The organism is Streptomyces sp. SP18BB07, assembly GCF_036322545.1.
In the GTDB taxonomy this organism is placed as follows: Bacteria; Actinomycetota; Actinomycetes; order Streptomycetales; family Streptomycetaceae; genus Streptomyces; species Streptomyces deccanensis.
Genome location: NZ_JAQYWT010000354.1, coordinates 52,865 through 110,535, shown reverse-complemented (window position 1 = coordinate 110,535; position 57,671 = coordinate 52,865). Strand labels below are relative to the sequence as shown.

General features: G+C 69.2%; 48 protein-coding genes (2 of these 48 running past the window's edge). 13 read left to right on the top strand and 35 right to left on the bottom strand.

Features of this window, described 5'->3' with window-relative positions:
- Positions 1-184, bottom strand: the start of a protein-coding gene (locus tag PUR53_RS36355) for a hypothetical protein (protein WP_329911142.1). Its footprint begins 197 nt before the window's first position; only the first 184 of its 381 coding nucleotides appear in the window; the start codon lies at positions 182-184; its stop codon lies beyond the left edge, outside the window.
- An 884-nt stretch (positions 185-1,068) separates the two neighbouring features.
- Between PUR53_RS36355 and PUR53_RS36350 the strand changes: the two genes are divergently transcribed.
- Complete coding sequence (locus tag PUR53_RS36350) at positions 1,069-1,449, top strand: hypothetical protein (protein WP_329911141.1); 381 nt, start codon at positions 1,069-1,071, stop codon at positions 1,447-1,449.
- Positions 1,450-1,502: 53 nt separating this feature from the next.
- Here PUR53_RS36350 and PUR53_RS36345 read toward each other — a convergent pair whose 3' ends face one another.
- Positions 1,503-1,820, bottom strand: a complete 318-nt coding sequence (locus PUR53_RS36345) for a type II toxin-antitoxin system PemK/MazF family toxin (protein WP_329911140.1) — start codon at positions 1,818-1,820, stop codon at positions 1,503-1,505.
- Positions 1,817-2,047, bottom strand: a complete 231-nt coding sequence (locus PUR53_RS36340; protein ID WP_329911139.1) for a type II toxin-antitoxin system CcdA family antitoxin — start codon at positions 2,045-2,047, stop codon at positions 1,817-1,819. The genes PUR53_RS36345 and PUR53_RS36340 overlap by 4 nt, the downstream gene beginning before the upstream one ends.
- Positions 2,048-2,303: 256 nt before the next feature.
- On the opposite strand from PUR53_RS36340, the gene PUR53_RS36335 reads away from it, so the two are divergent.
- Together PUR53_RS36335 and PUR53_RS36330 are read left to right on the top strand one after the other, a co-directional pair.
- Positions 2,304-2,582 (top strand): helix-turn-helix domain-containing protein, encoded by a 279-nt coding sequence (locus PUR53_RS36335; protein WP_329911138.1) that lies wholly within the window; start codon positions 2,304-2,306, stop codon positions 2,580-2,582.
- Complete coding sequence (locus tag PUR53_RS36330) at positions 2,579-3,688, top strand: helix-turn-helix domain-containing protein (protein ID WP_329911137.1); 1,110 nt, start codon at positions 2,579-2,581, stop codon at positions 3,686-3,688. Before PUR53_RS36335 ends, PUR53_RS36330 begins: the two co-directional genes overlap by 4 nt.
- A 50-nt stretch (positions 3,689-3,738) precedes the next feature.
- Here the strand turns inward: PUR53_RS36330 and PUR53_RS36325 are convergent, their stop codons facing one another.
- Together PUR53_RS36325 and PUR53_RS36320 are read right to left on the bottom strand one after the other, a co-directional pair.
- Complete coding sequence (locus PUR53_RS36325; RefSeq protein ID WP_329911136.1) at positions 3,739-4,254, bottom strand: hypothetical protein; 516 nt, start codon at positions 4,252-4,254, stop codon at positions 3,739-3,741.
- Positions 4,255-4,451: 197 nt separating this feature from the next.
- Complete coding sequence (locus PUR53_RS36320; protein WP_329911135.1) at positions 4,452-4,691, bottom strand: hypothetical protein; 240 nt, start codon at positions 4,689-4,691, stop codon at positions 4,452-4,454.
- A 251-nt stretch (positions 4,692-4,942) separates the two neighbouring features.
- Between PUR53_RS36320 and PUR53_RS36315 the strand changes: the two genes are divergently transcribed.
- From PUR53_RS36315 to PUR53_RS36305, 3 genes are read left to right on the top strand one after another with little or no spacing between them, the layout of a single operon-like run.
- A complete protein-coding gene (locus PUR53_RS36315) occupies positions 4,943-5,617 on the top strand; it encodes an RNA polymerase sigma factor (RefSeq protein ID WP_329911134.1) in 675 nt (224 codons plus the stop codon).
- 40 nt (positions 5,618-5,657) lie between these two features.
- Positions 5,658-5,987: a hypothetical protein gene (locus PUR53_RS36310; protein ID WP_329911132.1), complete on the top strand. Its 330-nt coding sequence runs from the start codon at positions 5,658-5,660 to the stop codon at positions 5,985-5,987.
- Entirely contained in the window at positions 5,984-7,525 is a 1,542-nt protein-coding gene (locus tag PUR53_RS36305; protein WP_329911131.1) for a hypothetical protein, read from the top strand. The genes PUR53_RS36310 and PUR53_RS36305 overlap by 4 nt, the downstream gene beginning before the upstream one ends.
- A gap of 59 nt (positions 7,526-7,584) precedes the next feature.
- Here the strand turns inward: PUR53_RS36305 and PUR53_RS36300 are convergent, their stop codons facing one another.
- From PUR53_RS36300 to PUR53_RS36285, 4 genes are all read right to left on the bottom strand, one after another.
- On the bottom strand, positions 7,585-8,031 hold the full coding sequence (locus PUR53_RS36300) for a single-stranded DNA-binding protein (protein WP_329911129.1): 447 nt from the start codon (positions 8,029-8,031) through the stop codon (positions 7,585-7,587).
- 54 nt (positions 8,032-8,085) lie between these two features.
- Positions 8,086-9,444 carry a GH25 family lysozyme gene (locus tag PUR53_RS36295; protein ID WP_329911127.1) on the bottom strand — a complete coding sequence of 453 codons (1,359 nt, stop codon included), beginning with the start codon at positions 9,442-9,444 and terminating at the stop codon, positions 8,086-8,088.
- 77 nt (positions 9,445-9,521) lie between these two features.
- Entirely contained in the window at positions 9,522-10,163 is a 642-nt protein-coding gene (locus tag PUR53_RS36290; protein WP_329911125.1) for a hypothetical protein, read from the bottom strand.
- A gap of 21 nt (positions 10,164-10,184) precedes the next feature.
- Positions 10,185-10,820, bottom strand: coding sequence for a hypothetical protein (locus tag PUR53_RS36285; RefSeq protein ID WP_329911124.1), 636 nt, complete (start codon positions 10,818-10,820; stop codon positions 10,185-10,187).
- Positions 10,821-11,249: 429 nt separating this feature from the next.
- On the opposite strand from PUR53_RS36285, the gene PUR53_RS36280 reads away from it, so the two are divergent.
- From PUR53_RS36280 to PUR53_RS36250, 7 genes are all read left to right on the top strand, one after another.
- The gene (locus tag PUR53_RS36280) at positions 11,250-11,855 is read left to right on the top strand and encodes a hypothetical protein (RefSeq protein ID WP_329911123.1); all 606 of its coding nucleotides are present in this window, start codon (positions 11,250-11,252) and stop codon (positions 11,853-11,855) included.
- A 53-nt stretch (positions 11,856-11,908) separates the two neighbouring features.
- The gene (locus tag PUR53_RS36275; RefSeq protein ID WP_329911122.1) at positions 11,909-12,202 is read left to right on the top strand and encodes a hypothetical protein; all 294 of its coding nucleotides are present in this window, start codon (positions 11,909-11,911) and stop codon (positions 12,200-12,202) included.
- A complete protein-coding gene (locus PUR53_RS36270) occupies positions 12,199-13,257 on the top strand; it encodes a hypothetical protein (RefSeq protein WP_329911121.1) in 1,059 nt (352 codons plus the stop codon). The genes PUR53_RS36275 and PUR53_RS36270 overlap by 4 nt, the downstream gene beginning before the upstream one ends.
- A 14-nt stretch (positions 13,258-13,271) precedes the next feature.
- Complete coding sequence (locus tag PUR53_RS36265; RefSeq protein ID WP_329911119.1) at positions 13,272-14,090, top strand: ATP-binding protein; 819 nt, start codon at positions 13,272-13,274, stop codon at positions 14,088-14,090.
- Positions 14,091-14,238: 148 nt separating this feature from the next.
- Positions 14,239-15,408 carry a DUF2637 domain-containing protein gene (locus tag PUR53_RS36260; protein ID WP_329911118.1) on the top strand — a complete coding sequence of 390 codons (1,170 nt, stop codon included), beginning with the start codon at positions 14,239-14,241 and terminating at the stop codon, positions 15,406-15,408.
- Between the two features lie 62 nt (positions 15,409-15,470).
- Entirely contained in the window at positions 15,471-15,899 is a 429-nt protein-coding gene (locus PUR53_RS36255) for a hypothetical protein (RefSeq protein ID WP_329911117.1), read from the top strand.
- Positions 15,900-16,016: 117 nt separating this feature from the next.
- Positions 16,017-17,729: a hypothetical protein gene (locus PUR53_RS36250; protein ID WP_329911116.1), complete on the top strand. Its 1,713-nt coding sequence runs from the start codon at positions 16,017-16,019 to the stop codon at positions 17,727-17,729.
- Positions 17,730-18,447: 718 nt separating this feature from the next.
- On the opposite strand, the gene PUR53_RS36245 is transcribed toward PUR53_RS36250, so the two are convergent.
- From PUR53_RS36245 to PUR53_RS36120, 26 genes are all read right to left on the bottom strand, one after another.
- The gene (locus PUR53_RS36245) at positions 18,448-19,269 is read right to left on the bottom strand and encodes a hypothetical protein (RefSeq protein ID WP_329911115.1); all 822 of its coding nucleotides are present in this window, start codon (positions 19,267-19,269) and stop codon (positions 18,448-18,450) included.
- Between the two features lie 332 nt (positions 19,270-19,601).
- Positions 19,602-19,922, bottom strand: coding sequence for a hypothetical protein (locus PUR53_RS36240; protein ID WP_329911114.1), 321 nt, complete (start codon positions 19,920-19,922; stop codon positions 19,602-19,604).
- A gap of 76 nt (positions 19,923-19,998) precedes the next feature.
- On the bottom strand, positions 19,999-20,409 hold the full coding sequence (locus PUR53_RS36235; protein ID WP_329911113.1) for a hypothetical protein: 411 nt from the start codon (positions 20,407-20,409) through the stop codon (positions 19,999-20,001).
- A 101-nt stretch (positions 20,410-20,510) separates the two neighbouring features.
- On the bottom strand, positions 20,511-20,879 hold the full coding sequence (locus PUR53_RS36230; RefSeq protein WP_329911112.1) for a hypothetical protein: 369 nt from the start codon (positions 20,877-20,879) through the stop codon (positions 20,511-20,513).
- A 12-nt stretch (positions 20,880-20,891) separates the two neighbouring features.
- Complete coding sequence (locus tag PUR53_RS36225) at positions 20,892-25,166, bottom strand: hypothetical protein (RefSeq protein WP_329911110.1); 4,275 nt, start codon at positions 25,164-25,166, stop codon at positions 20,892-20,894.
- A gap of 82 nt (positions 25,167-25,248) precedes the next feature.
- Positions 25,249-26,448 (bottom strand): hypothetical protein, encoded by a 1,200-nt coding sequence (locus PUR53_RS36220; protein ID WP_329911109.1) that lies wholly within the window; start codon positions 26,446-26,448, stop codon positions 25,249-25,251.
- Positions 26,448-27,416, bottom strand: coding sequence for a hypothetical protein (locus PUR53_RS36215; protein WP_329911108.1), 969 nt, complete (start codon positions 27,414-27,416; stop codon positions 26,448-26,450). The genes PUR53_RS36220 and PUR53_RS36215 overlap by 1 nt, the downstream gene beginning before the upstream one ends.
- A gap of 63 nt (positions 27,417-27,479) precedes the next feature.
- On the bottom strand, positions 27,480-28,523 hold the full coding sequence (locus tag PUR53_RS36210; RefSeq protein WP_329911107.1) for a hypothetical protein: 1,044 nt from the start codon (positions 28,521-28,523) through the stop codon (positions 27,480-27,482).
- Positions 28,516-32,553 (bottom strand): hypothetical protein, encoded by a 4,038-nt coding sequence (locus PUR53_RS36205; protein WP_329911106.1) that lies wholly within the window; start codon positions 32,551-32,553, stop codon positions 28,516-28,518. The genes PUR53_RS36210 and PUR53_RS36205 overlap by 8 nt, the downstream gene beginning before the upstream one ends.
- A 294-nt stretch (positions 32,554-32,847) precedes the next feature.
- Positions 32,848-33,372, bottom strand: a complete 525-nt coding sequence (locus PUR53_RS36200) for a hypothetical protein (RefSeq protein ID WP_329911104.1) — start codon at positions 33,370-33,372, stop codon at positions 32,848-32,850.
- 139 nt (positions 33,373-33,511) lie between these two features.
- Positions 33,512-34,342, bottom strand: coding sequence for a phage tail tube protein (locus tag PUR53_RS36195; protein WP_329911103.1), 831 nt, complete (start codon positions 34,340-34,342; stop codon positions 33,512-33,514).
- A gap of 73 nt (positions 34,343-34,415) precedes the next feature.
- The gene (locus PUR53_RS36190) at positions 34,416-34,841 is read right to left on the bottom strand and encodes a hypothetical protein (protein WP_329911102.1); all 426 of its coding nucleotides are present in this window, start codon (positions 34,839-34,841) and stop codon (positions 34,416-34,418) included.
- The gene (locus tag PUR53_RS36185; RefSeq protein WP_329911100.1) at positions 34,841-35,122 is read right to left on the bottom strand and encodes a hypothetical protein; all 282 of its coding nucleotides are present in this window, start codon (positions 35,120-35,122) and stop codon (positions 34,841-34,843) included. The genes PUR53_RS36190 and PUR53_RS36185 overlap by 1 nt, the downstream gene beginning before the upstream one ends.
- 40 nt (positions 35,123-35,162) lie before the next feature.
- Complete coding sequence (locus PUR53_RS36180; RefSeq protein ID WP_329911099.1) at positions 35,163-35,699, bottom strand: hypothetical protein; 537 nt, start codon at positions 35,697-35,699, stop codon at positions 35,163-35,165.
- The gene (locus PUR53_RS36175) at positions 35,699-36,031 is read right to left on the bottom strand and encodes a hypothetical protein (protein ID WP_329911098.1); all 333 of its coding nucleotides are present in this window, start codon (positions 36,029-36,031) and stop codon (positions 35,699-35,701) included. Before PUR53_RS36175 ends, PUR53_RS36180 begins: the two co-directional genes overlap by 1 nt.
- A 19-nt stretch (positions 36,032-36,050) precedes the next feature.
- Positions 36,051-36,914 (bottom strand): hypothetical protein, encoded by an 864-nt coding sequence (locus PUR53_RS36170; RefSeq protein ID WP_329911097.1) that lies wholly within the window; start codon positions 36,912-36,914, stop codon positions 36,051-36,053.
- Between the two features lie 11 nt (positions 36,915-36,925).
- Positions 36,926-37,453: a hypothetical protein gene (locus PUR53_RS36165; protein WP_329911096.1), complete on the bottom strand. Its 528-nt coding sequence runs from the start codon at positions 37,451-37,453 to the stop codon at positions 36,926-36,928.
- Between the two features lie 143 nt (positions 37,454-37,596).
- Positions 37,597-38,061 (bottom strand): IPT/TIG domain-containing protein, encoded by a 465-nt coding sequence (locus PUR53_RS36160; RefSeq protein WP_329911094.1) that lies wholly within the window; start codon positions 38,059-38,061, stop codon positions 37,597-37,599.
- 112 nt (positions 38,062-38,173) lie between these two features.
- Positions 38,174-39,418: a hypothetical protein gene (locus PUR53_RS36155; RefSeq protein WP_329911093.1), complete on the bottom strand. Its 1,245-nt coding sequence runs from the start codon at positions 39,416-39,418 to the stop codon at positions 38,174-38,176.
- Positions 39,415-39,690 carry a hypothetical protein gene (locus PUR53_RS36150; protein WP_329911092.1) on the bottom strand — a complete coding sequence of 92 codons (276 nt, stop codon included), beginning with the start codon at positions 39,688-39,690 and terminating at the stop codon, positions 39,415-39,417. Before PUR53_RS36150 ends, PUR53_RS36155 begins: the two co-directional genes overlap by 4 nt.
- A gap of 81 nt (positions 39,691-39,771) precedes the next feature.
- Positions 39,772-41,061 carry a phage major capsid protein gene (locus PUR53_RS36145; protein ID WP_329911090.1) on the bottom strand — a complete coding sequence of 430 codons (1,290 nt, stop codon included), beginning with the start codon at positions 41,059-41,061 and terminating at the stop codon, positions 39,772-39,774.
- 226 nt (positions 41,062-41,287) lie between these two features.
- On the bottom strand, positions 41,288-43,234 hold the full coding sequence (locus PUR53_RS36140) for an NUDIX domain-containing protein (RefSeq protein ID WP_329911088.1): 1,947 nt from the start codon (positions 43,232-43,234) through the stop codon (positions 41,288-41,290).
- A 59-nt stretch (positions 43,235-43,293) separates the two neighbouring features.
- On the bottom strand, positions 43,294-43,503 hold the full coding sequence (locus PUR53_RS36135; protein WP_329911087.1) for a hypothetical protein: 210 nt from the start codon (positions 43,501-43,503) through the stop codon (positions 43,294-43,296).
- Position 43,504: 1 nt separating this feature from the next.
- Positions 43,505-44,113 carry a hypothetical protein gene (locus tag PUR53_RS36130; protein WP_329911086.1) on the bottom strand — a complete coding sequence of 203 codons (609 nt, stop codon included), beginning with the start codon at positions 44,111-44,113 and terminating at the stop codon, positions 43,505-43,507.
- A gap of 96 nt (positions 44,114-44,209) precedes the next feature.
- A complete protein-coding gene (locus PUR53_RS36125; RefSeq protein ID WP_329911085.1) occupies positions 44,210-44,479 on the bottom strand; it encodes a hypothetical protein in 270 nt (89 codons plus the stop codon).
- Positions 44,480-44,489: 10 nt separating this feature from the next.
- Positions 44,490-57,671: the 3' portion of a hypothetical protein gene (locus PUR53_RS36120; RefSeq protein WP_329911083.1), read on the bottom strand. 3,852 nt of this gene lie beyond the right edge of the window; the window shows 13,182 of its 17,034 coding nt (coding positions 3,853-17,034); its start codon lies off the right edge, out of view — the gene reads right to left on this strand; the stop codon is at positions 44,490-44,492.

Genomic DNA, 57,671 nt, shown 5'->3' with positions numbered 1-57,671 from the left:
TCCGGAAGCACGGGTAGGACCGGCTCTCCATCCGCACGGCGACCTTCGGGGCGTAGGTGGCTATCACGATCGCCAACTCGCTCTCGGAGCGGACCAGCGCCTTGACCGGCTCGATGAAGTCGGCGTTCTTCCAGACGAAGTTCATGCCGTCGACGGAGTCGTAATACTGGACTTGGATCTTCACGGTTGGCGCAACTGGCATAATTGCGTTGGGACTTGAGTTGTTTATGTCAGTGGCTGTCAAGTGATTTCCGATCGGTTTCACAGGCTCGCTTTTCGACTGCTCGAACAACCAAGGTCAGGCTTAGTTGCCGAGCACGTCAAATGTAAAGGAAACGTATAGGGCGTATGCGCAGACCAGGGCGATGGTGACACGTGTTTACGCGTCAGTAGGAAACGTTTCGATCACGCACGCCAAAAGGTTGTACGCGCTACATAACGAGACGATTACAGAAATCGCTTACTGAGGAGTCAGGTCACGGAATGCTGTGCACTGCCTTTTACGGCTTGACGTCGCGATATAACACAGTGCAACCTCGGCAACACGCCTTGCGTAACGCGAGCGCGAGAGGGGGCGAGCATGCATCCCATTTGCAATGTCCGATGACAAACCCGGGAGTTCTGTGGGAAATTCCACGCTCACTCTCGCCGGGCAGGCCCGGCAGCGAGACCCGGGCCGAGTAAGAACCGAACGCCGCCGCGATGCGCGACAGCAACGGCAATGCTCGTCACCCTCGCCCCCGGCCCTCGTCCCGTCCCCAACAAATGGGAATCAAACGCCCCATACGGAGCGAGCAAGGACTACCGCCGCATACCTCGCCCTGCCACGAATCGATCCAAGGAAGAGACCCTGATGCCACCCCTCCCCCCACCTGATCGCCTGCGCGCAACCACACCGCTGGTTCCGCCGACCTAAGTTCTGCACACGCACGCGCTTTCGAACTAGTATTCGAGAACGAGTCCCAGACCGAACGGACTACCGTGACGCTCTCCGATGCTGCACCGCACAACTGGCCCCCGCGCTCAGCCCTGTTCCCGGATGGGGGTGCCTCGCCCCTCTCGATCGGCGTGGAGAGTTCCATCGACTTCACCATCGGACCCGAGGCCTCGCCCGCAGAGGCCATGGAGCGGGCCGGCGCAATGGTCGGGCTGTCCCTGCCCCGGTTCCTCAAGGGCGTATGGGGCGCGGAGAGGGCATGCGCGGCGGCGCAAGCAGTGCTCGCCGAGCTGGTGGACGTCACCGCCCGCCATAAGGCAGGCATCGATCTGGTGGGCCGTGTCGCGTTCGACGGCTTGCACGTCACCGTGTCCGTGGGGGACATGCTCGGCCCGCTGCCCGATCCGGAGACAGAGCCGGGCCTGTATGTGGTGCACCGTCTCGCCTCCGTGGTGGGGCAGTACGACGGCTACCAGGGCGGCCGGGTCACCTGGGCCTCGGTCGCAGCGTGAACGCAGCAACGCCCCCAGCCGGAACCCCGGTGGGGGCGCGAAAGAGGCTCGACCTACAGGTCGAGAACAGCGCGGACCGCACGCTCGACGCGTTCCATGTCCTCGCTGGAGATGTAGCCGAGAAGCTTCCCCTGCTCGAAGCGCTGTTCCCGGAAGGCTGCGATGTCGGGGGCCATGACGACACCGTTGACCGGCTCCGTGATGGGCACAGTGACGAGGGTGTCCCGAGCGTCCTCCGCCTCTTGGACGATGGCGCACAGGATGCCGCCGGGGTGCAGCCGGATCACGGCGTTGTTCTCGATGACCAGGACGGTTCGTTCCCGGCCCACGGTGGGGACACGCCACACCGCCCCCCGCTGAATGTCGATCACGCGGCGTCCTCGAGGTCGGCCTCGATCGCCTCGTACACGTCGTCGAGAGAGTCGCCCTGGCGAAGTCGCCGGTACTCCAACATCGAGTCAGCCAGGAGCTTTTCCTCAAGCGCCTGTTCCACGTAGGCGGAGAAGTTCTTGCCGCCTGCGGCCTTAGCGCGCTGCTCAAGGTCCTGGGGCAGCGTGACGCTGACCTTGCTCCGGGCGGGTGTCTGGGGTGTCGTCATGACATCCATCCTACCGTTGGGATGACGCAGGTGTAAGGTGTGATCGCCAACACGAAAGTAGCGGCAGACATGCAGAAGGGGCGCCAACCTGGCCCGGTCGACGCCCCGACTTCCTACCCGGTCCTCGCCAAAGGGGGTAGGGACTGCTTTGGCAGCGAGCATACAGGCTGCTCGGCGCGGGCCACTCGTTTCCGCGCCCACCTGTGATATTCGCGATGCGCAGTTCCTGCTCTCTGAACAGACAGAGAGAGTCCACATGAGCACTACCCAGATCCGCGCGGCGCTCAACGCCCGCGCCGACCTTCGCCCCGTCGAGCGCCTGGTCCTGGTCCAGCTCGGCGACTTCGCCGGACCGGACGGTGTCGCCTTCCCGACCGCCGGCCGACTCGCCGAGGCCGCGAACGTGTCCGTCGCGACCATCGCGCGCGTGCTGGACCGCCTCGCCAAGCTGGGGCTGATCGAGCGTACTGCCTCCCACACCGCGACCGGCGCTACCGCGCCGACGGTGTACCGCGTGATTGGGAACCAGGCGTGACCATCAAGCACATCGCGATGGTGCTTGAGGCCGAAGGGCTGGACGGACCCGAGAAGCTGCTCATGATCGCCTACTGCAACCGGACCGACGATCACGGGTACTGCTGGCCCGGCCAGCAGCGCCTCGCCGACGACTGCGGAACGTCCCCGGCCACGGTCAAGCGCGTCAAGAAGAAGCTCGTCGAGAAGAAGCTGATCGCCTCTCAGCGGCGCCTCGACCCGAAGACCGGCGAGCCGATCACCAACCTCACCCGCGTGAACCTCGAACTCCTGGCAGCCATGAAGCGCAGGCCGACGGACTACGACGACAACGTCATCGAGCGGATCACCTTCGACGCCGACGCACCCCTGCCACAGAAGAAGCGGAAAGCCCCGAAGGGGACCGGACAGGACGCTGACCAGGTGATGGCTCAAGATGAGCCCGACCCTGTGGACAACCCCGGAACCTCCCCTGACCTGCTGAGGGATCAAGTTGAGCCCGACCCTCAGCTCAAGATGAGCCCGACCCCCGGTCAAGTTGAACCCGACGTCCCCCCCAAGTTGAGCCCGACCTCGGGTCAGGTTGAGCCCCTAAACCTCAGCCACCCACCAGAGAAACCTCAAGGAACCGTCCTTCCATCCGTAGGTGCCACGGAGCCCCCCTCGATGGAGGGAAGGACGGACGGCAAGAAGTCCCCCCAGCAAGAGATTCCCCTGACCGAAGGAGTGCGGTTCCTGACAACACTCGGCGAGGCACACCCGAAGCTGCGCATCACTGGCAAGCCACTGCGGGATCAGGGGGCCGTCGTCGACATCCTGTTCGCCCGCGGCTGGAAAGACGAAGTCCTGTGGGAGCTGCTGACGCGGCCGCTCCCAGTGCCGCTGCGCAAGGACGTGAGCGCGATCATCGCCAAGCGGCTGAGCGACGCCCTGGATTCGCCGCTGCCCGGCCCGCGCCGGACATGGGAGGACGAGCCGACGCCCACCCCCCGACAGTTCACCGAGGGAGGCCACGCGCTTCTGCGGCGCCACGAGTGCCCCGGGGACAGCGGGCTCTGCGGCCGCCCGGTGGAGGCCGAGGGGGAGCTGTGCTTGCAGTGCTCGCGGGTACCCCAATCAGCGTGGTGACAGCGAGTCAAAGCAACTTCGCCCGCCTCGGAAGGCTCCGGGGCGGGCGGTCAGTCGGTGCTGCGCAGACGGCTGGCGGTGTCCGCGGTGGTCTCGGCCCAGTCGCGGTCCCAGTACCAGGCGATCGGCAACCCGTCGCGGGTGTCGATGACCGCGTACGGCAGGAGTCGGCCCTGGTACCGCATGTTGTCCTCGGGACGGTCGGCGACCGTGAACCGGGCCGCCGGCTGCTCGTCGGCCGGGCCGATGTGTGCGAAGCGCTCGGCGATGAGCGCCGTTCCCTTGCCGGCCTGGCCTGGGGGAGCGCGGCGCTGCCGGCCGGGCATCGGCACGTCCTCGGGACTCAGCCCGAGGTCCTGCAGGACCTCGGGCAGGACGCCCAGGTGTCGAGCGACGATGTAGGCGTTCTGTTCCTCGACGGTGCCGAACTCTCGGTTCCCGAGCCGTTCATAGGCCTTGAGCAGGACCTCGAGGGCCAAGCGCTCGGCACGCTCGTCGCGTTGCTCCCGGGCCGCGCGGATCTGCTCGACGAGCGGGGCGTACGTCGTGGCGAACGAGTCAGACACGGGGTGGCTCCTACCCACAACGGAACGGCGGGAAAAGTCACGCTACTACCCCCACGAAGGGCTTTTGATAACGGGCCAGGGCACCCCCTTCTTCTAGATGCTGTCTACGCGCGCAGCACGGGCCTTGGGCGGCATGGCTGGCAAGGGGGGGGAGGGGCGCCCTGGCCCGTTATCAAGAAGATCAAGGGAGTCGTTCGCTACGACCGTTTCGGCTCGTCGTGGACCCGCTTCACATAGGTCACTTCGGGCGTGGGGCGCGTCCGGAGGACACCACGGCGCCGGCCCTTGCGTACCACCGCGGTCAGCAGCTCCCTGGGCAGCTCCGCCTCGCGCAGGAGCACGGCAACCTCCGGCATCGGGACCCACTCACCGTAGGGAATCCCCATCAGGATCGCGTCGATTCCCGCGGCGGCCGCGGTCGGCGTGCGTGTGCTCATCTCGGATTGCTCCTTCATTCGGGCCCAGCCGCCCCCGGGTGCTCTCCCGGGCGCGTCTGCAGAACGGCGAGATTACAGTACAGCGATGAGAATGGACCAACCCTCAATCAGCCAGTGACTCGCAAAAGGTGGCCGGTTATGCTGCCTTTGCGCCACAGCGGAAGACGATCCTCCTCGAATCCCAGTCGGATTGCTGGTACGTCCGTCGCACGTCGATGGCGCATCACCGGCACATGGGGGGACACCAAGCCGTGACCGACACCGAAACGGTTGACCAGCTCATCGCACGCGCGGCCGCCGGCGGGGCAGACGCCCCGGCGGCCATGAGTGCCTTCTACGCACGACTCAACGGAACCGTCTTCGGCTGGGTCCGCCAGTACGTTCGCGACCCACACACCGCAGAGGATTTGGCTCAAGAGGTCTGGCTCAAGGTGGCTCAGAAGGTGGGGACCTACCGGCCCGGCACGAACCTGATGGCCTGGCTCATGACCATCACGCGCAACACCGCCATCGACCACCTCCGCGCCGTCCAGCGGCGTCCCACTGAAGTCCTGCACGCCGACCACACGCAGCTCGACCGGCCGAGACCGGGCCTAACCCCGCACCAGCACGCCGAGCGCCGGCAGCTCGCCGAAGCGGTTGCCGCTCACATGGGCAAGCTCAAGCCCGACCAGCGGCGTTGCCTGCGGCTGCGCTTCTTCGACGGCTGCACTCCGGCGGATACTGCTCACATTATGGGCAAGACGGAGGGCGCCGTGCGGACTCTGACGCTACGGTCTCTGCGCAGACTGGCCCAGGTACTTCCGGAGGGGGACTCCTCCGCCGCTCTGGTGGAAGAGCTACTGACCATCGCCGTGGGTAGAGGAAATGTTGTCGGAGTTCGGGTGGAGACACGTGAGAGGGCGCAGCATGTTTCGACGCTCTGATGGATCTGAGCGCCTGGAGCGCGCCCTCGAGGGCGGCCCGGTGCCCCACGATGCGGAAACCCGGCGGCTCCTCGCGACCGCGGGCGCCCTGGCCCCCGGGCACGCCCGCAACCCGGCCCGGATCAAGGCCACGCATGATGCGTTCCTCAAGGCTTTCGAGCGGACCTTGAACCCGCTCGAGACCCGCGACGACGCCGGCAGCAGCGACGGTCTGGAGGAGACCGAACTGCACCGCCAGGAGATCGAACTTCCCGGCGGTGGACAGCTCGTCATCTCCGACCTGGAGCCGGTCACGCCCGATCGCCTCGACGAGGCGACGCGCATGTACGCCGACATACTCAGAGCCCGGTCGAAGGACCACCAGAGTTGAGCACGCCGCCTCTCGACAAGATCGCCATCGAGGTCGGTGACTTCCCCCTCGACGGCGCCGTCATCAAGCACAAAGGCAAGACCACGCTGTTCTTGAGGCCGCAGGCGTTCAGCACCGCCGTGCGGCACGTGCGCAACGTCCTCCCGCACATCACGCTGGAGGCTGCCGAGAACCTGGTGCGTGAGCAGTGCCCTGAGTTCCCGGACTTCGACGAACTGCTCGGCCTGACCGAGCTGCCTGCCCCCAGCATCGAGCGGCCGGCCGACCCGCCGGAAAGGGAGGACACGGAGCTTGGGCGGCGCAAGTGGCGGCACCGGGCCGTCGTCGTCGCGGCGCTCGTGCCTGCCCTGGCGGCAAGCTGGGCCTTGGGCAGGTACACGACCGTCGCCGACACCACGTCCAGCGACGCCACGGCGAGCGCACTCGACACCGCGTCCAGCCCGGGTGACCTCCCAGAGAGCCTGGCACCTTTCGAGGAGCCGAATTTCTCGCACTTCGCCGGGGCCGGGAACATCGACTGCAACCCCACCAATCCCCTTGAGGCGGAGTGCACCGACGCCGACGGCATGGTGATGTCGACGAAGGCCGCGACCGGTCCGGACTCGACGATTTTCACGTTCTCGTACGGCAGCGAGCGGGTTGGCCTGCGGATCTTCTACGACGTGGGGTACGTCGATACCTGGGCGCGGCAGGACGGCACGAAGGAGCTGTACCCGAATCTGCAGGTGCACGGCCGGTATGTGCTGTGGGGCACGGACCCCGAGCGCATCAAGGAGTACGGCGATCTCCTGGACCAGGACGCCAAGGTCGCCCCGACCCCGTTGGGGAGTGCCAAGCCTCTTCCTCCGCGGTTGGCCGCTCTGACCCTGGGCACGCTGGGGCTGGGCCCCCAGCAGGTCAACCGAATCATCGCGACCCCCGCGTCCGCGGCCACGGACGGGCCTGTCACGGTGGCGGCCCGGATGGTCCTGGGGTTGGACACGGAGGCGGCCCACTCAACTCCCGCGGGGGACGACATCGTGGCGCTCGCGGCGGGCATCGAGCCGAAGCCGCCGGTGGTCATCGGTACCGGTAGCAAGCCGGTGCCGGTGGTGCCCCGGGAGAACGAGCCGGTGCCCGTCGTGCCGGCGCCGAGGCCGACGCATCCCCCCACGACCGTCCCGGCACCGGACACGAACACCCCTGCGGAGCCGAGCGAACCGACCCCTGCTCAGCCGACGCCGAGCGATCCCCCTGCCGCCGAGGCCCCGGTGGAGGAGGAGCCAAGTACGCCGGCGACCGAGGAACCGACGGCCGAGGAACCGGCTCCGACGACTCCAGAGACCCCGGAGCCCGCACCGGCCGACCCGGTGGAGACGACGCCGGACGCTCCTGAGACGACCGAGCCGGCGAACCCCCCGGTGGAGGTGCCGCCGCCTGCCGAGGACACACCGGCGCAGGAGCCGGAGGTACCGTCTGCGGACAGTGAGGCCCACCAGAACGGCCACGGCCAGGACGATCTGCTCATCCTGGCTTCGGCTTGGACGGTCGGACCCTGAAACACCTACGGGGGCCCCGGATTCTCGTCCGGGGCCCCCTCAGTGCTGCGTGAGGTCCATCAGAACGGCGGCTCTCGCCCCGCCCACGGGTCGTCTGCGACGGGACGGCCCTGCGCTGTGACGGCCGAGCGTTGCGCCCCGCCCCCGGTCTTGGTGACCTTCGCGGTGGCATTGCGCAGGCTCACGCCGACCTCTTCGACGTCCAGCTCGTACACGGTGCGCTTGACGCCCTCGCGGTCCTCGTACGACCGCTGCTTGAGGCGCCCTTGCACGATCACACGCATGCCGCGGGTCAGGGACTCGGCGACGTTCTCGGCCGCCTGGCGCCACACCGCGCAGGTGAGGAACAGGCTCTCGCCGTCCTTCCATTCGTTGGTCTGGCGGTCGAAGGTGCGAGGGGTCGAGGCGACGCGGAACTTGGCGACTGCGGCGCCGGACGGGGTGAAGCGGAGTTCGGGGTCGTCGACCAGGTTGCCGACGACGGTGATGACGGTCTCGCCTGCCACAGACAGGGCCTTTCAGGGGGCGACCGGCCCGGCGGTCCGGGTCGGCCGGGGCGGTCAGGAGAAAAGGATCTGCCATGTCTTGGGGCCCGGCAGCCCGTCGGCGTCACCGGCCAGCGCCTTGTGGGCGAGCTGGAAGGCCTTGACGTTCTTCCGGTCGGCATCCGACCACTTCGGCCCGGGGCCGGTCGCGTAGTGCTGGCCGTAGCCCTTCCGCACGAGCTGCTTGCCGAGCGCGGTGATGTGGGCGTTGTTCTTGCCCGGCCCGAAGAACTGTCGGCCGGGGAACGGCGGCGCGGGCTTCGGCTTCGGCTTGCCCTCCTCCGGCTTCTCCGCCTTGATGCCGGTGGCCCACGCCTTCATGGCGGCCCGGCTGGCGAACCTTGCGGTGTTGGTGTCGATCGGCTTGTCGGTGTACTGGTGGATGAGCCAGTCCGCCTTGATGCGCGGCTTGCCGGCGGTCACGTAGTCCGCGATCCACAGGCCGTCTCCCGCGTACGAGGTGGTGTCCCGGCGGGTCCAGAAGTCGACGTTGCAGTACAGGACGACTCGGTGGTTCGGGCGCAGCTTCTTGACCTCGCGGATGAACTGGTCCTTCTCCTCGCACGTCGCGCGAGCGCCGGAGGATGTGTTCTCCCAGTCGACGGCGAGGATGTCGCCCGTGCGGGAGGCGCACTTGTCGACGAAGTACTTCGCCTGGGCCTTGATGTTGCCGGGCCACAGGAAGTGGTAGAAGCCGACGACGAGTCCCGCGGCGCGGGCGTGGCCGGCCTGTTCGGTCATGCGGGGGTTGACGTACGAACGGCCTTCGGTGGCCTTGATGAACACGAAGTCGGCGCCCTTGGTGCTGTACGTGGAGCTCTGGTAGGCACTGACGTCGTAGCCCTTGATGGTCGCGCTCGACTCGGAACTGTCCGACTCCGGCGGATCCTCGTCGGCGTCGACGGGCATGCCCGCCTTCACCCAGGCGTACAGGTGCTCACCCGGGCATTCAGTCGCGATGCCGTCCCGGTGCCCCTTCTTCGCCAGTGTCCGGCCGGTCTTGCTGCATGCCTTCTCGTACAGGGCGCGGCATGCGGTCAGGGCCTTCGCGCTCGGCTTCTGGTCGCCGCCGATGGCGATCTGAACGCTGAGGCCGGAGATGTTGTGCCCGGGGCAGTGGGCGCCCTGCAGGTTCCAGCCGCGGCCCTCGTAGACGTTGCCGGCCTGGTCGATGACGAAGTTGTAGCCGACGCCCGACCACCCCTGGTTCAGGTGGGAACGCTCGATCGTCTGGGGGACCTTGACGCCGGTGTAGTTGATCGGGTCGCCGCCGTCGTAGTGGACGAAGAACTCGGTTCGCTGCGAGAGCGCGATCTGGTCCGGGGTGCCGTTCCAGGGCTTCGCGCCCCACTCGGCGCGAGAGATGATCTTCATGGGGTGGTGCCCTCCGGTGCTGGTGGTCAGGGAGGGGCACCGTGGAGGGCGGCAGGGGTTAGTGTCGCGTGCTGGCGTCAGGGGTCGACGACCTCGGCGTCGACGATGCTGCCGTCCTCCAACTCCGGCGGATACTCGACGGCGAACAGACTCTTGTCGAGGCGTTCGGCGAGCGCGGTCAGGTCGACGGACTGCTCATCCTCTCCGGCCGGGACGCCGAGGCCGGTGATCTCGACGGCCAGCACGGCGTCCTTGCCGTAGTGCTCTCGGTGCTGACGCTCGAGATACCAGGCGTCCGCTCTCCAATCCGGTCCGGTCCGGTCCTCGACGGTCTCTGTGACGATCTCCCCGGTGACGGAGTCACGGAACTGGCGGGTGGTGACCTTGGTGACGATCCCGCCGTCCGCGACGCGCCGGATGTTGGCCATGGCGCGCGCGGCTGCGGTGGCGCGGGCCGTGCGGACCTTCTCGTACAGGGTGGCGTACTCCTCCTCGGCCGGGTCAGGGTCGATGCCGTCCTCGCGGGCCTCGATCTCGGCGCGGCCTCGGGCCATCCACCCGAGGAAGCTGGAGCGGGACACCCCGGCCATCTCTGCGGCCAGTTCGACGGCGACGCCAGTGCGGGAGGCTGCGACGAGGCGCGCCTCGATCTCTTCGGAGAGCAGGCGTGGGCGGCCGCCGTGGTCGTGTGGCCGGCGGGCCTTGCGTCGGGTGGACATGGGCGGGCCTCGGCGACGGGTTCAGCGGCCGGTGTTGAACAGGTGGCCGCAGGCGGGGCAAGTCGTGTGTGCGGCGCGGCCGTCGTCGTCGGGGCTGAGGCCGTCCCCACGGTCGCCGTCGTCGGGCAGGTGCAGCAGGGGAGGTTCGTCCTCGCGGACGCCGCCGGGCAGGGTTTCGGGGTCGACTTGGCCGAGCATCCGGTCGATCTCGTCGTGGGGGATGGCGAGGGAGTCGAACAGCTCGGCTTCGTTCGTGGCCAGGTCCTCGAGGACCGCAGCGAACTCGCGAGGGTCCCAGCCGCCCTCGCCGGGGAGGCGGTTGAGCTTGATGGCCAGGGCCTCGGCCTCGGCGTCGGACTTGGAGGCCCAGCCGCGCAGGAGCGGGACGAGCCATCCGCCGTCCTCGTCGAGGACGACTCCGCCCGGGGGTGCCATCCCACGGGCCTGCATCTCGATCAGTGCCTCACGGCGGCCGTGGCCGTGGAGGACGCATTGCGTGCGCTCGTCGGCGACGGGGACTTCGACGAGGCCGTGCATGCGGATGGCGTCGATGAGTAGTTCGAGTTCGTGCCGCTTCGGGTTGCGGGGCGCCGGCGTGAGGTCGGTGAGTGGCACGTAGGCGATGTAGCGCGGGGGTGCGGCGATCGTCTCGGTCACGGCTGGCGTTCCTCTCCCATACGTCGGTACCCGGCGGCGGGTGAGAACTGCGAGCCCGCGGACTTCTACCGCGGCGCCCCGCCTCGCAAGCGGGACATGCCGTCATGGCCGGTCCTCGCCCGCCGCCGGGCCGGTGCTGCTCTCGTTCCGGATGGGGCAGCACCGGGGCTCTACCGGCTCCCGACGACGTCGCCGGAAGTGGCAGGGCCGCGAAGGAACGTAGGAAGACACAGCTCTAACGTCGCCTTCTACCCACAGCGTTCTCACTGCTGTACTATTCCGATCGGCTGGGAGAGCGACCCAGCTACCTGGGCCTAGGTGTAACAAAAATCGGCGGTTGTCGTACTTCCATACGACGCCCCCGAGACGCCCCGCCCGGGACAAGTCCCAAACCCCTGGGCTGGCGTCCGGGGAAGGAAGGAACACCGCATGGCGAACGACGCCGTCGAGGACCCGCAGGCTGAACAGCCGGCCGAGTTGCCTCTCTCCGACGTCGGCCTGATCGGCGCCCTTGCCCGCCTGCTGGACGAGCGCATGGTGAAGAAGGTCATCAAGCCGCGCATCGACGCGCCGAAGGTCCCCCTCCTCAAGGCGTACAAGGACGGGCAGTCCGAGCTGGTCGTCCAGATCGGCGACGACATCATCGGCCGGTACAAGGTGAACGTGGCGCAGCCGAAGATCGTCGTGGACGAGGACAACGAAGCGGCGCTCAACAAGTACGCCGACAAGCACGGCGGCATCAAGGTGACCATCACGCGGGACGAGACCTGGGAACAGGCCCTGCTGACGTTCGCCGAGTACGACGAGGACACGGGCTTGATCATCGACACCCGAACCGGCGAAGTGGTGCCCGGCCTCAAGTACGAGCAGGGCGGGCAGCCCACCGGCAGCCTGACGTGGACGTGGGAGAAGAGGGACGTCGGCAGGAAGCGGCTGATGCGGCACTACCAGGAGGGGGCTCTGAACCACCTCCTGCAGGAGGCGCCGGAGCTGATGGCCGGTCCCCGGCCTACCGCCGAGGACCACCAGCCCTGACCGCCCCAGGCCCGGCCCACGGCGGCCGGGCCCCGCTCCCGAGGGACACCCCCATGGCTACGCCTACTGACGTGCTGGCACCGGCACTTGCCAGTGACATTTCCGATCGTGCCTTCCGCGTCCTGCACGTTCTCGCCCTGCACACCGACGGCGGCTGGACTGCCGTCCCCGTCGTCGCCGCGAAGCTCGGAATGAAGCCCCACCAGGTGCGCGGGGCGCTCGCCGAGCTCTGCACTGAGCGCCTGGCCGAGAAGGACCGGCGCTACGAACTGGGCGACACCGGCCGCAAGACGTGGCACACGTACTTCCGCCTCGTCGACGACAACGCCACCGAGGACGCCGCATGAGCCGCCTGAGCCGCCGCGACGGCACCCGACTCAATCAGCGGGTCTACACCGTCCCGATCGAGTCCGACACGGCCAATGACGAGGAGATCAGCTACAGGGCTCTAGGCCTACTGGTCCACATGCTCAACAAGCCCGCGGACTGGCAGATGCGTTCCGAGCAGCTGTCCAAGGGCAAGAAGCGTGAGGGCCGCGACGCCGTGCGGAAGATGCTGCACGAACTGGCAGCGGGCGGGTACTACCGGCTCGAACGCCGGCGGTTTCGAGACGGCAAGCATGCGATGGGCACCGCTCTCAGCTTCTACGCCGTCGAGCAGTGGAAGAAGGACTACGTCACCTTCGGCTGCGAACTCGCCATTCCCGTCGTTGAGCAGGAAGACGGCTCCTTCCTCGTGCATTACCTCGACGGCTCGTTGGGCAGTGACGGCTTCGACCACGGCCGCGACGAGTCTCCCGCCGACGACGAGCCCGCGGAGCCCGGCGACGACGAGCCGGAGCAGCCTGCTCCTCCCGCCGACGCGACCGCTCCGCGTAGGAAGATCCCGCCCGCAGCAAAGAGGGCAGCAGCCGCTAAGGAGCCGCCAGCGCCCTCCAAGGACGCCGCGGAACCGAAGAAGGCTGCGGAGGAGAAGCAGACCGCGGCCGCCCAGAAGGCGGCGGAGAAGGCTCTCCTCGACGCGGACGCCGACGAAGTCGCCAAGTGGTGGTGGGACGACGCCAGGAAGCACCTCGGCACGTACGTCGGCAAGACCAACGGCTTCGTCGCCATGCGCAGCCAGGTCAAGGCGGCGCTGACCGCGGGGTACACCAAGCGCCAGTGCGCAGACGCCCTACGGCACGCCAAGAAGCACCTGCCCAGCGCGCAGCAGTGGCAGACCGCACTCGGCGTCGTCAGCGGCCACGTTGCCCCCGCTCAGCCCCACGGCCGCATCGCGTACAGCGACTCTGCCACCTGGGGCACCCACGGCGAGGACTCCGAGAGCACCCCCGGCACCCCGCCCAGCACCCCCACCGACGACGCCGACGACGCCACCTTCGGTGTGGTCGAACGACCGTAAGGAGCGTGACCTCGATGTCTCTCACCACGGACGCCCCGGTACCTGCCCCGGCCCGCGGTCTCAACGCCCTCGGCGACCTCAGCGAGCACCTGCTCAGCGTGCTGGAGCGCGGCGGGGCGGACATGTCCAAGCTCGGTGTTCCCGCCCAGCCCGAGCCGGAGGACGGTCTTTGGGAGGACGTGAACGTTCCACAGGCCCGCGCCCGGCGGAACATCTGGATCGGCAGTATCCGGGAGGCGTCGCACGACAGGTACCTGCAGTTGCGGCTGACGGACCTCGACGCCAATCAGAAGCCGAAGACACTTCAGAACTGGCTCAGCTCCCTCGTTGAAGCCAAGCGTGTGGGCGCGGAGCCCGAGTGCCTGCAAATGATCGTGCCGGGCAACATCGGCAGCGGGAAGACCACCGCAGTGGTGGCGCTCGGCACCGAGGCCAGCGAGAAGGGACTGCTGGTCAGGTTCGTCAAGCACGCCACATACCTGAACTGGCTCCGCCCCGACAGCGCCCCCAGCGGCAAGTCCTCGTACTCCGTCCGCAAGGACCACGTCGAAGCAGACCTGCTCGTCCTCGACGAGCTGTGCGGAGACATGACCGGACTCGCCACCGACTTCGTCTGCTCGAAGACCACCGACCTCGTGGAGTCCCGCCTCGCGGCCGGCCGGGCGACGATCTACACCACCAACCTCAAGTCCCGTCGTAGACCCGGGTCTCAGGAGATCAGCATCGTCGACATCCTCGGCGAACGCCTCGTGTCGAGACTCGGAGACCGCGCCGCCTCGGCCAGGATCGAGGGCCCGGACCGGCGGAAGCCCGCAAGGCCGCTCGACTGGTGACGATCACCAATCACCCCATTACCGTCCGAAACTGACATGGGGTGAGGAACGTCAGGGCGGGCGAGCGAAAGACGCTATATCGTTTGGTCGACCCGGAAGGCCACGAGCATAAGCCGACCGGCGAGACCCGAACGAAGGGACAGGTGTCTTGAGTCTGCCGTTTCCTCTCGCCCTCCAGGGCGACAAGCCGAAGCCCCTCGACGACTCCGTTGTGCCACCGCTCAGCCGTTGGGAGCGCGGCGGTGCCGTTCTGACCGCGCTGGGCGGAGTCGGGGTTGGAGGCCTCGGCTTCTACGCATCGTTCGACGCCGTATCGGCCAAGGCCGCGGAGTGGGGCTTCGAGGAGCCGTGGGTTCTCCCCACCGCCATCGACTCGGCCATTCCCGTTTTCACCGGGGCGTACCTCCTCCTGATCCGTATGGGCATGCCTCTGGCCTGGGCGCGGCTCGTCCCCTGGGCCCTGAGCCTGATCACCTGCGCGCTGAACGTCGCGGCCGGTGACTCCCTATGGTCGAAGGTTGCGCACGGCGCCATGTCCCTGCTGTGGGTCGTCGTCTCCGAGATTGCCGCGCACACGTACGCGGTCCGGATCGGCGCGGTCACCGGCCGCCGCCGGATGGACAAGATCCGACAGGCCCGCTGGTTCCTCTCGCCGGTGCCCACGTTCTTGCTGTGGCGCCGCATGAAGCTGTGGGAGCTGGTGTCGTACGACCAGGTCCTCGAGCTTGAGCAGGAACGACTCGTCTACCGGGCGGAGCTGCGGTCGAAGTTCGGGCGGGCGTGGCGCAGGAAGGCCCCTGTGGCATCGCTGCTGCCGCTCCAGCTCGTCCGCGCCGGCGTTCCGCTCAAGGAGACGGCCCCCACCGGCCTTATCGCGGCGGGCATCAAGCCCACGGGAATCTTCGCCCTGCCGCCGGCTGCGCCGCTCGAGGAGAAGAAGGTGCGCCCGGTCCCGGCAGTTCCCTCGGCCGCCAACAAGCCGCGCCCAGTCACGGCCACCGTCACCCCGCAGCCACAGCCACAGCCACAGGGGCAGGGGCAGGGGCGCATCCCGCAGTGGAGCACAGAGGACGAGCTGTACGTGATCATCAAGGACATCCTCGACAACGGGCACCGGGAAGTGTTCGAGCCGGGCGGGCCGCTGACCGGCGCCGAGATCGCGGGCGTCCTCGGGCAGAGCGAGGGCAACGGCCGTAAGGTGCGTCAGCGCCTCATCAAGACGTACGCGGCTGAGCGCGGCATCGACCTTCCGCCGAAGGCAACCATCGACCAGGTCTTCGCCGCGTTCGCCCATCCGCTGACGCCAGTCAGCCCGTAAGGCATCCTGCCTCTACCCGAACCGATGCGGCGGGCCCCCTTCCTGGGGTGCCCGCCGCCTGCATGATCGGACCCACCATGACACCGGAGATCCTGGCCCGGATCACCACCGCTCGTGCCGCCCGCGACCTGTCCGACCTCGCCCGCCAAGCACTCGCCACAACAGCCGAGAACACCAGCGTCACCGAACGCATCAAGACCGCCCGCCGTCTGCGGCAGCTGGCCAACGAGTTCGTCGACCGCGTCGTCCTGGCCGAGGCCCTGGCCGGCGCGGACTGGACGGAGATCGCCAAGGCGCTGAACCGCCGTGACCCGGGCACGGTGGAAGGTGAGTACGCCGACGCGGTGGCGGAGTGGAGCGCGTTCACCGAGGCCGAGGCCGACGAGGCTGCCGCGGGCGTCGAGGATCTGGACGCCTGGTACGCCCGGCACCGCGAGGATCACGACCCTGACCTCGAGAAACCTGTCGCTGATCTGATGAACAGGCATTGAAACGGGCCTTCGTGCGGGTAGAATAGTACAGCAGTGAGAACGGCGAGAGCTTAGCGCTGCCGCCAGCTCATTCTCCGCGGGAGAGCACCCGCGAGCCCGAACGAAGGAACACCGCCGATGCCTGGTATCACCACGCCCCTACGCGAACGCAGATCACGCAAGCCGACCGGTCTTCCGAATCCGCCCATGATCGTGCTGTGCGGACCGGAGAAGTGCGGCAAGAGCCACGAGGCCGCCCGCGGTACCGGCTCCGACCTGATCGGCCTCGCGTTCTGGATCGAGATCGGTGGGTCCGAGGGAACAGCCGACTACTACGGCCGTGTCCCTGGCGCCAACTACGAGATCGTCCCGCATGACGGCAGCTACCAGGACATCCTCGACGCCATCCGTTGGGCAGTAGCGCAGCCGCAACGCGTCCCGGGCAAGCCGAACATGATCGTCATCGACAACGGCTCCAACCTGTGGGACATGATCAGCGACGAGCAGGCCCTCTTCGCCCGGCGTCGAGCCGTGGCCAAGGCACAGGACAACCGTCGCCGCGCACCCAGCCTCGACGATCCGGTGGTGGTCGACCCTGACCTGTGGAACCGGGCCAAGGATCGATGGGGCGAAATCCTCTGGATGCTCCGCCGCCACGCCGGGCCCGTCGTGATGATCGCCCGGCAGGAGATTGTTACGGCCTTCGAGAACGACAAGCCCACCCGCAACACCACCCGGAAGATCAAGGCGGAGAAGAATCTCCCCGCCGCCGTCGACGCGATCGTGGAGATGCACGGCATCGGTGAGGCGTACCTGACGGGCGTGCGCACCCTGCACTGGGATGTGAAGCCCGGCGACACCGTCAAGTTCGAGGACTTCAGCATCGACGCCCTTCTGCGCCGCATGGGGTTCGAGGAAGCGGCCACACACCGGCAGGTCACCGAGTCGCGCCCCGAGGCCTATCTGCTGGAGCAGGACCAGCAACGCGCCCAGCAGCAGGCCCCCGCCCGCCAGCAGAGCCCGGCCCGTCAGGAGAACGCGCCGCAGGGCCTGAACGGCACCCAGGCCGTCAAGCTGATCCACAAGGCCCTCACCGACGAGAACAACCCGCTCGAGTGCCTGCGCGCCATCCGCGAGGAGTGGGGCGTGCGCACCCTCCGCACGATCCCCACCGAGACGAAGATGTGGGGCCGGATGAACGCGGACGACCTGATCACCAAGTCCCTCGACTACATCGAGCAGGAGGCGAAGCGCGAACAGGAGGGGGCCGGGGGGCAGTCCTCCGAATCCAGCACGCCGCCGCCGGGCACGGGCGGGCAGGACCAAGCGCGCGAGCACCGCGAAGACGTGCCCCAGCTGCAGGAGCCGAGCCGGCCGCAGGCCGAGGAGCCCCCGTCGGACGAGCACGATGCGCCCCCTCCGCCACCGGACCCACAGGCCGAGGAACCCCCGCTCGCCGAGTCCCCCGAGGACACCAGCGCGGCCGAGGAACCACAGGAGCTCCCGCCCCAACGACCGACGACGAGGCCCGCTAGGTCCCGGAAGAAGGCCAACGACCCGATGGAGGTCGCACGCCAGGCTCTGATTGACGAGGCCGACGTACAGGCCAAGCTGAAGTTCGTCACAGTGGGTGAGCATCTGGGGCCGATCTCCGAGGCAGGAGAACCGGGCTTGGGGCAGCTTCGGGACTTCGTGCAGGGGCACCGCGCGGAGGTGATCGCTCTCCTTGAGGAGGCCGGCGAACCCACGCTCGCCGACGTCTACCGTCGGGCGCCGATGCCGGATCTCGGCATCACGCAGAAGTTCGCCCGGTACTTCGACCGGGCGCCCTCCGGGGGTGAGGTGACGTGAGGTGACGCGCGCCCTCAGCCCCGAGGGCGCGCCCACCGCCGTACGCCCGGCCCCTTCCTCATCACCTCACCTCACCTCTCGCCCGCGCCGCGCGCCCCCATCGCCCTCGTGTCAGGCGCGCCCGTGCCCACGATCGGCGCGCCCTCCACCACCATCCGAACCGCGCCCGCGCCGAGCGGCGCGCGCCATCGACCGCGCGCCCTTCCCCTGCAGCGCGCCTGGCGGGGCGCGCCGCGCGCTGATCACGGCGCGCCTTCGACCGCGCGCACGGTGGCACGCCATGATCCGCGAACGCGCGCCGGTGGTGGCGCGGCGCGCCTACCGCCTCAGCCGCGCGCCGCGCCTGGCCGAGACGATCGCGCGGCGCGCCCCTGGGGCCACACAGGTTGGCGCGCTCCTCCGTCGAATGGGCGCGCACACTGTGACCAGCAGTTTCACCGGTGCCGCGCCTCACCTGGCCCGTCGAGCGCGCCCGATCCACGCAGGGCGTCATGCCGAACGGCGAGCACGCGGCAGCGCTCGTCGCGTTCCTCGAGCGTGCGGTCGACCGTGGGTCGGGGCGCGGCGCGGCATGGTCAGCGCTCGAACGCGCGCTGGTTCCCTCGGCCGCGCGGGGCTGGGCGCGCCACAGCGCGGGGGAGTAGCGCGCGCCCGGACACGACGAAGGGCGCGCCTGGGGCGCGCCCTCTTCTGCGATCCGATCCGATGCGGCGCGGCCCTAGGGCGCGCCCTTCCCTGCCGTCCGGCGGACCGCGCGCGCGTCTCGGCGCGCTTCCTTCTTCGCCTCCTGCAGCTCGGCGCGAACCTGGTGGAGGAGACTCGACAGCTCCTCCGGGTGGTTGTTGCCGAGAAGACGGAGCGCGCGCAGCCGGACGTTCGGCTCGGCCGGCATGCGGCCGTGGCGTGCCTCGGCGTACTGGATGGCGTACCGCAGGAACCGCGCTTCCGACGCGACCCGCTGTCGGAAGGCGGCGATGCGCCGTTCCGACGCGTTCCGGCTCTCACTGCGCGGGGCCGGCGGAAGGAACCGGGCCGGTTCCTCCATCATGAGGCGGCAGATCGCTTCAGCCCTGCCCGCTACTCGCGGTGACCGAAAGGCGAGGGCGCGGACGCGGCGGGAGATCGGCGCACCGGTGGGGTCCTCGTTGATGAAGGCCGTCCAGCGACGCTCGAACGTCTCGTCGTCGAGGCCGGCAAGGTACTTGGCTTCCGCGTGCGCCAGGTCGTCGACTGCGTCCCGAAAGGGGGCCATGGCTGCGCGAAGGGTGTCCCGGAACGGTGCGATGCGGGCCGTCTGCTCCTGCTTGGTCTCGCCCTCCCTGCGGGGCTGAAACGACTTTGCCTGACGGACCGCGGTCTCCAACGCATCCAGGGTCCGCAGCGCCAACCCGGGGGATGCGAGCGCGGCAGTCTGGACTTCCCGGGGGATTCGCCGGCCATAGCCACCTGTGGCGTAGGCGACCACCGCGTGCATGAACTCGTCGGCGTCGAGCGACGCCAGGCGCTCCGTCTCAGTGTCGACGTCGTGCGCATCGGCCATGCCGTGAACTCTCCTCTTCGGGTCGTGATGGCCCGTTGCTCTCGGACCGTGCGCCATGTGCGGAGGCACAAGACGAGGTGACCGTACCGGCGCTGACTACGTGTGCCGGCTCATCGCAGGAGCAACCACTCCCCGGCCCCGAACGAGTCCTCGCCCGGTGGTCTCGACGTGCTTCGTCGGGCTTACGGCCGAAGCCGTGCCCAGGTGAAGGAAGGCACCGCAGTGCCTAAGTACCTACCCGACGAGCTGTCTCAACGTAGTTGATGGCGCGGTACGGCCACCTCGGTGCTGATGGTACCCGTCGGCCGGGGGCCGGACGGGCGTCATGGGCCTTATTCGGCCTGCTGGGGTGTCTTCCTGGTTGTCAGGGCCTCGATCATCGGGGCGAGCTTGCTGGGCTTCCAGACGAGGTCGTAGCTCGTCTGGGAGGCTGCCAGGACGCCGAGGAGGGTCGCGGCCGTCAGCTGGCCGTGCTGGAACTGGCCCCAGCCGCCGCTCGCCGCCACGGCGACGACGCCGCCGAGGAGCGCGGCCAGGACCGCGACGACCTTCTTCGCCTTCGCCGACCAGGCGGGCTGTTGCACCACTGCGGTGAGCAGCGGGAGCACGGCGCCTACCTGGGCGCCGGTCGAGAGGGATTCGAGTGTGGTCATGAGCTTCTGCCCTTCATGCGAGGTTGCGTGTCGGGCGGACTGTGCGCGCCGCCGCCGCTTTACGTCGCGGCCTCCCTCAGCCGTCGGGTCCGTCGACCAGGTCCTCGGCGATCTCCCGCGGCGGGGCGGGCGGCGGACCGGTGTAGAGCTTGGCGAGCATGGCGCGGAGCTGGTGGATGTACTCGACGGCCGCGGACTTCCAGCGCCGCCACTGCCGCTGTTCCTCCTCCAGGCGCTCGACGCGGTTCTCCAGCGTGGTCACCCGCTCGAGCGTCTGTGCGTTGGTCGCCCGCTGCTGCTCGAGGAGCTGGGCGAAGCCAGCCGTCACGGTCTGCACGCTGGCTACGAACGTGCTGGCCTCCGCAGCCTGCGCGTCCGTCTCGGTCTTGCGCTTGGTCCCCCGGTACACCAGCCACGCCCCGCCCAGCACACCTGTCATGCCGAAGAGGGGGGAGAAGACGGGCGCCAGAGAGGTAAGCCACTCCACGGGCCGCCTCCTCGGTTATCGGTCGTCAGTCGGGATGCGCGGGAGCCGGGCCCGAAGACCGCGGCTCCCCGCGAACCGGAACGCTGGAGCACCGAGGGGCCTTACGTCGCCCCCACGGTGGCAGGGCTGACGCCGGCGACGGCGTTCCACCCCTGACGGATCGCGCTGAGGATCTGTTCGTCCGTGATCGCGGCGGCCATGGACACGGGATCTGTAGACCCGGTGCTGGCGGCCGCGGCGAGCAGGTTCGGCGAGACGACGAGAGCCACCATCATTGCCGCGGCCTGATCCTCCGTGGGGCTGAGCACGGTTTTCGCGAGATTCCAGCGCAGGGGGTACCCGGCGGTCGTCGGAGACTCGGCGAAAATCTCCTGTGCGACAACGGCGATGGCCATGCGGACACGAGGCAGTAAAGACACCTCGCACGCGAGGTCGCAGATCACAGCCAGGGGCAGCGGCAGGGCAGGCATGGCGGGGCTCCTTTACTTGGTGTAGGTGACCTTGAGCTTCGGGGGGTTCGTCTGGCCGTAACCGCGGGCCCTCCCGTAGAACGTGGTCGAGGTGCTGTTGGGGTCCAGAGCGATGCCCCGCCAGCTCGTCGAATCGAACACGCTCGTGATGTCCACCCACTTGCCCTCGTTGCGGGCCCACGAGACCGTTTTGGACTCGGAGTCGGACGAGAACGTCGAGGGCCTGGACGTGTGGGAGTGCGCCTTGATGACGGCCTTGCCGCCCGCATTGGCGTACCAGTGATCGAAGTAGAGATAGACCTCTGCCTTCTGGATCACGGCGCCGGACAGGTCGGTGGCGAGCGAGGACGGAAACCCGATCAACGCGGCTTGAGTGCCGTTCGTCGACGAGTAGTAGCCCTGGTAGCACGAGTTCCCGTAGAAGCTGTTGTACGAGCTGCGGCTGGAGTACGAGCCCGACCAGGTCGCGGAGTACGTCTTGGTGTACTTCGTCGGCGGCTGGGCGACCGTGCCGCCGCCGTCGTTGTAGCCGCCGGTCTCCGGGAGAACGGGACCGACGTCCTCGATGTAGAAGTAGCCTCTGGACGTCGAGGAGCCGTACATTTCGCAGGTCTGACCAGACGGGCCCAGCGCATTGGTGAAGGTGATCAGGAACCGGTGCAGGCCGGCCCCGATGGCAGCGCCGCTTTCGACGTGTTCCATCCGCGGCGTGAAGCTGTTCCCGAGCCCCATGTGGTAGACGCTTTGGTACCTCTGCGTGGAGGTGATCGTGGGCGTTCCCGTGCCTCCGTCCCGCAAGCGCAGCTGAAGCTCCCCGCCAGCCGCGGAAGGGTTGGCGCGGGCGGAGAACACGAACCGGTACATGCGGGTGGCGTCGATCTCGCAGGCGAGTTCAACAAAGCCCATCTCCGTGGCGGAGGCGGTGCGTGTGCTCACCTGGTAGTCGATGGCCTGGATGCCTCGCGGGAGCGCGTTGAGGTATTCCGACAGGTCAGCCCCGGCGACGGTAAGAGTGTCGGCCACGGCCAGGCGCTGGAACCCGGCGCCGCCGTCCTGGTCGATGGTCGCCACCGGCAACCCGTCGGTGCTCATCGTCAGGTAGTTGGGGCGGCCGGTCATGAGGGAGACCGCTTCGTCGCCGTCTGCGTCGTACAGCTGGAGGCCGAGCGGGGATATCTCCGCTCGCGAGCCGGAAGTACCGGATGCGGTCACGAACCGCGCAACGGCGTTGTCCCACAGCACATTGCCCGCCGTGGAGTTGAGCGACTTGAGGCGCACGATCACCTGCGCAGTGCCGGAGGGGGCAGCGAGGCTGCCGATACCGGCGATCCGGGTCCATGCGCCCTTGACCATGTTGCCTGCGGCGGTGATGTTGGACCAGTTCAGCGTGGTGCCGGACGCGTCCTGCCACTCCGCGTAGATCAGCACATGGTCCCCGGCCCAGTCGGTCGAGGCGTAGTAGTCGGCGGCTAGGTACATCTTCTGACCGGGCATCGCAGGGATCGGCCCGAGCAGCGGGAGTTCACTGTTGGCGGTGGCGTCCTGGCGCAGCGCCTTCGCGGTGTCACGGCCGCCTGACACGACCGTCCAAGCCGGGAAGCCGACGACGCGCTGGGCGGTGACGGCGCCCTCGAAGGACGGGTCGGCGATCAGGTTGTCGCCGTTCGCGCCGATCGCGAGTCTGTCCGCGGTGAGGGAGCCGGCCTTGATATGGGTAGCGTCGATGACTCCTGCGGCGATGGCCGTTGCCGTCACGCTGTTCACGGCGAGTTTGTCCGCGGTCACGGACAGGGCGCTCAGCTTGTCCGTGGTGACGGCGAGAGAAGCGATCTTCTCCGCTGTCACAGAGAGGGCCGTGAGTTTGTCCGTCGTGACGGCCCCGGCCACGATCTTCGGCGCGGTGATCGCGCCGTCCGCGATCTGCACGCCAGGCACGACCGGGCGCACCGCCGCGTTGTCCCACCAGACGGAGCCTGCTGTGCCGTTGCCGGACTCCACGCGCACCCGCCCCTGCGTGGCCTCCGCCGGCGCGGTGAAGGCGCCGGTGAAGCGGGCCCATGCCCCCTTGGTCGGCGTGGCCGTGACGAGCTTGCTGAAGCTGAGGACGGTGCCGTTGGCCTTCTCCCAACGGATGTGCATGTTGATCTCGCTGCCGACCCAGTCCGTGGACGGGTAGTAGTCGGCAGCTATGTAGACCTGATCGCCCGCTGTGATGGGCAGCAGGGCGAGCTCGGCAGAGCGGTATGCCGCGGTTGCTGAGGTGGCGTCGATCTTCAGGCTCGCCGGGGTGCCGTTGCCGAAGGCGTGGTCGATCGACAGCCACGCCTGCTTCGCGGCAATGGCTGCGCCCCCGGCCCCCTCGAATGAGGGGTCGGGGAGGACGTTGGAGCCCCCGACGACCGTGAGTTTTTCGGTCGTCACTGCCCCGGCCGCGATGGCATTTGCGGTGACGGCCCCGGCGGAAATCTCGGAAGCTGTGACGGAATTCGCCGCGAGCTCCCGGGCCGTGATCGCGTCTGCCGCGATCTTTCCCGCGGCCACAGAGTCCGCGGCGAGTGCGGCAGTCTGCACCGAGTTCGCTGCGAGCGCGGCCGCGGTAACCGAGTTGGCAGCCAGGAGCCCAGCCGTGATGGTGTTCGCCGCGATCTCCGCCGCCGTGACCGCGCCGGCTGCGAGCTTTGCCGTCGTCACTGCTCCGGCGGCGATCTCCGCGGCTGTGACCGCGCCGGCGGCGATCTGGGTCGCGGTCACAGCGTCTGCCGCAATTGCCGCGGCCGTGACGCTCCCGGCCACCAGGTTGATGGAGTCGACGACGCCGGTCTTCAGGGCCTCGATGGTGACCGCGTCGACCTGCATCGTCCCGGCCGCGGCTGACTGGTTGTTGTAGTTGAGCCAGACGTACGGCGCGACGAACCTGACGTTCGCGTGGACCGTGCCCGGGGACCGAGGGTCGTTGTTCGGGCCTGCGGAGCCCGTGGCGGCGCGGCCCTTGACGAAGCCGATGACGTTGACCCAGCCGTCCGCCGTAGCCACGGGCTTGGCGGAAGCGGCGACGTAGTGCTGAGAGTTCGCGGAGTTCGCGCCGTCGCGGTTGACCAGGGTGGCGCCGTCGGCGCCGATCCCGAGGAGGCCGACATAGACGACGTCGGCTGTGGTCGGCTGAGCGGTAGCGCGGATGCGGGCCGAGACCCGGTACAGGACATCCGGGTCGTACGGCATCTGAACCGTGCCGCGGAGACGGACGAAGCCAGTGGCCTGACCGACGGTTTGCCCGGTCGGGGCGTCGGCCACGGCGTTGAGGTGCGTCCAGGAGGCGCCCGTGCCGAGCTGCGTGACCGTCCACGCCGTGGAGTCGCCCATCGCGTCGACCCACCGCTGGGAGGCGGAGTCGGCGAGCGCCGCGGTGAGAGCGTTGATGTTGACGGCCTGCGCGGCGATCTTGCCCGTCGTCACGGCCGCGTTGCCGATCTTCGCCGCTGTCACCGCAGCGTCGGCGAGTTTGGCCGAGTCGATCGCGCCGGCAGCGACCTTTGCGGCGGTCACGGCCTCGTCGGCGAGGGCGAGCGCGGTGACTGCGCCGTTGGCGAGCTTGGCCTGAGTGACCGCGTTGGCCGCCAACTTCTCGGCGAGCACCGCCCCGTCGGCGAGCGCCGTGGCGTTCACTGCACCCAAGGCGATCTTGGCGGCAGTGACGGCGTTCTCGGCGAGCTTGACCTCGGTGATCATCCCGTCGATGAGGTCTTGCGTGACTGCTTGCCGTGCCTGCCCCTGCACCGTGGGCGAGGGGGTGCCCGTGAGCGCCGCGGTGTTCTGCGCGACCAGGCACACCCATACCGGGTCGTAGCCCTCGATGTGCACGGTGACTGACCCGCCGAGGGGCGCGGTGATCGTGGCGACCTGCGTAGCGACGTCCGGGGTGAAGTCCTCGGTCGCCCCAACGTGGACCTGGATCAGCGCGAAGTCGCTGGGCGCCTCGGAGGCGTCGTCCCATTGACCGTCCCAGCCGATCAGCAGGCCCGCGAGAGCGGACTCGACGGCCGGGGCTGTCGGTGCCGGAGGCGGATCGGTGTTGGCGCGATCGGGGACCAGGGCGACCGCGCCGTCGGGCTGGACGCCGATGGAGCCCTTGAGGGTGCCCTCTGCGTCGTAGATGTCGAGGCTGCCGCCCTCGATGCTGGCGTTGTTGAGTTGGTTGGAACGCTCCAGCGCGGCCAGCCGGTCCTCGAGACCCTTGAAGTAGGCGGCGAACTGCTTGGCCTGCTCGCGCTCGTCCAGGCCGAAGGACACCCGAACCCCTCCCTCCTCCTCGGCCGCCGGGATCTCCAGCGACGCGGGGAGGGTGGAAGAGCGCGGGGGTTAGTGTCGCGTGCTAGCCGTAGAAGTCGCTTCGGGTCAGCGTGAGGACAGCCGTGCCGGCGGCCGGGTCGATCTCCTCGGCTGTGATCCGGTGCCAGATCGCCATCTCGCCGATCCACGGGATCTCGACCTGTAGAAGGATGCGGTCCCCCAGTGCCCAGGAGCCGAGCGGCGCGTTCGGGTGGTGCCGGATCGCGATGGACGGGATGGTGAGCTGCTGGTCGTGCTTCGCGCGCTCCGCCTTGCCGTACCCGGTGAGCGTCTTGGAGTTGGCAGTCGACTTCCGGGTGATGATCTTCGCCCGCCGTAGCCGCTTGTCATCGACGACTACGCGCACCCGGGCTGCCTTGGCGCCGGAGCCCTTGCCGATCACGTACACGTTGTTCGCGAAGAAGTCGCCCTGATAGGACGGGGTCGCGATCTCGATGATGTTCTCGCCCTGAGCGAATCTCAGGTCTTTGCGGGCGCGGCCCAATCGGCGATTGCCCAGGTCGATGTGGTGGAGGATCTTCTCCTTCGTGCCGTCCCAGTAGTGCCGCTCGAGGTAGTCGCCCTTCGCGAGGTTCATGACCTCGGTGATCGTGGAGCCGCAGTCGGGGCTCTCCCACCACTGCAACTCCCACGGGTCCTCGCCGTTGGACGAGCCGAGCTTGTACCCGGAGTCGTGCTTGTCGAGGGTGATGCCGAGCTTGCCGCGCTGGTAGTCCTGCAGGTGCGCCCAGATGTGCCGTACGACGTCGTACGCGTCCCACCTGGAGCTGATGGTGTTCTTCGGGCGCGGCGGCATCTTCTTCTTCGGCGACGAGCCGTCGATGTAGCCGTCGTGGTTCTTGTCCCGGCCCTCGTACGCCCATTTCTTGGCGATCTTCCCGCCGGAGCGGATGGTGGACCCCAGGTAGGGCATGCCGTTGGGGTAGGCGGTGTACCCGCGGCACGTGACCTGCATCGCCTGGCCCTTGAAGCCCAGGTTGGTGATCAGGCCGCCCCACCTGATGCGGCCCTCATACTCCGCGTAGAGGCTGGTAGCCCATTCGGCCATGATCGGGAGGCCGTCCGGCTTGGCCATCAGCCGTAGGTACTCGGGGTTGATGGTGCCGCGCAGTTCGCCCGGCCCGTTCAGTTCCCGCTTCGGAGGAGCCTCCGCGACGAACGGGACGTCCCAGTCGAGGAAGTCGCCGGTGGTCGTCCGCTGGGCAATGTACCGCCACCCCATCAGGCGCTCACCGGGGCCTGCTCGTACGTCACCTCGACCGACACCACCGTGGCGGTGTCCGCGCGCAGCACGCCCGTGAAGGTGTCCGTGCCGATGCCTTCGAGGATCAGGTTCACCACCTCGCCGCGGTCCTCCGGGTCCAGGAGGAACCTGTTTCCGGCCTGCACCGCCAGGCGGCCGGCCTGCACGGCGGCGTACGGCATGCCCGGCCCGTGCGCCTCCCCGAGGGTGAGGCGCAACTCGCCGCGGGCCTCGATCGTGTCCGGGTGCAGCAGTCCGGTGACGAGCGCGTGCACGGTGGCGTGGGTCGCCCACTCGGGGACCTTCTCCGACCAGATCGCGCCGAGCGGGAAGGCCTCCCACTCGGTCGTGATCGGTCCGAGGTCGTCCGGGGTCGACCAGGCTCCGTACACGTAGCGGCGGGCGGTCTGGGTCCGCGGTCGGGCCATCTCCCGCAGGTCGGTAACCATCGCGGCGGTGACGGTGGTTGCGCTGGTCGGCAGGTCGATCCGCGCCAGGGTGATGGCGGTGGAGCTCGGCTCGATGTCCTGGATGCGGGTCGTGCCGGGCGGAACGTCGGAGATGACGCGGGTGTAGACGTACGGTCCGACCTCCGGGTCTTCCGGCTCCGGCCAGACCTCGCCGCCGTATGGGTCCTCGACTCGGACGATGACCAGGTCCGAGCGGGGGCCGTCGGCTCCGGCCGGCTCGATGTCGACCTGTTCCACGGTCGGCATCCGGGCCGCGTACGACTGGGAGCCGCCGCCGGCCGCCGCGCGCCGCTTGGCGATGACCGCGCCGACTCCGACCTGCACCGCGTCGGCCGGAACGTCGAGAGCGGTCACCCGTAGGTCGGTCGGGCCGACGATTCCCTCACCTCCGCACACTGCCGCCTCGACGATCAGCCGCATCGTCTCCTCCGACGCGGCCGTGTTCTCCACGAACCACGGGATCGGGTCCCACGTCATGCCTGCCTCCTCATCCGAACGGAGAGGGGAACGTGACCGACGTACGGGCCTTGTGTCTCGGCCTCACCACCAGGCGTACGCGTCCCGCCACTTGATATCGACCTTGGGTCCGTCCATGATCTTCGTGCTCGAGCGTGTGTAGGACAGTGATGCCGTCCAGAGGCCCGGAGGGATCGTCATCTCGGCGAGTCGAGCTGAGGCCCGGGTCAGCTTGTCCGCCACGGACGCCGTCGTGCCGCCCGAGGTACGGATCACCGTTCTCACCCAGGACCGGGGGTCGATCGTTACGTAGGCGCCGTCAGCGATCGTCATGGCCAGTTGCACCGACCACAGCCCTGAGAACGTGATCTTTGGGTCCTTGCACGGGCCGTGAATCACGATCACGGGTTGTGTCGTCAGGCGGCCGCGCTGATCGACCGTGACGGTCTTCCTCGACGGGGCCTGTGCACCGACGATCCACCACGGGCGGCCGGGCCGGTTCGGGCGGCTGCCCAGGTAGTAGTCCCACATCGGGGCCGTCTTCTCGGTGTTGTCGTAGAAGCGGGCGTCGACGGAGACGAAGTCGGCAACGCACGGCACGTAGCCCTGCCGTTCGAGACGGGAGTCCGCGACCTCGAACCTCCGTGGCCGCCCGTACATGCGCCGGGTCCGGCCAGCCCGGGTGTGCAGGAGCGTCGCCACCCTGGTTGCCCTGCGGCGGATGGAACTGGCGTCCCACACGGCGCGCACCATGTCGACGCCCTCGCTCACCCGCTCTTCCGGGCTCATGCCCTTCTTGGTGGCGAGGGCGATGGTCTGCTCCCCTGGGCTCCAGCCGCCTATCCGGCCGCCGTTGCCGTACGACCGCCACGGCCAGTGCCGGTCCACGATCGTGTCGACGCCGTCGATGCCCAGCTCGAACGTGATAGTCGCCGTCTTCTTGTAGTCGCGGCCCAGCCGGATGCCGTCCTCTCCGGGGAGGTCGGCGTCGCCGTTCTCCGCGTCGCCGAATGTGACCTTCGGTTCGTTCACGCAGACGATCCCGGACGACTGGCTGCCGAAGGTCAGCAGCGCCCCGGGGAGATCGTCGTAACTGCCGTAGCTGATCTGCCAGTCGCCGTCATTCATAGGTGCCTCCGAGGCGGATGCGGGTCAGCTCGAACATGGCGTCCTCCAACGCGGTGGCGGTGCTCGCGACGGCACCGATGTTGAGGTTCAGGTCGCCGCCCACGAGGGCCGACGACGACTTGGCGGTACCGGTGCGGGCCCGCACGGTGCTTCGGCTCGTGGAGCGCACGGCGCCCTGGGCGTACTGACGGAGCGCCCCGTTGGCGAAGTAGACGACCTGGCCACCGAACATCTCCGCGACGCGCTCGAGGATGGCTTTGCTGCGCTTGCGCTTGCTGGGGGCCAAAGGGAGGTAAGCCTCCCCCTGAGTCTCCGGCTCATTCCATATGCGTATTTCGCCCGGCTTTCCGATCTGGGCAATGTGCCGCTCGGCGCCGGCCGCGAACGTCTTGACGCGGTTGGTGGCCGCACGGATGCCGCCGTTGGCGTAGTGGACGATCCCGCCGTCTGCGTGCGTCCGGACAACGGACGGCTTACCCGACTCGCTGTACTTGACCGTGACGTGCACGGTCGTGCCGGTGAGGCCGTTGATCTTGTCCTGAATGGCCTGCACGTTGGCGAGCGGCGTCTTGTTCGGGGCGGTGATCCGGACGGTTTTCCCGTTCTTCCCGTCCACGTTCGTGATCTTGTAGCCGAGGTCCTTCAACGCCTGCTGAGCGGTCTTCGTCGGAGCCTTGACGTCGATCGACTTGCCCTTGGGCAGGCCTGCCACCTTCTCCTGCACGTTCTTCAGGTCGCCGGCGGCCTGCGTAATGATCGCCTGGACGGTGACCTTCTTTTTGTCCGGCGCGGCGGCGATGTCCTCGGCCAGGGCGGAGATGTTCACGCGCGCGCCGCCCGTTGGCGCGGTGACCGAGACGTTCTTACTGCCCGGGATGCGCTGCACGGTGAAGCCGAGGGCTTCGAGCTGGGCACGGGCCTCGACGGTGGGGGCCTTGATCTGGATGGACTTGCCCGGCTTGATGCTCTCCAGCTTGCCGCGCAGACCCAGAATCTCGGCGGTCGCCTCGGGGATGCCCTTTGCGGTGACGAGCGTGGTGATGGTGTCCGGGACAAATCCCATCTGGTCGGCGAGCGCCTTCGCCTCGTCCTTGGGGATGCCCATGTCCGTCGCGAGCTGGATCGCTTTCGCGCGGGCCCTGTCCATGGCGGCCTGGCTCTTGTCCATCGCCTCGGACATGGGCATAAGGCCCTGCTCCGCGGCCTCGGCCGAGCGGGTGGCTACGCCGAGCATCGCGTCGCGCATGTCGGTGAGCTGGCTGTTCAAGGTCTGGCCGTTGCGGGTGGCCGTGTTGACCAACCCGTCGTTGGAGATGAGCGCCTTGCCCCAGCCGTCGGCCTTCTCGATGTTGCCCTTCATGGTGTCGTCGATCTGGAGCATCACGGCGTTGAGCTGGGCTTCCGCGTCGTGGAAGCTCTGGGTGTTGCCGTTCAGCGCGTCGAGAGCACGTTTGAGAGAGTCGACGCGCTGGTCTGCGGACAGGGTCTTGTCGCTGAACCCTTGGACGGCGGCCTGCAGACGGCCGTACGCGCTGGTGCCGGTCGCGCTGGCGCTGTTCATGGCGTCGGCGGCTTCCTTGGTGTCGCGCTGGCTCTTCTTCAGCTCCCCATTGAGGGAACCGAGCGCGTCCGCCGCGTCCTTGTACTTCTGCCCCTCGTCCGTGTATTCGAGCTTGGACGCCTTGTCGGCGGCGTAGCTCACGTACTCCTGGTTGGCGTCGGCCAGCGCCTGCAGCTTCTTCTGGAGTCCGTCGACGCTGCCGCCCTGTTCCAGGTAGGAGTCGGTGAGGGTCTTGAGGCTGACGTCCGCCGCACGCATGACGTCGACCAACTTGCCCTTGCCGTCGGCAAGCTCGGTGTCTTGCAGGAGCTGTACCGCGTGCGCTCTCACGTTCGCGTCGATGACGCCGTTGGAGTCCGCCAGGGCCCGTGCAAGGGACTGGATGCGTTCCTTGTGGGCTTCGGCGGCGCGGGCGCTCTCCTCCTGCTTGGAGGCCAGCAGGCCCAGGCCGATGGTGACGCCGGCGATGGCCAGCCCGAGCGGTCCGCCCAGTGCGGACGCCATTCCGCCCAGCGCACTGGTGGCTACCCGGTTCGCTCCCCGCAGGCCTCGCATCGCACCGCCGAGTCCGCGGGCGTCACCGGCTGCCCCTCTGTACGCGAGTCCCATCCGCTGCCACATGGTGACCTGGGGGCCCATGACGCCGGGCCCGAGCGCGCCGGTCATGGTGGTGCCCAAGCTGCGCACGGAGGTGCCCGCAGTGGTCACGGATGACCCGAAGGAGCGCAGCAGGCCGGCCACTCCGCTGATCACCTTGAGGGCGAGCATCGTGCCCAAGAAGGTTGCCAGGACGCTGTTCGCGCCGGGGACGATGCTCATCAGCGTGTTGAAGACCTGGAGCAGTCCCGAAAAGGCGACGAGCAGTACGCCGAGCCCGCTTCCGGCCGCGGCCAGGTTGCCGATCGCTGTGGCGATGTTCGAGAGGACGCTGATGATCGCGGGCCCGACGGTTTGACCGAGGGCGTTGAAGAACGTGCCGAGCGCCGGCATCAGTTCGGTGCGGATCTGCCGCACCAAGTCGGTGATGCCGCCGTCCTTCATGGACCGGCCGAGCCCGCGCATGAGGTCCCCGAAGAGGAGGTTGACCTCGTGGAAGGCGGGTGCGGCGTCGCTGAAGAACTGCCGCATGATCTTCTGCCCGCGGCCGGAGTTCGCCCAGCGTTCGAACCGCTGCATGGTGCCCTCGAGGCCGTCGAGGAGAGCGTTTCCGGTCTCCATGCCCGCGCGGCCGAGACCACCGAGTCCCTTGATGAGGCTGCCGGTGGTGCGTCCGAGCTGGACGGCCTTGTCGCCGGCGTGGTCGAGGAATCTGGCGAGGCTGCCGGTTTCCCGGCCTGCCTGGACCGAGGCCCGCCACCACTGCGTCATACGCTCGCCACCGCGCGCGACCCGCTCGGTGAACGGCCCCGAGGCCACGAGGAAGTCCAGCGTGGTGCGACCGAGGTTGGCGAGACCGTCGGTCATGTGGCCGACAACGCGGGAGTTGGTGCCCGCGATCGTCTTGAAGTCCTTGCGGAAGACGCCGGTCTTCATGAACTGTGCGCCGCGCTCTGTCAGGGCACCCATCTGGTCGGCGCTGTCGCCGAGGGCGTTCTTCAGGAGCGGCAGGACCGCGTTCGACAGGGGTTTGACATCGTCGGCGATCCGGGAGAAGAAGCGCTCTTGGACGGACTTCTTCATGTCCCGCCAGGCGCCGGACAGCGCTGTGACCGTCGTGACGGTCTTGCGGGCGCTCTTGGAGAGCTTGCCGAGGGACTGGTCGAGTTTCTGCTGCTGCGCCTCGGTCAGCTTCTCGCCCGCGGCGAGCTGCTGCTGGGCCTTCAGTGACTCCTTGATGGCGTCCCCGACTCCGGAGAACGCGACCTTCGTGCCGATGGCCGCAGTGCCCGCCGCGGCGATCAGTCCCGGGATCGCACCGAGCACGCCGACCGCGGGCGCGGCCGCGGACACGAGCGCGGTCAGGCCTGCGCCGTACTGGCCGAGGAGCGCGACGGCGGGTTGCAGGAGGGAGACGATCGCGCCGATGCCCAGCATCCGCAGACCGCGGCGGCCGCCGGGCAGCCGCATCTGCACCGGGACGTTGACCGGGTTGCGGTCGGCTTCGCCCTGGGCGCCGGAGATGATGTCGCGCAGCCCGCCGAGCAGTCCGCCTCGGCGCTGGCCGTCGCCGTTCGGCCGGACGGGCAGGTTCAGGCTGGCGTTGTCGAGGCGGCGCCGTATCCCGTCGAGTTCGGTACGGAACCGCTCTTCGTCGATCTTGACGCGAACGGTGGCGGTGACGCCCTTGGACGCTTCCTTGACTACGTCCTTGAGACGTCGCCGCAGGCCCTTGGCGTCGATCTCGACCTTCACCTTGGCGGCCAGGCCCTCGGCGGCCGTCTCGACCTGCGTGCGCAGTTTCTCAGCGAACCCCGCGAGGTTCGCGACGACCGGCACGTCGAGGCGGCCGGCCTGCAGGCCTTCAGCCACTACGGACCATTCCTCTCTGCATGGCCGCCGCGAGCATCTGCTTGTGGCCGGTCATGCGGGGCGCCGACGCTTCCGGGGTGGGCTGCGGCCGGGAGGGAATGCCGGGGCCGCTGTGCCTCGTGGTGCCGGAGCGCGACGGGCGAACGATGGCAAGTGGCTCGTCACGCCGCTTGTCTGCGGCGAGGAGCCCGATCTCCTCGACGACCAGGGCCAGAAGCTCGTGGACCCGGCTCCAGCCACCGAGGGGAGCGGAGCGGACCCGGGAGTCGTCTGGGAGGCCGTCGATAAGGGAGATCAGCCGCCGGAGTCCGAGGAAGCCGGGCTGTCCGGGACGAAGCCAGACGCGTCGGGCGTCGACTCGGTGGTACCGGGAGAGGTCGGACTCGACGTCGCTCCATCGTTCTCGGAGGAGTCGGCCGACCTGAACAGCTTTCCCAGCTCAACCCCGTAGACCTTGGTCAGGCCGATCGTCAGGCGGACGTAGTCGGGGATGGACGGCTTCGACTCGAGGAACTCCTTGTGCTGGTCGCCGAGGAGGATCTCGTACGTCTTGCGGATCGCTTCCAGGAACTTCCGCGGCAGGGACGGACGCCGGAAGAGGGCGTTGACGACCTCCTTGACGCCCGCGTCGCCGTCGGCGGAGTCGATGACCTCGCCGAGGAGACCGACCAGGTCCAACTCGTCCGACAGGATGGGGTCGAGGGCTTCCGCTGGCAGCTCCGCCGGGAAGATGACGTCATGCGTCTCGGAGAGCTTGACGGGGATTCCGTGAGGAAACTGAACCTCGCGCCGATCGGCGGTCAGGTCGATGACGTACATGGGTGGACCTCTCGGGTGTACGAAGCTGAGTCGCGGGGTGCGGCAGCGCGCGGACAGTGGCAGCGCTGCGGACCTTGTGTCGCGGCGTGCGGCCGCCCCTGCCTCACCGCGGGGCGGGAGGGGCGGCCGCCGAGCCGGATCAGGCGTAGGTGAAGCCGCCGGTCTTGGTGACGCTCCCGCCAGCGGTCGTCACGACGACGTCCTTCGCTCCGGTCGTGCCAGCCGGAGTGATGACGGTCAGCTCCGTCTCGTCCACCACGACGAGGCCCGTGCCGGCCGCACCACCGACGGTCACAGCGGTGGCGCTGTCGAGGTTGGTGCCCACGACGGTGATGGTGGTGCCGCCCGCGGTCGGACCGGTGGACGGAGTCACGGTGCTGATGGTCGGCGCCGGCGGCTGGAACGCGGGGTCGTCCGTCAGCACGTACCAGGCATCCGTGTCGTCCCCACCCTGGACGGCCAGCCTCAACGGCAGCACGGCCTCCTTGCTCTTGGCGAGGTCCTTGGAGACGCCCTCCATCTGCATCACCCGCGGGATGACGTACCGGTAGTGCTTGCCGCCGTCGATCACCTCGATGCACGCGGCGACTTCGGTGCGTCCGCCGATCCGGGGCGGAGCGAACCTGTAGTGCGACGCGCCACCCCCGGACGGGGTCACGGCCGCGATGCTGCCGCCGCCGTACACCGCCCGGAAGTTCCGGCCGGACCACTGCTGCAGGTCAACTTCTACGGTCGCCGCATCCGTGGTCTGGAAGGTGCGGGTGGGGTACGAGGACTGAGCACTGCGCACCTGCTCGAAGTTCGGCTCAGAGTTGAACTTCAGGCTGTCCTCGGTGAACAGCCCGACCGTGTACCACCCGGCGGGCATGGTCACCGTGGCGTCGGCTGGGGCGGTGGTGCCGACCGGGGCCAGCCAGGTGCGGCAGAGCTGGGGGATAACGATCTCGTTGTTGTTGTTCTCGCCAGCCATGGCGGGCCTCTCCTTGGTGTCCGGTGCTAGGGCGCGGACACCTTGGAGAGCCGGGGTGGTTAACGTCGCGTCGTCACGGGTGGATGGTGACGGAGAGGTTCATGACCCACCTGGGTTGGCCGTCGACGAGCGGCGACCACACCAGCAGCCCGGACGGTTTGATACCGGCGAGGACGGGACGGCCGGGGGCATGGGGCGCCTCCCCGAGCTCCTGGGCGGCCTTGGCGCAGCACAGCAGGATTCGCCGCAGTTCGGCCTTGCCCGGCCATCCGCCCGGGTCGCCGTACGCCTCGAGCGTCACCTCTGGCGAGATGGCCCAGTTCATGTCCCGCAGGTCTCCGCCGGGGCCGTGGTCGATGCGCAGGTGCGGCCATGGCGCCTCTTCGATTCCGGACACACGGCCGGGGCCGCCGAGCGCGTCGGCGACCGCCGGGTGTTCCTTCAGCCAGGCGAGGAGCGCAGAGACCGGATCCGCGTCCGCCAGGGTGAGTTCGCTCATCAGACCTGAGTGGCGTAGCCCTGGCCGCGCAGCCGCTGGGCGTAGTCCGGGGAGACGAGGAGCTGGGCGCCTGGCGAGTAGCCGATGCCGTCGATGGTGTGGTGGTGCGCCAGTGTGACCGCGACCGGTTCAACGCCGGCGGGCAGCTCGGGGCCGACGACGTCCGGGTCGGGGGCCGCCTTGCGGGCGGGACGTGCCGGGGCGGTCGCGGGGACGGCCTCGGCGGATTCCTCCACCGCGGCGTCCGCGGCGGCCTTCTTGGTGGTGGGGTTCGTAGCCATGGCGCGCACTGTGCGGGCGGGGGCCGCTTGTGTCGCGTCGTCAGCGGCGGGCGGCAACGATGGCGGCCGCGCGGGACATGAAGAAGGTGCCATCGGCGCGCAGGTTGCCCGGGTAGACGGTGCCCACCTCGGCCTCGACGACCATGGGGGCCTGAACGGACACCGTGACTGTGACCCGCTTCCCGGCGACGACCGGCTGGCCGGTGTTGATGTGCCGGGCGATGCCCTCCGGGTCCTTGTGCGCGCGGCAGCGGCAGTTCTTGAGGTTGGCGACGGCCCGGGAGGTCTCGTCGAGCGGCTCGAGCATGTACGTCGTGGGGCCGACGCCGCGGTGTTCCATGTCCCAGCGCATGGAGTCGATCGCGAAGCGCAGATTCCCGGGCACTTCCTGGCCGTTGGCGGTGACGTGGGTGGGGCGGACCTTGGCGTCGCCCATGGTCACCCAGCGCTTGGTGGGCGGCGCCAATCGCTTCGCCTCGATCTCGACCTGGCGGGCGATGCGCTGCACCGCGGGGGCCAGCATGCGGGCGAGCTGCGCCTCCAGGCCCTGCGCGGGGGTGAACTTCGCTCCGGCCATCACGCCACCTCGGGCGGGTTGAGCGTGCCGGTGGCCTGCACGTAGTCGACATCCGGGACGTCGGGGACCTTGTGTTCGCGGGTGCTCGACAGGGTCCAGGAGCGGCCGGTCTCGTCGGAGATGGTGTCGCCTTCCTTCACCGGCCAGGCCTGGGGATCGAGTCGTACCGACCATGAGCCGTCGGGCTGCTCGAGGACCGACCCGGGCCAGGTGCCGCGCGGGGTTGGCTTCTGGCCCGGGTTCGGCGGCACTGGCACCCCGTTGGCGTCGCGCTCCCAGGGGTGGGCGAGCGCGTACACCGTCAGCAGCGCGTTCGGCAGTACGACGGCCATGGCCCGGCAGCTCCCTTCGTCAGCGGCCGCGAAAGCGGGTGGAGGAGTACGGCCACGGTGGTCGGACGGGGGCGTTGAGCGGCTGCCACAGGCGGCGCTTCAATCGCGACAGCGTGTCGATGGTGGGCAGGGCACCCGCCTGGCCGGCGGTAGGTGCCGACTCGTACGAGATCGACTGTCCCTCGGCGCTGACGGAGGACACGCGGCGGCCCTGTGCGCCGACACCGCCGGGGCGGTTGCGTTCGGCCTCGGCGGCGTGAGCGGTGACGTAGCGGACGACCGGGTCTTCGGCTGCACCGTCCAGGCCCACGAGGAAGTCGACGTCGTACGTGCCGTCCCCGAGGTCACGGTGGGCGGACACCTGCCAGATGCCATCGACTTCGTATGGCCACGCCTCGGTGTCGGACAGGTCGGCATCGGGGCGCCAGTAGGGCGTGAGCGCTTTGCGGGTGACGACCCGTGGGACGAGGGGCTGTCCCAGGTACCCCTCGACGTCGGACTGTGCCTTACGGATCGCCGTCATGAGGGCGTCGCGCTGGACGGGTGTAAGCGGGAGCGGCACTCCGAGGTCGTCGGCGACGGCTTCCGGAGAGGTGACGAGGCCCAGCCCGAGGGGGAGGTCTAGCCGTACGGACTGGTCCTGAACGGGCTGGGCGCCGTTGCTCGGGGTGAAGGTGACGGTGGCCCAGTAGCGGCCGGGCGGTATGCCGGGCAGCGTGAACCTGTACGCCCCGGCCCGCAGCCGAGTGCCCGGCCCTGCCGCGGCGACTTCGGTGGTGCGGTCCGGGCCGTCGTACAGGGCGAGGCTGGTGACCTGCCCGCCGGCCGGTTCGGGGTCGTAGTACGCCCCGGCGTACATGGGTTCGTAGTCGACGACCGACACCCGGGCCTCCCTTACTTCTTGGCTGCGTTCGCGGCGGCCTGGGCCACCAGACGCTCACGGATACGGGCGGCGACGCTCTCGGAGAGGTGGGCGCCCTTGGGCTGAAGCAGTCGCTCGACGGGGGTTCCGTGCGGCCCGAGGAACGTTCGCTCGATCAGGCGGATCGTGCACACGAGGGTGGAGCCGTACGGGGTGACGGGCTGAAAGACTGCGTTCACGTCGGCCGGGGGCTGCTTGGTGTCGTCGTCGAGGATGACCTCGGCGAGGTTGTCCTCGTCGGGGATGACCTCGGTCGGGGTGACGTAGCCGGGATCGGCAGGGGGCTCTGGCGCGGCGTTGACGGTTGGCGGCTCCAGCGGAGCGACGTCCGGCGCCTTCGGGGTGCTGTCGGCTGCGGAGGTCTCCTCGGCTGCCTCGGTGGTGCCCTCGGCGGGTGTGTCGCTGGTGGGCTCCGTGGTGGTCTGCTCGGCCGCGGCGGGCGTTTCGGTGGGGGCTGCGGGCTTCGCCGTGGTCTTGCGGGTTCGGGTGGTGGTGGCCATGGTGGCTCCTCGGGGATGGTGATCCGGTCGGCGCGCACTCTGCGCCCCGGGCGTCGCTTGTGTCGCGCCGGGAGGCGGCGGCACGGGTTGCGGGCGGGGTGGCGCCCCTGCGCCTGCGTGGAGGAGCCACCCCGTCATGCGGATCAGGCGTAGGTGAAGCCGCCGGTCTTGGTGACGTTGCCGGCGTCGTCGATCAGGACGACATCCTTCGCCCCAGCGGTGCCAGCGGGTGCGGTGACGGTCAGCTTCTTGGCGGAGAGGATCGTCAGGGCCGTGCCCGGCGTCGCGCCGAAGTTGACTGCCGACACCCCGTCCAGGGAGGTGCCGGTGATCGTGACGACGGTGCCGCCCGCGGTCGGCCCCGTTGCCGGGCTCACCGTGTCGATGGTCGCGGTCTGGAACAGCCCGTCGATCTCGGACTGACGCAGCACCGCGCCGACCTTGTAGGCGACGGTCTTGATCGAGCCCTCGGGCTTCTGGTCGCCGTCGGGGGTGTACGGGCGGGTGCTGTAGATGTCCGCGGTGACGACCTTCTCCGGATCGGCAACGTTGGTCGCGGGGAACGCGGCCTTGGTGATCCGGGTGCCGTCTGCCTTGTAGAGGCCCATGATTGTCCTTCCTTGGGGGTCAGTCGGGGCAGGATGAGGGGCGGGAAGGGCTTGGGTCGCGCTCTGCTCATGTCGGCGCTTGCACAATTGGGCAAGAATGATCTTGGGCGGGCTACAGGAGGCGGAGGTCGTCCCAGCCGTCCGGGCCGACGCTGAAGACCAAGAGGCCAGAGGCGGAGACTTCACCACTGCGGGCGGTGTACCAGTCGGAGCCGTTGTCGAGCGTGGGCGCCTGAATCCACAGACGGCCGCTGCCGACCTGTTGCGCCCGAAAGTGGTGGTAGTGGCCGCTGACGAGAATGTCGGCATCCGCAACCGGCTGACGGCCGAACGTCTGTCCCCTCCACCAGTCCACGGCCTTCTCCGGCCGCGGGTACTGATGCCCGTGGGACAGGCCCACGATGGTCCCCGCGACATCCAGCGATACCGACTCCCGCCACCGTTCCGGCAGGACGAAGCTGACGTGCCCGTATGCGGCATCGTTGCGGGCGTACGCGTCGGCGATCTGCGAGAGGACTTCAATGCCCCAGTCGTCGCTGGGAGGACCGACAGCTTCGCGGCCACGCCGGACCCGGCCGTGGTTCGAGCCGCACGTCGCGGCGACGACCCGCCCGAAGCGTCCGGCGAGGCGGTCCAGGCCCTCGAAGGTGATCCGCCGGTGGACACGGATCATCTCCGTCATCGTCAGGTCGTTGGTGTACGCCTGCTGCGCGGTGTTCTCGTAGTTCTCGACGCAGTCCCCGGCATCCAGCCAGTACGCCGCTGTTGGGGCGCGGCCGATGGCCTTGAGATCCCGTAGATGGTCCTCGAGCCGATCGAAGCGATCGGCAACGCGCGCGACCAGCTCGGGAGTTCCGCCGTCCCTGCCGACCTTCCCGGCCTGGGCGTCGGCGTAGACGACGACCAGGGCGCGCTCCGCTGTGTCGGCTGCCGTACGAGGTTTGCGGCGGCGGCGCATCGCGTCGCGTACGAGGGCGTCGATGTCGCCGGCGGACTGCCACGCGGGTGCAGCGGGTTCAATGACGTAGCGGCAGCGCCACACGGCGCGGGTGACGGCGTCCTCGCCCTGGGCATCCCTGTGCCAAGCAGCTGGGTCGTGCTTGGCCTCCACGAGGCGGACACTGAACCCCGCGGGGATAGCGAGTCCCATCTCCTCGACACGGGCGCGCCAGTCGGCCTCACTGCCGGGCGGCTGCTCTGCGGGCGGGGCGGTGACGACCATCGTGCCGCCCTCGTACTTCACTCCGCTCTCCCAGCCGCGGGGAACGGCCGGCTGCGGGCGCTGTACTTGGGCAGGCTGGCTCTGCTCGTGGGATGCGGGATCCAGGAGCGCCTGCAGGTCGTTGCTCAGGGTCATCGCTCGCACCGGCATCCGTTGGACTCACCGCGCCGCCGGTGCCGGGCGACGGTCCACGCGGTGATCGGGTCGCCGTACCGGCTGAGGGTGTCGGCGATGGCCCGTGCTGTGACCCGGTTGGTGTCCAGCGCCGTGCGGAGGGAGGTCGCTACGTCCTTGTCTGCGGTGGCCAGGAAGGCGCCGACGCTGCACGGCGGGCCGCGGTGAGCGGCGGGGGCGCCGGCGAGCGCGTCCAACTCGTCCGCCAGTCCAATGGGTTGTTTCTCGATCACCAGCGTCCTCCGTCGTCGTGATGGTGGTGCGTGGAGGGGGTGCGCCTGGCGCTCGGGTGCACCCCCTCAGCCGCGTTCCGGTCAGCCGGTCGGCGTGGTCCAACTGCCGATGACGAACGACTCGGGGCGCGGGACCTCGAGCGCCAGGCGCTCGTCCGCGCGGAAGGTGATCAGGCCCCGCTCGAAGTTCTCCGCGTTCTCCGAGGAGACCGTGACGCTGACGTTCTCCCTGTCGTGGAGCTGCGCGCCGAGGCCGAACGCACCGATCAGGAAGTCCGTGTCCGCCATCGCCGTGGTTTCGACGACGTTCAACCTCCAGACCTTCTTCTCCGCACCGATGGCGACGGCGACCGCGACGCGGAACGCGCCGTTGTCGTCCTCTTCGACCTCGACGTGCTCCCACATCGTGGGGCTGAGGACGATGCCGGTCGGCTCGTACTCGGCGAGCAGCGCCTTGGTGATCGCGCGGCGGATCTGGACGGAGTACTTGTCGGCCGCCAACCCCGTGTACTGCTGAACGCCGGGGGTGTTGTAGATGCCGGTGAGGGACTGGCCGTCTCCGACGCTGTGGAGGAGATCCCAGTCTTCCTGGTACTTGACGCCCTCGACCATGCGGCCGTTGATGAACGTCTTGAGCCTCGGCTCGTCGGCCAGGATGTTCTTGTGCGCGTCGATCAGGTGCGCGACCTCCGCGACCGGGTACATCACCGGAGTCAGCGACAGCTTCGACCGCGGCGCGCGGCCCCAGGTGTCGGTGTCCGCGCCGGTCGCCGGGCTGGTGCCGTCGGCGGCGTAGCGCTCCTTCACCTGCCGGGCGTTGTTCGTCCAGCCGGTCTCCCGCGCGCCGTAGAGGACGGCCTGCTTGGTCGAGCTCTTCGGGAAGAGATCCCGGATGTGGAACTTGCGGAACTGCCGCTCGGCGATGCCCAGGTTCTGGACGCTGCCGAGGGTCTGGTGCGTGACCGTGCCCGCGGACAGGGAGAAGATCGACTTCCCCTCCATCGCGGAGCGGATGTACGGGCGGTCGTCGAACCCGGCGGCGCTGGCGCGCTTGAAGGAGTCGGACTCGATGAACAGGTCACCGAGAGACTTCTCCTCCATCGTCGGGGTCTGGCCGTAGTGCGCGGCCGCGGCCGGCTGAGTGTCCGGAGCGTCGAGGTACTGCTTGATCTCGGCCAGCCCCATCTCGGCGTCGATGAGGCTCTTGATCTCCTGTGCCTCGCTGGAGACCTTGCGGAACTTGGTGGCCTGATCGGTGGAGACGACGAAACCGCCGTCCTCGACCTTGAAGCCCTTGCTGATCTCCTCGGCCTCGGCGCTCTTGGCCTGGAGCTGCCGCTGCAGTTCCTTGATGCGAGCGTTGTCGGGCATTGCTGCTCTCTCCCTGGTGCTGGGGTGCGGTTGACGTGCGTCGCTCCGCCCGGCCAGCACCGGGACAGCCTCAACGCGAGGCCGAATGGAAGAGGGAGAGAGGGGTTAACGTCGCGTGCTGCCCACTCAGGGAGTCAAGAGCGGGCAGCACGTAGGTTTTGACCTGCTGTTTTGTGGGTGCCGGGCGCGGCTCCCGTTTTCGGGGGCGGGGGCTGAGTCGCGCGACTCAGCCCCTCATGAGGGCGAGGGCGGCCTTCACTTCGTCGGCGTCCAGCCGCACTGTGTCGTCGTCCTTCACCGCGTCCTCGGTGGGTGGTGTGTCCTCGGTGGACACCTCGTCCTCGTCGTCCTCGTCGTTGAAGGTGTACTCGTCCCACAAGTCCATGCCGGTCGGGCCAGCCGTTGAAGACGTCTCGGGAACGGGCATCGACGGCTGAGTCTCGTCCGGGGCGTGGTCGATCGTGAGGCCCTTGGCAGAGAGAGCGGCGACGAGTGTGCGCACCTTGTCCCGGATGCCATCGAGGTGTTCCGGGCCCGCGCTGGTGGAGTTGAGGCGCGCGGTCGCTTCCGTGAGTGCTTCGACGGTGGGCTTCACCAGACGGGCGTCCACGTCCTCTGCTTCGGTGGCCGCGCGTTGTGCGCTGGCTCCCTCGGGGAGGACGACAGTGGCGAGTTCAACGGGCTGGGGAGTGCCCAGGCTGAACTGCCCCTCGGCCGTGAGGGTGTACGGGATGGCGTAGTGGCTGCTGCTCTGTTCGTCCTCGGCGTGAACCGAGACGATGACGCGATCCGGGTAGGTGCCCTCGATGCACGTCCAGGTCCGGCCGTCCTGGTCGAGGAGTTCGCGGACGCTGTCGGCGAGGCGGGCCCGAAGCTGTTCCTGGGATTCGGGCAGGGGGTTGGGGGACATCACAGAGGCCTCCGGGAGGTGCGTGAACCGGCTCTTGGCCTCGACGACCGTGGCACGGGCGGACTTGTGCTCGATGAGGGGCAGGAGAGCGCGGGCGGCGGCCACTGTGGCACGCGCGGACTTCGTCTCGGCTGTCACGCCGTTCTGGGTGGCGGCGATGATGCCTTCGAGGACGTTCTGGGAGATGGGCCGGATCGGCTTCGGCTCCGGGGCGTGTGGGAGGGCGGCGCCGGCCAGGAGTTCCCACGGCGTCTCGCGGCACTCCGGCCGCAGGAGCGACATGTCGGGGAGGGCCGCGATCGGCCACCAGGCGGTGACCTCAGTCGCGTCGCCCTTGGGATCGTCGGGGTTGGTGACCCGGCGATCGTCGTGTGGCGTGTTGATGGGCACGGAGTCCTCGGTGGGGACCACGGCCACGAACCCGCGGTAGATGCCGTTCGGGGCGGTCCAGGAGCCGACGACGGTGGCCGTGCCGGGCAGGATCGAGCCGGTCTCCTCGGCCCACTCGCGGAGCGCGGCCGCGAGGGGGTCCTCGCCGTCCTCCAGGTGTCCGCCGGGGATCTCCCACGTGCCTGCCGCGGGGTCATCGTCGTCGAGGGCCCGCTGGATCATCAGCAGGCGGCCGGTGTCGCCGGCCTTCACCGCCAGGCCCGCGACCTTGATGGCCTCACCTGTCGGGGTGGCGACGACGTCGATCTCGACGTGTGAGGGCGTGGTCTTGTACTCGAGCCCGTCGTGCCCGCCGGTAGCGGACTTCACCTCGAGGCTGCGTGTCAGCGGGTGCGCGCCGTGCAGAACGGGCGAGACCTCGAACAGATCCAGATCGTGGATGACGCGGACCCCGTCACCGCGCTTGCTCGCGCCGGTGTCGGGGACGCGGTAGCCGATGGAGAATGCGGCTTGCTTGTGCTCGTGCCACTGTCTGACCTGCTCGTAGCAATCGCGGCCCTGGCGGGTGCGCAGGTTGTAGATCACGGTCGCGACGAGTGCGCCGGCTTCGGCGGGCCAGTCGGGGATGTCCCGGAACCTCGGGTCTCCGGGGAGCCATTCCTCGCATAGGACGACGACGCCGACAGGGTCTTTCCACCCGTGGTGCCACACCGTTTTGACGGGGCGTTTGGCCAGGGTGCGGGCGAAGGCGCCAGGGACGATGAGGTCCTGGACCTCGTCGACCACGCCGGTGACGGCGTAGATAGCCCGGCTGGTGCCTCGCTGGATGGTGCTGGGGCGTGCGGGTCTGGTGGGTGGAGCAGCGGTCGGCACGGCGGGGAACCTCCGGCGGTGGACAGTGGGCCGCCGGGCACCGTGCCGCTCGCGTCTGCCTAACGTCCTGCGCTGGCTCCTGCAGGCTCCTTGGCTCCTTCGTCGGCTGAGCGCGCCGTGATGTAGCCGCGGGTCCAGAACTGGTAACCGAACTGCTGCTCCGCGTTGCCGAATCGGTTGTACGGGCTGGAGTCGGCGGGGTCGCCCTTCTCGTAGGCGGCCTTGCCCTCCTGCTGGAGCGCGAGGGCGGTGCTGCGGGTCAACTGCACGTCAGCTCCCTTGCTGGAACATCGAGTCCTGTACGCCGCGGTTGCCGGGCGGGGTGGCCTCGGGCGGGGCGGCGGGTTCTTCGGCCTGGCTGTGCGTGCGGGTCATGTGCGCGCCGTCCACGTCGACCGCCCACGCGTCCGGATCGGTGTAGCGCCACACCTGGCCCGTGCTGTCCCTGACCCACCCGGTCAGTGTGCCGTCTGGGGCCCGATCCAACCAAGCCTGTTCACCATCGCTGCCGGTATAGGCAGAAAAGGAGTCGGCTGGATCGGACTCGCCCCCCTCGTCGTACATGTCGCCAGCCCACGGTCGGGCGTCGTCAGCCGGCGGCTCCAGTGCGTCGACCGGCGCCTCGCCCTCGGCGGGGGGCTCGGCTCCCGCGGCGGGCGGTTCGGGAGCGGAGTCTTCCGGGGGCACGGCCAGGTTCTCGGGCGGCGCCGCGGGGTCCTGGCCTATGTCAGCGGAAGGGTCCTCCTCGAAGGCCGCTGCGGGGTCGTCTCCCTCGAAAGCCTCGCCCTCGGCGTTCTCGGGCTGCTCGTCGTCTTCTTCCTCCCCGAACGGCTTACCGCCCTTGGGGAGCGCCTTGATGGCCAATCCGTATCTCGTCACGGGGCGGAGGATGACGGGCGGGGCCGCTTGTGTCCCGGCCATGCCCGCACCCACCTCGATCAAGATCGTTCTTGCACAATTGTGCAAGTGCCGGGATCACCCGGGAACGCTGGCCTTCCGAGGGACACCGGGCCCCTCCTCGACGACGTGGGTGTACTCCCGCAGCACGGCGAGCACGGTCGCCTCATCATTACCGGCCACCGCGCGTACGGGCCCGGTAGGGGACAGTGAGACCGGACTGCCCTGGTGCAGTTCCACCAGGGCAGTGGCGCGGTGCGACCCGATCACCGGGCGGTCGGCCTGCCCGGTGACCTGCACGCTGTAGGTCGCCCCGTCGTTGAATGCGCCGGTGACGGTGAACGGCACGGCTACCTCCTCATCGGGTCGCGAGCAGGCCCAGGAGGAACGCCCGAAGGTCGTCATCCAGATACCAGTCGCCGTTGAACATGGACTGAAGGGACCGAGCGAGGGTGTCACCGGTGTCCGGTTGCGTCTGCTGGCGACGCAGGATGCGGCTGAGAGCGCTGCGCCGCATGCGGCGGGCGCCCGGCTGGCCGGTGTGGGTCTGGTTGAACCACCACACGCGCTGGGCGGCGTCCAGGTCTCCCAGGTGCTGGGCAAGGTGCTGCGCCAGGGCGTGCCCGGCAGTTCCCAGCCCGTCGTCGGCGAGGTCGGCGACGGTGATCCGCTGCCCGTCGGGCTCGTAGCGGCCTTCGTCGCCGTTCACGGCCGTCACTCGGCGCGCGGCCGGGGAGTTGAGCCACGACCGCGGCACAAGGCGCTGCACGCCCCGTACGGCCCGCTCGGCGTCCGGCGTGGAGTCCGGGCCGAACACGATGCCGGCGTTGCCCTCGGGGCCCATGTCTCGGATCTCGGCGAGGACCGCCGAGACGGCATCCGGGACGGCTGCGGCGTACCGGGTGCGCAGGTTCGTCCACTCCCGGCGCGCGGCGGCGGCCTCCGCCCGTGCCGCGGTGATCTCGACCTCGAGGTCGAGGTCATCCAGGGTGCCGCCGGTCCGCGCCGCTTGCAGGTTGACCAGGCGCCTCTCGGCGGTGGCCACATAGTCGTCCGCACGCTGCAGCGTGCCGTGCGGGTCCCCGTCGAAGTCGTCACCGAGGGCGGCGGCAAGGCGGCGGGTCACCTCTTGGCCGACGTCGTCACCAGCCGCCCGCAGGGCCGCCATGTGGCGAAGCGCGGTGAGGCCGGGGCCGCCGTCCGCAGCTCGGTCCGGCGACCACTGAATACGGTCGCTGCGGCCCGGGAGCCGTCCGGCGGCGAGCTGCGCCCATGTGGTGGGCTTCCACCAGGTGACGCGGCGCCGTGTCTGACCGAAGCGTCCGGGATCGGGCATCAGCCCGGCCCAGTGGGAGACCCGGGCAGCCAGGGAGTCCCCGTTGGCCGCGGGCAGATCGAGTGCACGGTGCAGGCGGGCCAGGCGCCGGGTCTCCGGCCACTGACGTATGCGGCGGGCGAGTCGGCCGAGGAAGGCACGCAGGCGTCCCAGACGCTCCCGGGCGCCCTGCCACTTCTCGGCGATCTTCCTCGCACCGGCCATCACCAGTTCCATCAAGCGCTTGGCAAGGCGGATCAGGAGAGCGACGACCCGTGCGAGCAGCCCGGGTTCCCGTCCCGCCTGCGGATTGGCGGCCGCCACCCGCTGAGTGATCCGGCGGGCGGTGGCCTGCCGGGAACCGTCCATCTGCCGCGTGAGGGTGCGCGCGATCCCCTCGGCGTCGCCAGGGTCCACTCCTGCGGCCTGGAGCTGCCGCAGGAGTGCGCTCACGGCCTCGTCGACGTGCCCGACAACGGTGCGGGCGACGTCCACGTCGCCATCGGTGTCGGGCTGGCCGGCGCTGCCTCCAATCTGGTCGGGGATGAGGCTGAGGAGGTCACGGGCCCGAGCGGCGAGGTCCTCGTCGCTCTCGTCGGGCAGGGGCTCCAAATCGTTGATGGTGCGCAGGGCAGCCCGCACCGTCGCAGCGTGGGCGTCCTGCCGCGCCCGCTTGAGAGCCTGCAGGGCGGATGCCCGGTCTCGGCCGGTGAGTCCCGCGGCGTCGAGCGCGGCGGATCCGTCGCGGCGGACGTTCTGGCGGGCGTCGCGCAGGGCCTCGGCGGTGAGGCGCTGGGCGATCTGCTCGCGCAGGGCGTGGATGTCGCCGGGCGGCTCCGTACCCGCGACGGCCTCGTCGATGATGCGCGCGGCGAGCGTCCGGCCGTGGTCGCTGACGATCCGGTCGACGTCGCCCTGCGCGACCTGGTTGGGGTCGCGGGGCGTGCCTGCCGGGGGCAGAGACGGGGTGGGCCGGTTGCGGTCGTAGACGTTCACGGCGCGGCCGTTGTGCAGACCGAAGTCGTGCACGTTGCCTTCGTCGTCGACGCCGGTGAGCTGCATCCACCAGCCGTTGCGCTGCGGCTCGCTGACGATGGTCAGCCTCCGGTGGCCGTTGAACTGGTAGCCGGTGCGGCTGACGGGCGCGTCGATGACGTCGCCGACGCGCAGGCTCCCAGGGAGGACACGGGCGACGGGCGCCGTGGGCTGGTCGGGCGTGTCCGCGGGGTCCGGAGTAGCCGGCGTGGTGGGTGCGGCCGGAGGGGTCGGCGTGGCCGGGTCCGCGGCACCCGCGCGGCGCATCGGGCCGCCGGGGATGCCGAATCCGGAGTCGCCTCCGGCGTCCGTCACCCCATCGGCGTCGTCGACGTCCGGGGGGGTGACGGGGTCCGGCTGCGCCTCGGGGAGCAGCCACACCGTGTTGGTTCCGGGCACGACCCGACGTCGCCACTGGTTGTTCCCGTCCTCAAGGAGGAGGCCTCGCATCCCGCCGGGCGCCTCTTCCACGTCGATGACGCGGTAGACGTGGATCTCGTCGCCGCGGCGGGCGTCCGGCATAGCCACGTAGTCGCCTTCACCGAGCTGGGACACGTTCATGGGCCGGGGCCGGTTGAAGCCGGGCGGCGGGGTCCAGCCGGCCGCCCGGTCGAGACGGTCAGCAGCCCGCAGGGCACTGCGCCCCTCCGGGGTCGAGGGGTCCGCGGACGCGCGAAGCTGGCCGGCGAGCCCCCTGGCGTGGTCCGGCGACAGGGGCAGGTTCTCCGTGATGCGAACGGCGCCCTGGTGCGCGTCAGGGTCGTCCTCCGGACCATCGGCGAGGTCGCCGATGACGTCCCGCTCGTCGGGTGACAGCTCCGGATCGACGGTCGGGCCGGTGACCGGCTCGACGCGTCGGGGCGGCTCGTGCACGGTCAGGTCGTCCCGAGTCTCCGGGGCGTCCTCCGGACCGAGTTCGGGGGCGTTGCCGTCGGCGTCCTGGGCCCGCAGGAGGACTGTGGAGGCGTCCACGTCGATCTGCCCAATCTCACCGGTGCTGGTGTCGGCGTAGTTGATGGTGACGCGGTCGCCGTCGCGGTTGATACCGGTAACCGCGACGGTGGTGGGCGTGCCGTCGAGGTCCAGGACCACGACGTCGTCCTCCTTGAGGTCCGCGGCCGCCGGGTCGTCGATGCCGGTGACGGGATCGGTACTCGGGCCGTCGTCGCGGACTTCGCCGGCGACGCGAAGGTCTCCGGCGCTCCGCGTGATGGAGCCCTCTGCGGTCGTGATGGTGACGCGGTCGCCGTTGACCTCGTCGACGGGCCCGAGGAGAGCGCCATCGGTGTCGGTCACGATGTGCCGCGGGGTCACGCGCTGCCCGGACGAGGTCCAGCCGTCGGGACGGTCGCCGCCGGTCACGGTGAGGGTGTTCGGCGACAGGCCGTCGGCGCTGTCGTCGTTGTCCCAACGCACCGACACCGTGGTGTTGGTGGCGCCGGTGACGGTGCCCTCTCGGGTCTGCAAACCGTCAACGCCTGTGACGGTGCTGCCCGGGAACAGGCCCCGGCCGTTCCGGTCGGCGGGGACCGCATCGGGCAGGTTGCCGGTCTGGACGGTGCTCTGGGCACCGCTGGCCGGAGAGCCGGGTACCACGTCGTCGGGCGCCTCGGCCCGCGCTGCGGCGGCGTTCAGTGGCGTGAAGACATTGCCGCGTTTGCCGCTGCCGTCCGGGTGCTCCGTGACGTACGTGCGCAGCAACCGCTCGGTGCGCCCGTTGCGGGTGACCTCCACGTCGACGGGGCCTGTGTAGACGTATCCGGACCGCGTGACGGCGCGGCCGTTCCTCGTCCGGCCATCCATGCGGACCATGTCGCCTTGCACCAGGTCCCGGACCCGTGCCCAGTGCGCAGGCTGACCGCCCACGGGCTCGGGCTCTCCCTGCGGCTCGTCGGCCGGCGCCGAAGGCGTGGCTGGCTTCGGCTCTGCGGGAGCGCGGTCCGGGGCGGGCTGCTGCCGCGCGGCGGGTGAGGCGGTTCCCGAGGGCTCCGGCTGTGGCGTTTCCGCGCGGCGGTTTCCGTCATCCTCACCCTCTCGGGGGCGACGGAATGCCGTCGGCCGGCTCGGGTTGTCGACGAAGCGCAGGACGGGCAGGGAGGTGAAGCGCGAGCTGTCGCCGTCGATCTCCTCGGCACGCTCTGCCGTGCTGGAGTCGTAGTCACCGCCGATACCGAAGGGCCACTGACCGACCTGGGTTTGCCCGCCTACGGCCAGGTCACCCGCGAGTCGGCCGCGCATGGTGACGGGGCGGTCGTAGCGGTTCGGGTCCAGTGCGCTGACGTCGTCACCGGTCTGGGATTCCCGTACGTCGACCGGGACGCTGTACCCGTCGGAGATCTGCTGCGCTCGCCACTCGTCGTAGTACCGGTCGAGGGCCCGCTCCCGGTCAAGGTAGGCGCGGGCCTTGTCGATCTGGTAGTCCGGCCAGTCGGCGAGTTCGCCGGAGTCAGCGCCGTCGACCATCCGTTGGGCGATGGCCTCGCCGAGGACTTCGCCGTTGGGCCCGCGCCAGGTACGAGCGCGTTCCACGACGTCGGGGGCATCCCACGGGAACGGGTTGCCGTCCGTGTCGCGGATCTCCTCCAACAGGCGCGCGTACTGGAGTGCCTGCTCCCGGCTCCGGGCCTGGAAAAGGCCTTCCATCGAGCCTGGTGCTGCGACCCACCACCAGGGCGCGTTGTACTGCGTCTCCTGGTTCGCGTCTCGGATGGTGAGGCGCCCGCCCGGCGTGAGTTCCAAGGTGGGGTTGTCCGCGACGGCGTTCAACCGGTCTTCACCCGGTCGGGATTGCGGGCTGCTCGGTTCGTCCAGGTCGCCGCTGCGGATGCGGTCGCGGATCCCGTCGAGGTCGTTGAAACGCGGCGTGCTCGTCTCTGACGTGTCGGTGCTGGCAGCGTCGGCCGAAGGGGCAGCGCTGGTCATGCCTTCCGGGGCGCCGGTGCTCGGCGTGGCCTGGCGGCGCTGCTCCTCCTCATGGCGCTGCCGCTCTATGCGGTCGTTGTCGCGGTACTGCTGCCGGAACTGGTTGTAGGTGATGCGGCCGCCGTTGGCCTTGAACCAGTCCTTCAGCTCCTCACTGGCGTACTCCTCCCAGCGGCGGAACTGTGCGAGTCCGCCGCCGGAGAACAGGTCTCGTTCGTTGATGCCGCTGCCGTACTTGTACTTCGGGTGGTAGAAGTAGCCGTTCGTAGCGTCGATGGCGGCCTGGTAGCGGGCCTCGTCGAAGTCGGCGAACTCCGCACGGATGATGTCCTCACGGGTGCGACGCACGCGTGGAACGTCGGCGCCACCGAAGCCGAGGGCCTCGTCGACGGCCTTCGCGCGGCGCTCTGCCTCCTCGGCGTCGGCCGGCGGGGTGTCCGGAAGAACACTGCGAACGCGCTGGTCGGTGTAGTCGTCGCGGCGGTCCATCTCCTCCATGAGGCGCTTCTGATCGTCTTCGCTGAGGTCGTTGCTCCACGCGTTGACCAGGGCGTCGTCGTCCAGGCTGGTGAGATCGTCCGGCAGGGGCGTGCGCTCGGGCTCCGGTCGTGCGGTGGCGCGCTGCTGCTCGAAGTCGTCGCGGGCGGCGTGGAGGGCGCGCTGCAGGTTGCGTCCTTCCCCGTCTCGCCACTGGGCGACGGTGCTCGGGCCCCACGGCCTGTCCCAGTCGAAGGGCTGTCCGTCGCTGCCGGTGATGTCCTCGAAGCGGGCGGCGAGTGCGCGGGCCTCCTCCGCGTCGTCCGTGGCCAGGGACAGGCCAGGCAGATTGTTGCCGTTGCGGGCCTGCGCAAAGTGCCACAGGGTGGTGCCGTCGTCCTGCGGCTCGGGCCACGTCACCAGACCACCGCCCGGGGACAGTGTCAGACCGTCCCGGTCGGCTGCCTGGGCCAGGGCTGCGCGGCGCTCCGGAGTGTCCTCGGCGGCCGTGAGCCCATCGCCGTTCTTCCATGCGCGCCGCAGGGACGCGACGTCGCGGTGCCGTTCGGGAGAACGGCGGCCGCGCGGGTCAGCGCTGCCCTCGCTACCTCCTTCCCCTCCGCCGCCGGCGTCGAGGGGCCTGAATCCGGGGAGGTTCAGCTGCGGCAGGCCGAGTCCGCCGGGGCCACCAGGACCTCCGGGGGCGCCGCTGCCTCCTCCGCCGTTGCGGCTGCGACGCCGACGGCGGTTCCGGTTGTCGTTCTGGTCTTCCTCGTTGTCTGTGTCCGGGGTGTCGTCGGGGCTGTCGTTGTCGTCTTCATCATCGGCGGGCGCATCGGGTGTGCCGGCGCCGCCTTCGTCGGGGGCGCCGTCCGGGTCGGCGGCATCGCCATCTCGGCGTCGCTCGTCGTCCTGGTCCTCGTCGGAGTTCTCGCCCGTCGTGGTGCCGGAAGCGTCGTCCTCATGGGGCTCGTCGTCGCTGCGGCTGTCGTCGTCCTCGCCCCTCGCGATCCGGGCCGCGCGGCGGAACAGCTCTGCCGCGCGCTCCCCGCGGGGCCCGCCCACCTCGTATATCTCCGCGAGCGAGTCGAGACGGTCCGCAACGTCACGCAGCTCGGCGTCCGGGTCGTCGGAGTTCTCCGCCCGGTCCATGGCGTCTGCAAGGTCGCGGATCTCGGGCAGCGCGTCACCGCCCGCCTGGTCGAGGGCGCGCTCGACCAGGCGGGCCATGCGGTAGGTGCGGTCCTTGACGTCGCTGCGGTCGCTGTCCGGGATGGCTTCAGGCTCGTCGACCGCAGGCTCATCGACGCTGTCGGGGGTCCCGTCGGAGTCGGGCGTGCTGGAGTCGTCGTCGTTGGAGCGGCCTGCAGTGTCGTTGTCGGGGATCTCCTCGTCTGGGTAGCGCAGGCGTACCTGGGCGTCTGCGTTGTAGAAGCGCTCCTCACCGTCGTCGGTGACGATGCGGGTCCGCCCGCGGGGAGTGCGAACAGGCGCCTCCGCCACAGTGTGTGTGCGGCCGTCAGCGTCGGTGTACCGGTCGCCGGGTGCGAGGTCCGCAGCGTTACGCATACGCGCGGGGCGCAGGTCGCTGGTGTCGCGGCCCTCGGCATCAGCGAACAGGTCCGGCGTACCGAACTCGTCGGCGGGCCTGTCCTCGGGGTTGTCCGGGTCGGCAGCGCTGTTCGCCTGGCGGGTGGTCGGCTGGTCGACGTCGAAGAGGCCGCCGGGATCCTCGGTGGTCTGCTTCGGCTTGGGCTCTTGCTTCGGGGTGCGGCCAGCGCGGCGGGCTTCTTCCGCTTCAAGGACCTGCAGGCGAGTGCGGTCGACGCCGTCCAGCTCCCCGCCGTTGGCCATCTCGCGGCCCATCAGCTCCACGATCTCGTCGCGGATCTCCTCGTTGGTCATCGAGGACGGCGCCTTGGACCCTTCAGGGCGTACGGCGTCCAGCTGGCTGGACACCTCATCCGGCGTGAGGGTGACAGTGTCCTCATCGGAGCCGTCTGCGTTGAAGGTGTCACGACGTTGGCGAAGCTGCTCCGCGATGGCTCCGACCTGTATGCCGAAGCCGCTAGCCCGCTCGTCCGGTGTCATCTCCAAGTCGTAAAGAGATTCGGCCAGATGCAGCGCGGTGCCGCTGGCAGGTCCGAACGTTTCTCCTGCGGCTTCACCCCACTGCTGGTCCAGGAAGTTGAACAGCTCGTCAGCAAGCTGCGCAACACGGTCCCGCCCCCCGTCGGCGAACTGCTCGCGGTACTGCTCCCTCAGCGCATCAAGCACGCGCCGGTTGTCGGCCTTGTCCTTGCTGAACAGGCCGTCAACTGCGGGCGTGGCGGCGCTCTGCTGCTGCTCGCCGTCGTCAGTGTTCGGCACCTCGAGGTCCGTGTCGGCGGCTGCGGGGTCCCGGTCGTCGCCGTTCGGTTCCGGGGCGGTCTCGGGGGCGTTGCTGGGCTCCGGTCGGATTCGGGCGAGGGCTTCGCGCACCTCGTCCTCGGAGAGGCGCACGGTGTCGTCCTGCTCCGGCGCTGGGTTCTCCTGGTCCCACCGCGCGAGGTCGGCGACGGCCTTGTCTACGACGGTCTGCAGACGGCCGCGTTCCTCCCGCCGCTCCTTGGCGATCTTCTCTCGCTCGTCCTTCTCCTTGTACCGGTTCTTGTCGAGTTCGTCGGGGTCGATCTCGGGCTTCGCGTCGAGGTTGGTGACGCGAGCGACGATCTCCTCGAGCAGGTTCGCCCGCGCGCGGGCGTGGTCGATCTGCGGGGTGAGGTCGGCGGCAGCGTGCGCGGACTGGAGCAGGGCTATCTGTTCGTCCAGCTCTGGGACCTTTGCCCGATCCGACTCCTGCAATGAGGGTGCCTTGTCGAGGGCCTTGGACAGCCGGGTGATCATGCCCGATCCGGCGCCCTTCTTGGACAGGTCGTCTACCGTCCGCTCGAAGTCGGAGTTACGCAGATCCAAGAAGCCGACATGCGCAACGAGCTTGCCGTCCGCGGTCTTCTCGGTGCGAACGCCGAAGTCGAGGCCTCCGAACTGGCCGATGACGTGCCAGGGGCTCACCCCCTCGACGGCGTGCTCCAAGAGGCGGTTGGTGATCTGCCGGTGCAGGGCCTTGCCGGCGTCGGAGCGCTCACCGTACGGAGAGCCGCCGATGGTCATGCGGAAGCTGTCTCGGTCGGTGACGATGCGGGGCAGGGCCTGCTCGCGTCGCTGGATGCCGTCGCGGGTGGCCTGGGCTTCCTGGCGCAGCTCCTCAAGGGCTTCGGCGCGGCGAATGCGCTCGGAGGCCTCGTTGTGTTGGTCGATCTCGAGGTCCTTGAGACGGCGGCGGGCCTTCATGAGCTGGCTCATGTAGGGGTTGCCGCCCATCTCGGCTTCCATGGTTTCGTAGTCGAACTCGGCGCCGTCGATCTCCTGGACGACGTCGCTGGTGTCGCCTTCCGCCGGCTCCGGCCGCTGGATGTCGACCAGGCCCTCGGCCTTGGCGGCGACGAATCCGGCCTTCCAGCCGTCCATGGAGTTCTTGGTCCCGAAGATGTCGATCTCGACTTCGGGGTTCTGGTTGCCGTAGCGCAGGATGCGGCCGTTGCGCTGCTCCATCTGCGCGGCGCCCCAGTCGAGATCGACGTGCGTCAGGGAGATCATGCGGTCCTGGGCGTTCATACCCGTGCCCGCGACCGCGCTGGAGCCGATCAGAACCGCGATCTCACCTTCGCGGGCCTTACGGAACAGCTCCGTCATGTCCTCGGGCTTGCCGGACTTCTTGGCGTCCTGGACAAAGGCGATCTTGTCGGCGGGGATGCCGCCGGCGACCATGAGCTGCTTGAGTTCGGCGTAGGCGTCGAAGCCGCCCTTGTTGTCGCTGCCCGGGACGCCTTCGTTCAGGAAGATCATTTGGAGGGCGCCGGTGACGGGGTGGTCCTCGTCGCTGCCGTACGCGACCTTGTAGACCCTGTCCTTGGTGGCGTGGAAGCGCTCGATGTGCCGGGCAGCGACGGCCTTGAGCTTGTTGCCCGCAGGTGCGTTGCCGTCGACGAGCCGCGGGTCCAGGGCCACGCTGGTGCCCTCATTGGACACCGCGAGCATGTTGTCGTCGACCAGGGCGCCCTTGCGGGTACGGATCTGCTGGGGCTCACCGTTGTGAATGGCGCGGCCGCGGCCTACGAGGCCCTTGAGGCGCTTCTTCTGGTCCGAGGTGGCGTCGACCAGGATCAGGTTGTGGGAGCCGCCCTTGAGCTTCGGCCGGGGAATGCCGACGTCATCGGCGCGCTTGGTGTCCGCGACCAGGCCCCACATGGTCTTCATGGCGCGCTTGTTGTGGAACTCAGAGAACCGTTCCACGATGCGCAGGCCGGAGCCGTCGGGGGCGTTCTCGATGCGCAGGGTCTTGCGGCCGAAGGTGTTGGCCCACAGGTCCGGAGCGCCCGCCTTGTAGGCGTCCAGCACCCACGGCGCCGCGAACTGGAGCATGGTGAACTGCTCGCTGATGCTGTTCGACAGCGGCGTGCCGGTGGCGAGCGTGATCGTGGCCCGACCCTGGCGACGGCGGTGCAGGTCGGTCGTCTTCTGGTGCAGGTCGACACCGCGGATCGACGCCGGGTCGCCGCCGGCCTCCTTCGAGCGGAAGCCGACGCCCTTGTACCGGTGCGCCTCGTCGACGACGAAGTAGTCGAAGCCGAGGTCGTCCCAGTACGTCTCGCCCGGCCGCCGCATCGGTGCGGCGTTCTTGTTGATGTTCCTGCTGACCGTCGCGATGCGCTGCTCGATCTTCGCGACGATGAACGGATGGGCGGGGTTGTCGGCGTCCTCGTACTGGCGGTCAAGCTGCTCACGCAGCGCCTCCAGCTCCCGGAACTCGTACTCGTCCTGAGCCTCCGGGCTCATCTTGATCGAGCCGAACGCCTCTTCCGTGAAGATCACCAGGTCCGGCCTGTTGGCGCGCAGCCACTCCAACGTGCTGCCGCGCCGGTCGCCGGCCAGATCCGCCGAGGTGATCAGGTGGATATCGGCGTTCGGGTACAGGAACCGGGCCTCGTCCGCCCACTGCTTGGCCAGGTGGTTCGGGACGACGGCCATGGGCTTTTCGATCTGCCCGGACGCCTTGAGCGCCTGGGTGCCCATGACGAGCGTGGACGTCTTGCCGAGGCCCACCTCGTGGGCGAGGATCACGCCCCGTTCGAACTGCATCCGCGCCGCGCCGGAGCGCTGCCAGTAGTGCGGGTTCCGGTCGGGGGTGAAGCCCTCGAGCGTGGGCGACATGCCCTCGTACGAACGGACGATGTGCCCGTTCATGATGCGGTTGTACGAGTTGGTGAGGACCGTCAGCCGGTCGGCGTTCGCCGTGGCGTACTTGGCAAACTCGGCCCGCATCTGGTCTGCCTTCTGGCGGATCAGGCGGGACGTCGCCTCGTCGACTTCCTTGCGCTTGTCGTCCTTGTAGACGGTCAGCGAGCCGAAGCCGAGGAGCGCGCGGGCGATCTCGACGGCCGACTTGCCGCGGGTGCCCTTCTTCTCGTCGGCCGGGACGCCGTACATGAGGTTGTTGGCCTCGGGCACGCGGCCGGTGTTGAGAATCCAGCCGTACCGGTCGTCATGTGCGACGTTCAGGGTGCGGTCGCCCAGGTACTCGCGCAGAAAGCCCTGCAGCAGCTCGGGCGGCGTCCAGTGCGCGCCCATCTCGGGCGTGAACTGGCCGATGGTGCGGTCTTGTGGCTGTACGGCCTCCAGCGCGGCTACGTTGACCGCGTACGCCGGGTCGCGCTCGGCGGCCTTGCGGGCGATGTCGAGCTTGTCTCGGACGGCACCGGACAGGTAAGCGCCAGCCAGCTCGAGGCGGTTGGTCTCTGGATCGGTGAAGACCTCGTTGCCGAGGCGCTTCAGCGTCTCCTCTCGGGTGAGGTCGAGTAGGCGAGCGATTTCCCCGAGGTCCACTTCGCCCTCGGCGGCGACGACCGCGGCGAGGGCCGCCTTCGGGTCGTCGGTCGATGTCAGCGGCTGGTGGCGGGCGGCGGCGCGCTCGGTGAAGACGCGGGAGAGAACCGGCTCGTCCTTGTCGACGTCCCACCGTTCCAGGGCGAGGACGGCCGCAGCGTCCGGGTCAGCGCGGAAGTAGCCCCACGCCGTGGGGCGGCCGCCCTTGGTGCGGTGTTGGCCCGGCTTGGACAAGGGGCCGTACTTCTCGACGTACGAGGCGTGCAGATCACGGAGTTGGGCGCGCAGGGTCTCAGCGCGCTCCTCCTCGTCGTTCTTCCGGTCCAGCTCGCGCAGCTCGGCGGCGACATCGCGGAGCTGCATGAGGGCGCGGAGCTGGGCGGTGTTGCCGTCGGCCGGTTCCAGCAGGACAGGATCGGCGCCGTTTACGTGCTGGTAGAACTGGCCGTCGTCGCCCTCGTAGAGGCGGCCGGTCCAGTCGTTGGCGTGCTTCTCCCGCGCGGTCTGGAGCTCCACGGCCGGACGGTCGTCACCATCAGGGTGAGGCTCGTAGCCGTAGCCGTCGGCCTTCGCCTTGGCAGCGATGTCCTCAAGCGCGGCACGAAGTTGCTCGGCGGCCTTGGCCGGGTCGCCCTGGACGGTGAGTTCCGGTCCGTACGGGCCGGACTTGGTGGTCAGCGTGCCGAGGACGTGCTCAGGATGCCTGTCGAAGTAGGTGTTGACGCGGTGCTTGGTGCCGTTGATGTCCCGCTCGGGAGCGTCCAACCATGACTTGTCCGCCCCCCTGGAGTCGTCCTCGCGCCGCCGGAAAACGAGCACGTCGGTGGTGACCCCGGTGCCGGCGTCGTTGAAGACGCCGGAGGGCAGGCGGACCGCGCCCAACAGGTTGCCGTACCGGGCCATCTGGCGGCGGGCACTGTCGCCCTTGGAGTCGAGCGTCTGGCGGGAGGTGATGACGAGCGTGATGCCGCCGGGCCGGACGAGGGCGATCTCCTTGGTGACGAATCCGTTGTGCAGGTTCTCCGCGGGGTAACGCTTGTCGTCAAAGGGGACCCGGGCGAACGGCACGTTGCCGATCGCGGCGTCAAAGGTGCCCGGCCGGGCGTCGGTCTCCGCGAAGGACTCGTTCAGGACGTTGGCGTGCGGATAGATCGCCTGAGCGATCCGGGCTGTGGTCGGGTCCAACTCGACACCGGTCAGGCGCGCGCCGTCGGGGGCGACGCCGAAGAAGGTGCCCGCGCCGGAACCGGCCTCGAGGACGTCACCGCGCTCGAACCCGAAGGCGCGCAGGCCCTCCCACATTGCCTCGGCGATGGGCTGCGGCGTGTAGTGCATGGACAGCACGCCACGGGAGGCCTGCCGGAACTCCACCGGCGTGAGCACGCGCTGCAGCTCGCTGCGGATGTCGCTGTACTCGGACCAACGCTCGTGGTCGCGGGCGAACTTGCCCTGGCGGGTGCCGCCCTGTTGGTAGCGGGGTTCCTTCTCGTTCGGCTCGGTGGCGAAGATGATCGGCACCGAGCCCCACCCGGACCAACGGGCGAGGACGCGCCTCTCCGCGTCGGTGGCGGAGCGGTTCTCCGACTCCAACGTCTTGAGGACCTTGATCGCCTCGACGTTGGAGGTGGCACGCGCGCGTGCGCCCTTGGGCGCGTCGGCCGGGTCCGGCCGGAACCGCGCTACGCGTCGTACATCAGGTCCCTGATCTCCTGCAGGTGCTGCTCCATCGGCGTCTGCTCCGGAGCCTTCTCCGCCTCGGGCTCCGGCTCGGGCAGAAGCTCCGCCAGAACCATCGCCGTCGCGTCCGCCCTGATCTGCTTGATCCGGCCGACCTGATCCTCGTACTCCGTCGGCTCCGGAACTGTC

Excerpts from the sequence above, each read along its gene's own strand:
- PUR53_RS36190 (WP_329911102.1), bottom strand. The coding sequence starts at position 34,841 with ATGAGCGAACTCACCCTGGCGGACGCGGATCCGGTCTCTGCGCTCCTC.
- PUR53_RS36165 (WP_329911096.1), bottom strand. The coding sequence starts at position 37,453 with ATGGCCACCACCACCCGAACCCGCAAGACCACGGCGAAGCCCGCAGCC.
- PUR53_RS36215 (WP_329911108.1), bottom strand. The coding sequence starts at position 27,416 with ATGACGTGGGACCCGATCCCGTGGTTCGTGGAGAACACGGCCGCGTCG.
- PUR53_RS36290 (WP_329911125.1), bottom strand. The coding sequence starts at position 10,163 with ATGTCCACCCGACGCAAGGCCCGCCGGCCACACGACCACGGCGGCCGC.
- PUR53_RS36320 (WP_329911135.1), bottom strand. The coding sequence starts at position 4,691 with ATGAGCACACGCACGCCGACCGCGGCCGCCGCGGGAATCGACGCGATC.
- PUR53_RS36230 (WP_329911112.1), bottom strand. The coding sequence starts at position 20,879 with ATGCCTGCCCTGCCGCTGCCCCTGGCTGTGATCTGCGACCTCGCGTGC.
- PUR53_RS36245 (WP_329911115.1), bottom strand. The coding sequence starts at position 19,269 with ATGGCCGATGCGCACGACGTCGACACTGAGACGGAGCGCCTGGCGTCG.
- PUR53_RS36250 (WP_329911116.1), top strand. The coding sequence starts at position 16,017 with ATGCCTGGTATCACCACGCCCCTACGCGAACGCAGATCACGCAAGCCG.
- PUR53_RS36220 (WP_329911109.1), bottom strand. The coding sequence starts at position 26,448 with ATGGGGTGGCGGTACATTGCCCAGCGGACGACCACCGGCGACTTCCTC.
- PUR53_RS36180 (WP_329911099.1), bottom strand. The coding sequence starts at position 35,699 with ATGGCCGGAGCGAAGTTCACCCCCGCGCAGGGCCTGGAGGCGCAGCTC.
- PUR53_RS36195 (WP_329911103.1), bottom strand. The coding sequence starts at position 34,342 with ATGGCTGGCGAGAACAACAACAACGAGATCGTTATCCCCCAGCTCTGC.
- PUR53_RS36275 (WP_329911122.1), top strand. The coding sequence starts at position 11,909 with ATGGCTACGCCTACTGACGTGCTGGCACCGGCACTTGCCAGTGACATT.
- PUR53_RS36240 (WP_329911114.1), bottom strand. The coding sequence starts at position 19,922 with ATGACCACACTCGAATCCCTCTCGACCGGCGCCCAGGTAGGCGCCGTG.
- PUR53_RS36270 (WP_329911121.1), top strand. The coding sequence starts at position 12,199 with ATGAGCCGCCTGAGCCGCCGCGACGGCACCCGACTCAATCAGCGGGTC.
- PUR53_RS36210 (WP_329911107.1), bottom strand. The coding sequence starts at position 28,523 with ATGAATGACGGCGACTGGCAGATCAGCTACGGCAGTTACGACGATCTC.
- PUR53_RS36340 (WP_329911139.1), bottom strand. The coding sequence starts at position 2,047 with ATGACGACACCCCAGACACCCGCCCGGAGCAAGGTCAGCGTCACGCTG.
- PUR53_RS36160 (WP_329911094.1), bottom strand. The coding sequence starts at position 38,061 with ATGGGCCTCTACAAGGCAGACGGCACCCGGATCACCAAGGCCGCGTTC.
- PUR53_RS36175 (WP_329911098.1), bottom strand. The coding sequence starts at position 36,031 with ATGGCCGTCGTACTGCCGAACGCGCTGCTGACGGTGTACGCGCTCGCC.
- PUR53_RS36280 (WP_329911123.1), top strand. The coding sequence starts at position 11,250 with ATGGCGAACGACGCCGTCGAGGACCCGCAGGCTGAACAGCCGGCCGAG.
- PUR53_RS36335 (WP_329911138.1), top strand. The coding sequence starts at position 2,304 with ATGAGCACTACCCAGATCCGCGCGGCGCTCAACGCCCGCGCCGACCTT.
- PUR53_RS36155 (WP_329911093.1), bottom strand. The coding sequence starts at position 39,418 with ATGACCCTGAGCAACGACCTGCAGGCGCTCCTGGATCCCGCATCCCAC.
- PUR53_RS36295 (WP_329911127.1), bottom strand. The coding sequence starts at position 9,444 with ATGAAGATCATCTCTCGCGCCGAGTGGGGCGCGAAGCCCTGGAACGGC.
- PUR53_RS36145 (WP_329911090.1), bottom strand. The coding sequence starts at position 41,061 with ATGCCCGACAACGCTCGCATCAAGGAACTGCAGCGGCAGCTCCAGGCC.
- PUR53_RS36255 (WP_329911117.1), top strand. The coding sequence starts at position 15,471 with ATGATCGGACCCACCATGACACCGGAGATCCTGGCCCGGATCACCACC.
- PUR53_RS36265 (WP_329911119.1), top strand. The coding sequence starts at position 13,272 with ATGTCTCTCACCACGGACGCCCCGGTACCTGCCCCGGCCCGCGGTCTC.
- PUR53_RS36200 (WP_329911104.1), bottom strand. The coding sequence starts at position 33,372 with ATGTACGTCATCGACCTGACCGCCGATCGGCGCGAGGTTCAGTTTCCT.
- PUR53_RS36185 (WP_329911100.1), bottom strand. The coding sequence starts at position 35,122 with ATGGCTACGAACCCCACCACCAAGAAGGCCGCCGCGGACGCCGCGGTG.